Origin of the sequence: Sphingobacterium sp. HSC-15S19 (genome assembly GCF_050433745.1) — a bacterium.
GTDB classification, from domain to species: Bacteria; Bacteroidota; Bacteroidia; order Sphingobacteriales; family Sphingobacteriaceae; genus Sphingobacterium; species Sphingobacterium siyangense.
Genome location: NZ_JBNPWQ010000002.1, coordinates 1 through 57,671, shown reverse-complemented (window position 1 = coordinate 57,671; position 57,671 = coordinate 1). Strand labels below are relative to the sequence as shown.

At 39.4% G+C, this 57,671-nt stretch carries 36 protein-coding genes (1 of these 36 running past the window's edge); 11 read left to right on the top strand and 25 right to left on the bottom strand.

Annotated elements, in window-relative coordinates; genetic code table 11:
• The 12 genes from L1283_RS02130 to L1283_RS02075 form a co-directional block, all read right to left on the bottom strand.
• On the bottom strand, positions 1-274 hold the start of the coding sequence (locus L1283_RS02130) for a fasciclin domain-containing protein (RefSeq protein ID WP_286732208.1). Its footprint begins 833 nt before the window's first position; 274 of the gene's 1,107 nt are visible here — the first part of the coding sequence; the start codon lies at positions 272-274; its stop codon lies beyond the left edge, outside the window.
• Between the two features lie 11 nt (positions 275-285).
• On the bottom strand, positions 286-1,800 hold the full coding sequence (locus L1283_RS02125) for a RagB/SusD family nutrient uptake outer membrane protein (RefSeq protein ID WP_286732205.1): 1,515 nt from the start codon (positions 1,798-1,800) through the stop codon (positions 286-288).
• A gap of 10 nt (positions 1,801-1,810) precedes the next feature.
• Positions 1,811-4,744 (bottom strand): SusC/RagA family TonB-linked outer membrane protein, encoded by a 2,934-nt coding sequence (locus L1283_RS02120; RefSeq protein WP_429625713.1) that lies wholly within the window; start codon positions 4,742-4,744, stop codon positions 1,811-1,813.
• 610 nt (positions 4,745-5,354) lie between these two features.
• Positions 5,355-7,649, bottom strand: a complete 2,295-nt coding sequence (locus tag L1283_RS02115) for a GH92 family glycosyl hydrolase (protein WP_429625712.1) — start codon at positions 7,647-7,649, stop codon at positions 5,355-5,357.
• A gap of 10 nt (positions 7,650-7,659) precedes the next feature.
• A complete protein-coding gene (locus L1283_RS02110; RefSeq protein ID WP_120333014.1) occupies positions 7,660-8,382 on the bottom strand; it encodes a basic secretory protein-like protein in 723 nt (240 codons plus the stop codon).
• Between the two features lie 10 nt (positions 8,383-8,392).
• A complete protein-coding gene (locus L1283_RS02105; RefSeq protein ID WP_429625711.1) occupies positions 8,393-10,741 on the bottom strand; it encodes a GH92 family glycosyl hydrolase in 2,349 nt (782 codons plus the stop codon).
• 130 nt (positions 10,742-10,871) lie between these two features.
• On the bottom strand, positions 10,872-12,692 hold the full coding sequence (locus tag L1283_RS02100) for a RagB/SusD family nutrient uptake outer membrane protein (RefSeq protein ID WP_429625710.1): 1,821 nt from the start codon (positions 12,690-12,692) through the stop codon (positions 10,872-10,874).
• A 97-nt stretch (positions 12,693-12,789) separates the two neighbouring features.
• Positions 12,790-15,879, bottom strand: a complete 3,090-nt coding sequence (locus L1283_RS02095; RefSeq protein ID WP_333576850.1) for a SusC/RagA family TonB-linked outer membrane protein — start codon at positions 15,877-15,879, stop codon at positions 12,790-12,792.
• Between the two features lie 10 nt (positions 15,880-15,889).
• Entirely contained in the window at positions 15,890-16,465 is a 576-nt protein-coding gene (locus tag L1283_RS02090) for an ATP/GTP-binding protein (protein ID WP_333576848.1), read from the bottom strand.
• Between the two features lie 101 nt (positions 16,466-16,566).
• Entirely contained in the window at positions 16,567-17,253 is a 687-nt protein-coding gene (locus L1283_RS02085) for a response regulator transcription factor (protein WP_333576846.1), read from the bottom strand.
• A complete protein-coding gene (locus L1283_RS02080) occupies positions 17,253-18,686 on the bottom strand; it encodes a sensor histidine kinase (protein ID WP_333576844.1) in 1,434 nt (477 codons plus the stop codon). Before L1283_RS02080 ends, L1283_RS02085 begins: the two co-directional genes overlap by 1 nt.
• 47 nt (positions 18,687-18,733) lie before the next feature.
• Entirely contained in the window at positions 18,734-19,720 is a 987-nt protein-coding gene (locus L1283_RS02075; RefSeq protein ID WP_429625709.1) for a LacI family DNA-binding transcriptional regulator, read from the bottom strand.
• A gap of 386 nt (positions 19,721-20,106) precedes the next feature.
• On the opposite strand from L1283_RS02075, the gene L1283_RS02070 reads away from it, so the two are divergent.
• Positions 20,107-21,540, top strand: a complete 1,434-nt coding sequence (locus L1283_RS02070; RefSeq protein ID WP_429625708.1) for an arylsulfatase — start codon at positions 20,107-20,109, stop codon at positions 21,538-21,540.
• Between the two features lie 209 nt (positions 21,541-21,749).
• Here the strand turns inward: L1283_RS02070 and L1283_RS02065 are convergent, their stop codons facing one another.
• The 10 genes from L1283_RS02065 to L1283_RS02020 form a co-directional block, all read right to left on the bottom strand.
• Positions 21,750-24,227: a phosphocholine-specific phospholipase C gene (locus tag L1283_RS02065; protein ID WP_429625707.1), complete on the bottom strand. Its 2,478-nt coding sequence runs from the start codon at positions 24,225-24,227 to the stop codon at positions 21,750-21,752.
• Between the two features lie 142 nt (positions 24,228-24,369).
• Positions 24,370-25,893 (bottom strand): SusD/RagB family nutrient-binding outer membrane lipoprotein, encoded by a 1,524-nt coding sequence (locus L1283_RS02060; RefSeq protein WP_429625706.1) that lies wholly within the window; start codon positions 25,891-25,893, stop codon positions 24,370-24,372.
• 22 nt (positions 25,894-25,915) lie between these two features.
• The gene (locus tag L1283_RS02055; protein ID WP_429625705.1) at positions 25,916-29,263 is read right to left on the bottom strand and encodes a SusC/RagA family TonB-linked outer membrane protein; all 3,348 of its coding nucleotides are present in this window, start codon (positions 29,261-29,263) and stop codon (positions 25,916-25,918) included.
• Positions 29,264-29,266: 3 nt separating this feature from the next.
• Positions 29,267-30,223, bottom strand: a complete 957-nt coding sequence (locus tag L1283_RS02050) for a FecR family protein (RefSeq protein WP_429625704.1) — start codon at positions 30,221-30,223, stop codon at positions 29,267-29,269.
• A 56-nt stretch (positions 30,224-30,279) separates the two neighbouring features.
• A complete protein-coding gene (locus L1283_RS02045; RefSeq protein ID WP_429625703.1) occupies positions 30,280-30,834 on the bottom strand; it encodes an RNA polymerase sigma factor in 555 nt (184 codons plus the stop codon).
• Positions 30,835-31,134: 300 nt separating this feature from the next.
• Positions 31,135-32,718, bottom strand: a complete 1,584-nt coding sequence (locus L1283_RS02040; RefSeq protein WP_429625702.1) for a DUF3843 family protein — start codon at positions 32,716-32,718, stop codon at positions 31,135-31,137.
• Positions 32,719-32,988: 270 nt separating this feature from the next.
• Positions 32,989-33,789 (bottom strand): tyrosine-protein phosphatase, encoded by an 801-nt coding sequence (locus L1283_RS02035; protein ID WP_237241929.1) that lies wholly within the window; start codon positions 33,787-33,789, stop codon positions 32,989-32,991.
• Between the two features lie 178 nt (positions 33,790-33,967).
• Entirely contained in the window at positions 33,968-35,941 is a 1,974-nt protein-coding gene (locus tag L1283_RS02030; RefSeq protein WP_429625701.1) for a DUF4836 family protein, read from the bottom strand.
• A 91-nt stretch (positions 35,942-36,032) separates the two neighbouring features.
• Complete coding sequence (locus L1283_RS02025) at positions 36,033-36,737, bottom strand: hypothetical protein (RefSeq protein WP_075990729.1); 705 nt, start codon at positions 36,735-36,737, stop codon at positions 36,033-36,035.
• A 160-nt stretch (positions 36,738-36,897) separates the two neighbouring features.
• On the bottom strand, positions 36,898-37,977 hold the full coding sequence (locus L1283_RS02020) for a clostripain-related cysteine peptidase (protein ID WP_429625700.1): 1,080 nt from the start codon (positions 37,975-37,977) through the stop codon (positions 36,898-36,900).
• Between the two features lie 207 nt (positions 37,978-38,184).
• On the opposite strand from L1283_RS02020, the gene L1283_RS02015 reads away from it, so the two are divergent.
• The 6 genes from L1283_RS02015 (at position 38,185) to L1283_RS01990 (ending at position 47,326) form a co-directional block, all read left to right on the top strand.
• Positions 38,185-39,789, top strand: coding sequence for a DNA/RNA non-specific endonuclease (locus L1283_RS02015; protein WP_333886305.1), 1,605 nt, complete (start codon positions 38,185-38,187; stop codon positions 39,787-39,789).
• Positions 39,790-39,826: 37 nt separating this feature from the next.
• Complete coding sequence (locus tag L1283_RS02010; RefSeq protein ID WP_075990727.1) at positions 39,827-41,266, top strand: fimbrillin family protein; 1,440 nt, start codon at positions 39,827-39,829, stop codon at positions 41,264-41,266.
• Between the two features lie 87 nt (positions 41,267-41,353).
• Positions 41,354-44,071: a TonB-dependent receptor gene (locus tag L1283_RS02005; RefSeq protein WP_429625699.1), complete on the top strand. Its 2,718-nt coding sequence runs from the start codon at positions 41,354-41,356 to the stop codon at positions 44,069-44,071.
• A gap of 11 nt (positions 44,072-44,082) precedes the next feature.
• Positions 44,083-45,462: a DUF5689 domain-containing protein gene (locus L1283_RS02000; RefSeq protein WP_429625698.1), complete on the top strand. Its 1,380-nt coding sequence runs from the start codon at positions 44,083-44,085 to the stop codon at positions 45,460-45,462.
• A 7-nt stretch (positions 45,463-45,469) separates the two neighbouring features.
• The gene (locus L1283_RS01995) at positions 45,470-46,495 is read left to right on the top strand and encodes an endonuclease/exonuclease/phosphatase family protein (protein WP_429625697.1); all 1,026 of its coding nucleotides are present in this window, start codon (positions 45,470-45,472) and stop codon (positions 46,493-46,495) included.
• 186 nt (positions 46,496-46,681) lie between these two features.
• A complete protein-coding gene (locus L1283_RS01990) occupies positions 46,682-47,326 on the top strand; it encodes an HAD family hydrolase (protein ID WP_429625696.1) in 645 nt (214 codons plus the stop codon).
• Positions 47,327-47,461: 135 nt separating this feature from the next.
• Here L1283_RS01990 and L1283_RS01985 read toward each other — a convergent pair whose 3' ends face one another.
• Together L1283_RS01985 and L1283_RS01980 are read right to left on the bottom strand one after the other, a co-directional pair.
• A complete protein-coding gene (locus tag L1283_RS01985; protein WP_429625695.1) occupies positions 47,462-48,970 on the bottom strand; it encodes an alpha-L-fucosidase in 1,509 nt (502 codons plus the stop codon).
• A 65-nt stretch (positions 48,971-49,035) separates the two neighbouring features.
• Positions 49,036-50,643, bottom strand: coding sequence for a beta-N-acetylhexosaminidase (locus tag L1283_RS01980; RefSeq protein WP_429625694.1), 1,608 nt, complete (start codon positions 50,641-50,643; stop codon positions 49,036-49,038).
• 455 nt (positions 50,644-51,098) lie between these two features.
• Here L1283_RS01980 and L1283_RS01975 point away from each other — a divergent pair, with 455 nt between their 5' ends.
• Both L1283_RS01975 and L1283_RS01970 read left to right on the top strand, forming a co-directional pair.
• Complete coding sequence (locus L1283_RS01975; RefSeq protein WP_429625693.1) at positions 51,099-53,333, top strand: glycoside hydrolase family 2 protein; 2,235 nt, start codon at positions 51,099-51,101, stop codon at positions 53,331-53,333.
• Positions 53,334-53,590: 257 nt separating this feature from the next.
• On the top strand, positions 53,591-53,869 hold the full coding sequence (locus tag L1283_RS01970) for a DUF4342 domain-containing protein (RefSeq protein ID WP_312906207.1): 279 nt from the start codon (positions 53,591-53,593) through the stop codon (positions 53,867-53,869).
• 24 nt (positions 53,870-53,893) lie between these two features.
• Here L1283_RS01970 and L1283_RS01965 read toward each other — a convergent pair whose 3' ends face one another.
• The gene (locus L1283_RS01965) at positions 53,894-55,903 is read right to left on the bottom strand and encodes a beta-N-acetylhexosaminidase (protein WP_429625692.1); all 2,010 of its coding nucleotides are present in this window, start codon (positions 55,901-55,903) and stop codon (positions 53,894-53,896) included.
• 250 nt (positions 55,904-56,153) lie between these two features.
• Here L1283_RS01965 and L1283_RS01960 point away from each other — a divergent pair, with 250 nt between their 5' ends.
• Both L1283_RS01960 and L1283_RS01955 read left to right on the top strand, forming a co-directional pair.
• Entirely contained in the window at positions 56,154-56,339 is a 186-nt protein-coding gene (locus L1283_RS01960) for a sigma factor regulator N-terminal domain-containing protein (protein ID WP_376778165.1), read from the top strand.
• Positions 56,317-57,084: a sensor histidine kinase gene (locus L1283_RS01955; RefSeq protein WP_312906220.1), complete on the top strand. Its 768-nt coding sequence runs from the start codon at positions 56,317-56,319 to the stop codon at positions 57,082-57,084. The genes L1283_RS01960 and L1283_RS01955 overlap by 23 nt, the downstream gene beginning before the upstream one ends.
• Positions 57,085-57,671 lie beyond the last annotated feature (587 nt).

Here is a 57,671-nt window from a genome sequence, read left to right as displayed (position 1 = left end):
TCAGGTTTTGAATAGCCAATTGAAAATTGGCATTCGTTAGCGCAAACAGTGTTACTGTACTATCTTCCAGTTTCTTTTGGAGACCGATTCTATCGATGACCTTAACCAAAGAGTCATACACACCAGGTTTACTTTTAAGGTAGCTATATAAATTGCCTTTAAACACCGGCTCCTGGGATATGGGCGAATAATAGCCTTTATCCTTGGCACAAGCATACAGCAGGGCTGTCATTAAGAGTGCATATACACCACGTACAAATAGGTTATTTCTCATAATTAACTCCTTTACTTCCAATAAGCATTTTGTTCTATCAACTTATTTTGTGTTAGAATCTCTCGAGCAATTGGCCAATAGATTCCATCATTGGCTATCAACTGTGCCAACTGAGGATTATCATGTTTTATCTTCTCCCGCCGAATCATATCATACCAGCGGTGCCCTTCACCCATCAATTCTCTCTTTCGTTCTAAAAAAATGGCATCTACCAGATCTCCATTTGTCGTTTCACTATAAACTTTAAGCCCCCTTCGTTCCCTAATCTCATTTAGAAGTTCAATGGCCGTAGATTTTTCACCCAACACGGCTAAAGATTCCGCCCGCAAAAGCGTAATATCTTCCAAACGAGTGAGCACTGTCGCACTGGTAAAAATGCGAAAAGTAGGATCGGAAGAACCTCCCATGATACACTTGATTTTACTAAAGATTGGATACTTACCATTGAAGTTTCTGAAATACACTTCAGTAGTGGGGCTACCTAATGTATCAATACTAAAGCGCTGATCCTTCTTCTCATTAAAAGTTTTTAAAATCGTTTCTTTAGGCATATAAATATCTGGCACCGACTTGTTGACAACAGGAGCAGCCAGTGTCAATTCTTCAATATGCCCTGTAAACGATGCCTCCACATGGGCCCATATGTAAGGAAATGAGAACATCTGCTCGGACCGTTTCTCAAAGAAAAATCCATTGCCCTCCGTTAAAAACGAAGTAGACAAATAATAGGCACCTCCTTTACTATAATTATCCATCACAAATTGTGAATAAGAAGCCGCATCAGCATAATTGGCTTGCCATGCCGCCAAATGTGCGAGAATAGCATAGACAGAAAGTTTCCTAACCAAAGCACCATTCCATCGTGAAGAGGCCTCATTGTAATAGTTGCCAATTTGCTGTTCATCACCGGTACTATAGGAATAAGGCAATAATTGCGCGGCATCATACATTTCTTTTTCAATCCAAGCATACAGTTTTAACCGATCTTCCTTGGGCTTATTCTCAAAATTTCCGTCATGGGAAGTTAGTATTAGGGGTACATCCCCCCAAATACGGACCATATTAAAATAAGCGTAAGCACGTAGAAATCGAGCCTGAGCAACATCTACTACCAAATTATTTTCGGTGTAGCGCATGTCTTTTTCTCTTACTCCCGATGCACGCTCCATAAAAATATTAGCGGCATTAACTACCGCAAACCACCTTCTCCAATTCGATAATGCATTCAGCGATTCATAATTCGCTTTGAGGTCATTCTTAATAATTGCTTTGAGATCCTGCCGATTAGGGCTTTCGAAATCTCCTGACCGAACTTCTCCATAAAGCCAATAAGCATTATTGTCGTCCAAAGCCGCTTTGGTTAAACCATAAATTCCCATCAAACCTGCACGCGTATCCTCCAAAGTATTCCACATGTTCTCTTCCTTGACCGTACGAGAGGAGTCTATATCCAGCATTTTCTTACAGCCTCCCAGAAGCAATAAGAAAAGTAATAAAACACTCAGTATGAGGTGATATCTTTTCATTTCTTTACGTTTAAAAGTCAACTTTTATTCCTAGCGTATAAATTCGTGGGATCCTCATCTTTGACCCAATATCATAACCTGTATAATCTACGATCTCAGGATCAACACCACTATAAGATGTAATCGTAGCAACATTGTTAGCAGACACATAGGCATACGCGTTTTTAATGCCCTGAGTACGGCCCGCCAAAAGAGAAGTTAAGTTATAGCCCAAAGTGATCGCTCTTATTTTAACAAATGAAGCATTCTCTAAGAAAAGATCTTGATCGGCCTGATAAGCTATAACAGTACTCCAGGGGTTATATAGTGGATATTTACTGTAATCACCCCTTTTTTCCCAATACGTAATCTCTTTGATAGCATCTAGATTTTTCGCCCCTTCATTATTGATAAAATCAAACCGATTGGCCATTTCTTGGTTAATGAGTTGTCGACCAATATTGTAGTACATATTGATCCCCAGGTCCCATTTTCCAAACACAAAATTGTTATACCAATTACCAAATACAGCAGGTAACCGATGGCCTTGCAATTTCCGATCCTCATCATTGATCGTATTGTCGCCATTTCGATCTGTCCAAATCGGATCACCCGCACGTAACTGGATCGCATTGTAGGTCATTCCCTGAGGGACCTCTGCATCAGTCCTGTAAATACCTTCATTAGCAAGTAGCCAATACTGGTCTAATGGCTTGCCGACCTCCAAAAGATTATTCCCTATCACGAGTCGATCTAGACCATTAGGCAATGCCTTTAATTTATTTTGATTATGGGATACATTCAGCGCCGTAGACCATTTAAAATTATCGGATTGAACCGGATCAAGCCCAACAGTCAATTCAGCACCTATATTCTGCACATTCATTCCTGCCGCATAGCTTGATTTATAACCATATTCGCTATAGGAAGGAATATTAATCAGCTGGTTCTTTGTTTGTTTTACATAGACATCAAGGGAAACATGGAAGTTTTTCTTTTGAATTGCATAATCCAAGCCCAGGTTGCCCTGGTCAGTATACGCCCAAGGGATATTGTATCCACCCCAGCCTGACTCATAAGGTCTTACCAATCCCGCGATGGCATTGTATCCGGCTATAAGCTGATTACCGGTAAATCCCATTTGCGCAACATAATTAGGTCCTTGAGCAAAGTCGTCAAAAACATTGCTTAGTCCAATACGCCCCGCACTTAGACGAGCAGTCAGCTCTTTCAAGTTCGTGTTTGTATTGAAATAGCTGTTTTTAATATTCCAATTTATCGACAACGAAGGCGTAAAAATCCATCGGGCGTCCGGTTGTGCATTAGAGGATGCATCCGAACGGAGTAAAAGCGATGTCTCCACCTTGTTATCATAGTTGTAAGTCGCTTTTCCATAAAATGAAACTAAGTTGTGGCGAATACGATCTAAATATTTAAATATAAGCGCCTTGGGGTATGCAGTAGCCTCCAAATAGTTTGATTTTGTATCGTCATCTTCTAGGAGATTCACCTTAATAAAATCATTTACCCCCTTGTAAGCGTAGGCATAATTGTAACGATAGGTATCCCATTGCAAACTATTGCCGACCAACAGGTTTAATTTGCTCTCCGCATTGATATTCCAGTCATAAAAAGCTTTATTGTCAAATACTGCCCGCTGATTATAGCCATAGTAATTTGAAGCAAAATTATTGGACTCCATTAGCTTACTGTGATAGAATTGATCTCTATAGCCTTCATTATAATCGACCATCCCTATCGAAAGAAAATGAAAATTTCCAAAATCAAATTGCAACTTTCCGTATCCCTGCACAACGTTCGTCTTATTGTTGTCAAAGCCTTTTTTATAATAACTTAAATACTCATTGTAGACCTCCTTATTGGGTGACAAGGGTGCCGACAGATCCGGAAAATAGGCTAACTGGGCAAACCTATCCCGCAGGTTCAGATTACGATTACGATCGAGTCGAGCTATATTAGCCTGCATGGAGAACGTCAGCCAAGTCATCGGCCGCATATTGAGCCCAAACAAAGCATAATATTTATTCAATTTTACCTGATCAGCCACGCCTTTATCCTGTGTTGAGCCCGCTGCAAATTGAAAATTTGCACGTGGCCCACCACCTGATAAATTTGCATTCAAATTGTAAACTAAACCACTATTGTAATAAGAGTCTGTCCAATCGGATTTTCCAAAATAATTCATGTTAAGCGAGTCGCTTAAATACACAGGGTACGAATCACCGTCATTATATTTGCCATTGGAGGTATACAGATCATAAAACTGCTTTCTGAATTTATTTTCGTATTCACCATTAATTGTTGTGACATGTGGTCGCTCGGCCAAGCCCGTATACATATTGACCGCTATCCGGTTGCTTTTATCCGTTTTATACTCCTTCGTACGAACAACTATAGCTCCGTTTGCAGCGTTTGGACCATACATCGCAATCGCGGCAACATCTTTTAATACTTCAATAGACTTAACCATGTCTATATTAATATTCGCTAATAAATTGGTCGCTGGGCCAATACGCTCGAGGTTATAGGTTTGAACGGCATAAGCAAAGGGGTGTTCTCCAACCAAAGGAACTCCGTCCACAACAACTAATGGCTGATTCTGAAATACGTCAATATCAGAGAACAATGGCCTCGAAATACCACGAAAATACATTGGCTGCTTGGTACCCGATTCCCCGGAAGGTTCAGTTACATAAAGCCCAGTATTATTTCCTTTTAGGTATTGTGCTAAGGAAGAGTAAGGTAATAACGCCTGTTTTTTTATTTCTATTGGATTTACTTGGCTAGTCTTAATCTGAAATATTGAATCCAATTTTGAAGTTCCAATCTGAAGCTTAAGACTATCGGATGGTGATAACACCTTATCTTGACCAAAAGCAAAAGAATAACAGGCACAGGACCACCCTAAAAGAATAAGCCTATCCAAATACCTTTTTTTTATCATGTGCATATGAATGATATATAATTAGGTTATTTTCACTTTTTTACTATAACTGGTTAAAATCACCTCAAACAAGAGATGAAAATTCATTGATTTTTCGGGATAGGAAAATTGTTCGATTCCCATCCAAAATTGATATTATGCAGTATCAAATAGGATTAACGTCATAATTTAAGGTTTTAAGTTTAAAATATAAAAACGTTTTAGCATAACACAATAGAATGAAATGTCAAAACGAGTCGGTTTGCTTAATTGGTCAGCACTTATCTCTCTTGGTTATATTGAAGATATATAGAAAAATGAGAAAAAAAAAATTATCAGTGAAATTTTCTTTATTTGCTAAACTGGTTTAGTTATTAACATTAAGCAATTTATGGCTTAAAAACTGGTTTTTTACGTAGAAAAAATATGATTTTGCTAAAATACTACACTGAATTAATTTTTTTTCCAATTGTAACTTTCTCGCCGATTGACAACTACAAACGAATTGATAACCTAGCTAGTAAGTGAATACCAAGCTGATAGAATTATCCCTTCAGGTCAAGACAGAAAAAGAAAAGCCCCCTCGTGAATGAGGGGGCTTTTCTTTTTCTGTCTTGACCTATCGTTACTATTATTTGTTCGGTTTATTGCTCATCTCGAAGATTAATTCACCGCCATTTATAATGCTGCTATAGGGTAATAGAAAATCAGCCAATTTCCGCCCATTTAAAGACACGGATTTAACGTAAACATTCTTTTCAGACTGGTTACGGGCAACTATAGAAAGACTGCGTCCATTTTCAAGATTAATCTTTGCCGATTTTACCAAAGGACTGCCAATCCAATAATTATCTTCCCCAGGTGCCACTGGGTAGAAGCCTAATGCAGTAAATAAATACCAAGCAGACATTTGTCCACAGTCATCATTCCCTCCTAAACCCGCATGACCATTATGATACTGATTCCGTATGATTTGTCTTACACGTGCCTGAGTTTTCCAGGGGCTCTTGGTTATATTGTACAAGTATGCCACATGATGGGAAGGTTCATTTCCGTGCACATAATTTCCGATAATGCCATCCCGGGTAATATCCTCCGTATGTTCAAAATATTTATCCGGTAATTCCATGGTAAACAGTGAATCCAAATAAGACTCTAAACGTTTTTTGCCTCCCATTAATGCCATCATTTCAGTAGGTTGATGCGGTACATACAGGCTGTAATTCCATGAATTACCTTCAATAAATCCTTGCCCATGTGTATCCAAAACATCGAATTTCTCCTGAAATTTACCCGCTGAATTCTTCGGACGCATAAATCCAATAGCGGAATCATAGAGTGATTTCCAACTTTCAGCCCTTTTGGAAAAAGTCGTGTAAATATCCTCTTTTCCCAATTTTTTCGCTAATTGCGCGATACACCAATCGTCATACGCATATTCCAATGTATTAGAAACAGATGTTCCCGATACATCTGCAGGAACATATCCTTTATCTATGTAAGCCCCAATCCCCTCGTACTGACGTGTATTTGCTGTTTGTACACAAGCTGCTAATGCAGCTTCCGCATCACCTTTGTAAACGCCTTTGAGGATAGCATCAACAATGACCGATACGGAATGATAGCCGCTCATGCACCAGTTATCATTTGCATAATGCGACCAGATCGGCAACATCTTCAATACACTCTGATCATAATGAGCCATCATGGATGCCACAATATCTGCATTACGAGAAGGGTTTATTAGATTCAACAGCGGATGAAAGGCCCTAAAGGTATCCCATAAAGAAAATGAGGTGTAATTCGTAAAGCCTTCAGCACGGTGCACCTCCTGGTCCAACCCTTTATACTCACCATTGCTGTCCATATACACCGTCGGCATTAAGCTTGCATGGTACATAGCTGTATAAAAATTGACAAGGTCTTCCTTGTTCAACATTTCAGCTTCTATCTTATGCAACTCCTTTTCCCAAGCGTTCTGCCCTTGCTTAACGTAGCCGTCAAAATTCCAGTCCGGAGCCTCAGCCTCCATATTGGCCAAAGCATTCTTCATGCTTACTGGACTTAAAGCTACTTTCAGAAGGATGGCCTCTTGTTCTTTTGTATCAAAATCCAGGTGAAGCTTAATATTGTGCGCTGCGAGATCAGGGAAATTGTTTTGTTGATCAAACTTACGCCAAAAACCATTATAGACAGATTTTCCATCCTCATATTTGGCGCCGTAATTCTTAAAAGCTTTTGATGTCTTTATTGCGAAGTATACGGTGCGGGTTCTTGACCAACCGTTTGTCTGGCGGTAGCCTACCAGGGTTGAATCGTTCAAGACCTTGACCACGGTCCAAACATTCTTGCCGTCATAATTATAGATCCCAGCAGTTAAGTCTACAATAAGATGTGAAGCATTCGATTCTTTGAACGTATAACGGTGCAGTCCTACACGTGTTGTTGTCGTTAATTCAGCTTTAATCTGATGTTTATCCAGTAAAACACTGTAATAGTTGGCCTCAGCCCGTTCGTTGGCATGCGAATATGGTGATCGATAACCATCTTGTGGTCGATCAGCTGTACCCGGGTTTAATTGGACTTTTCCTTGTGTCGGCATGATCTGTATATCACCAAGATCGGAGTGACCTGTACCGCTAAAATGCGTATGACTAAACCCAACAATCGTCGGATCATCATACTGATAACCAGCACAATATTTATAAACATCGCCGTTATACCGCCCATTGACAGCATACGATAATGTATCCGTATCAGGGCTTAATTGTACTGCGCCGAATGGAACTGTCGCCCCCGGAAAAGTATGTCCCATTTTCGCCGTACCGATGAGCGGTTTGACATACTGAACTAATTTCGTTTCTTGTGCCTTTAATAGATATGGGACACTAATTAATCCCAAAAAGACTAAACTTCTGATATTCATCGCTTATGAATTATAGTTTGGGGTTTTGGCTATAATCGGCCCACAGCTCATCAATAGTTTTACCCGTCTCCACTTTCCAAAAAGCATCACTATAGCTTTTGCTACGCATCGCCGCATCCAATTTCTTGACAAAATCCTTCTTTATATGTAGATTGATCCAATACAAAAAGCGCGCTGTAATACGATAAGAATCTGTGTATTTCTGCTTTTCGTTATATTCTGGCAGCTTCCAATTTGCTCCCGCATTATCTATTCCATCATCAAATCGCACAAAATCGGCTATCCCCTCGGTAATCCACCAAGGGCCCGCCCCGTCGGGGTATGCTTGGACAATATGCATTACCTCATGGGTAACCACATCAATATCGCCCGGATTTTTGGCAAACCAAGCTGGACTGTAACGGACAATCCCGCCCGCTGTCGCTGCCACACCTTTATAGTCCGGATCAATAACGAAAGACACCTTTTTTATGGTCTTTTTATTATATTTCTTGGCTAGTTTAGGATAGTTTGTAAAATATGCCGCCACCAACCTTTCTTTTAAAGGAGCACTAAAATCTTTGTCTTTGTTTATCCAAATCAGGGTGTACCCATCTTTACTGATACTATCAACATCCACAGCCACTTTGCGGTCGTTTTCTGTATGTTTCCAGTTGTCCTGCGCGAAAAGTGAACAAGAGTATGCCAAACCAAATACGGTAACAACTACTTTTAAGTTTTTAAAGTTTATCATAACCCAATGATTATTTCTTTTTGTTCGATTTCAACTTGATATTTGTTTGCAAATCCGTTGTCATTGAATAAGGCGCTGAATTTTTGGACGATCCCCTCGTATAATTGGGTTTTGCCGCCATGTCAAAATTAAGTGTGCCACCTTCATGCAATGCTTTGTGACTTAACCAGTTTTTACCATAATCCTTACCATTCATTTGCAATGTGTTTACATATACATTTTCAGCTGAGTTCTTTGGTGCATCAATGGTCAATGTCTTACCATTTTCAAATGTTAAGGTCGCTTTTTTAAATAATGGCGCTCCGAGCACATATTCATCCGTCGCCGGACAAACCGGATAGAATCCCAGCGCTGAAAAGACATACCATGCAGAGGTTTGACCATTATCTTCATCACCACAATAGCCATCAGGTGTAGGCTTATACATTCGGTCTATCACTTGACGTACCCAATATTGTGTTTTCCAAGGTTGGCCAGCATAATTGTACAAATATGGCATATGCTGAATTGGCTGATTACCATGTGCATATTGCCCCATATTCGCAACCTGCATTTCACGTATTTCATGGATAATACCACCATAATAGCTATCGTCGAAATCTGGGGACTGAACAAACACCGAATCCAACATGCCCACAAAAGTCTTTTCCCCTCCCATCAGATCGATAAGCCCCTGAATATCGTGAAATACGCTCCACGAATAATGCCAGCTATTTCCTTCTGTGAATGCGTCACCCCATTTTAATGGATTAAAAGGAGCCTGGAATTTTCCATCTTTATTCTTTCCACGCATAAGATTGGTCGATGGATCAAATAAATTCTTATAGTTCTGTGCACGCTTAGCATACAAATCAATTTCAGCCTTCGGACGGTTCAATGCTTTTGCCAATTGGTAGATCGTGAAATCGTCATAGGCATATTCCAATGTACGTGCTGCATTTTCATTGATTTTAACATCATATGGCACATAACCCAAACTATTGTAATATTCAACGCCTTTTCTTCCAACAGCACTCATTGGTCCTTCGTTATTAGCACCGTGTTGTAAAGCTTCGTATAACTTATTGATATCATAACCGCGCAATCCCTTCATATAAGCATCCGAAACCACCGAAGCGGAGTTATTACCCACCATGATATCGGCATATCCCGGACTGCTCCATTCAGGAAGAAAGCCTCCTTCTAAATAGGCATTGAGAAGACCTTCCTGCATTTCCTTATTAATGGAAGGATACATAAAGTTTAAGAATGGGTACAACGCTCTAAAAGTGTCCCAAAAACCTGTTCCTCCAAATAAATAACCGGGAAGTGTTTTTCCATTATATGGACTGTAATGCACAGCCTTTCCTTGCGCATCAATTTCATATAACTTGTTCGGGAAAAATAAGGTCCGATACATGGTCGAATAAAACGTACGCAACTGATCGATATCATCACCTTCTACTTTAATTTTCCCTAAGGTCGAATTCCAGATCTGACGTCCGTCTTCTTTTATTTGATCAAAAGATTTGTTACCTAACTCATTTAAGTTTAATAAGGCTTGTTCGGCACTGATAAAGGAAGACGCTACCTTCACCTGCACTGGTTTCGTTTTGTCTTTTACCTTAAAGCCCACGATTGCACCAGTGTGATCACCTTTGATCTGAAGTTGCCCATCCTTCTTCTCTTTGCCTTCCCAAGTAGCGACACTTGCAAAAGGTTGATCAAAAACCAAAACAAAATAATTCTTGAAATTAGCTGGCAGTGGACCGCGTGCATATTTCGAAGAATAGCCAATTATCATATTTTTTTTTGGAATAATCTGAACTTCAGATCCCTTTTCATAAGCATCCAAAACAATATAAGCATCGTCTGTTTTATTAAACGAGATCCTAAACATGGCTGCGCGTTCTGTTGGTGTCATCTCTGCAGTCACATCGTGATCCGCTAGATAAACCGAATAATAATACGGTTTTACAATCTCCGCTTTATGCGAAAACCAGCTCGCACGCTCGTCTTGATCAAATACAGGCTTTCCAGTTACAGGCATGATAGAAAAAACACCGTAATCATTCATCCAGGGTGATGGCTGGTGAGTCTGTTTTAATCCACGAATCTTATCAGCGGTATATTGATACTGCCATCCGTCGCCATTTTTTCCTGTTTGTGGTGTCCACATATTCATTCCCCAAGGTCTCGCAATCGAGGGATAGGTGTTACCATTGGACAACTCAAATTTCGATTCGGTACCCATTAACGGGTTAACAAGATCAACAGCGTCTAGCTGCTGCCCTCTAAATTTCTGTGCCAATACAGGTTTTGTGCAAAACAAACCTATCGTTAGTAATGACCCAAAAAAAACACTTAATGATTTCTTCATTATTTAGGATATATTATTTTTCATACTAAAACGTATTAGTAAAGATAGAAAAGATTATTTAATGTAAAGCACCACAATGCATATGTAATAAATTTTAGACAAACAGTGGCTATTAAGCCACCGTTCACCACTACCAGTTCAAATTTTGAATCATATTTTCGTTTTTCAACACTTCATTATTTGGTATTGGGAATAAATAATCTCTCTTCTTAAATACCCGTGTTTCGATTAAGGTTTTTTTGAAAAAATCATCACCATCAACATCCAGATTCAAACCATAAACTGGACCATTATCTGTCGTTTCTGCAATTTTCCAACGTCTCGTATCAAAATAACGCGCATTTTCAAATGCTAATTCCACTCGCCTCTCTTTACGAATAACCTCACGCATAACACTTTGCCCGACAGGAGCAGCAAGACTTCCTTCGCCGTATCCGATAATACCAGCTCGCTTTCGAATAATATTCAGATATTTCAAAATATCCGGATCATTGGGGCTAAACTCATTTAAGGCCTCAATATAATCCAAGTAAATATTGGCTAATCGTAACATCAATGCGCCCCTAGCGTTACCATTCGATGCGACGTTTTTACGTACAGTATAACCCGTCGGTGTTACATCTGAGGTACTTTGTGATCTCCCTGAATTACCACTTTTATTAAATAGAGAAATAACAGCTGTACTACTATTAGCCTGATTCAGCCAATAACTTCCACTATAGGTGATACCGACATAAAACCTTGGTTCACGATTCACATACATATTAAATGTACGCCGCTCGGCAACGTCGTACGGTGCTTTAAAATTACTAAAACCATTGTCCTTGTACCCCTCATCGTCTGCTATAGACAAGCCGTCCTTCGTAAAGTAAGCATCCACCATCGATTGAGTTGCCCCAAGTGCCCCCCCACCCTGCGCTGCTGAAGGGAAACCAACATGCTTGGGAGTACGGTCATATTGGGTGTTATTACCACTGTTAGAACGAGCAAAAATCCATTCTTTATTCCAATCCACGGTCATTACATTACGACAGGATAAATAAGCCGCAAGAAATGGATCACTATTGGACTCCTGATATAAACTGTAATAAGAGGGGACAAATTCGGTAATAAATTCTTGCGCAGCTACCGCTGCATCGTTCCATTTTTGCTTATCTTCGGTAGCACTGAATAAAGCAGTTCCATCCAAATTTTTCACTCCCGCATAGTCGAGATTTCCATTAAACAACGGACTAGCCTTTAACATTAGCGCCTCAACTTTGTAAGCCTTAACCACACCTTTTGTTATCCGACCATACTCACTATTATTTGGTATATATGGAAGATCTTTATAAGCCTCGTCTAGCTCGGTCACGATATAATCCACACATTGATCAAAAGGAGTTCGAGACAACTTTAAATCTGCAATGGGAGCAGTGAAATCTAAAACTTGATCGCCGATAAGTACAACCGGACCATAGCTCCTTATTAAATAAAAATAATATAATGCACGCAACGCTCTTGCTTCTGCCTTATAGGTTGATTTCATCACAGAAGTCACCTCTACAGGATTTGCGTTATCAATTTCCTGCATAAAGTAAGTAGCATTTCGGATCCCTTGATAATAGCTTTTATAGATATCAGCAATTGTACCATCAGTATTACTCCAGACACTTGCAGTCATATTATTTGCATAATTGAAATCCCAGGTATACTTTGCTTCATCAGAAGCAGCAGTCCAAGGTCCTGCATTACCAGTTCCGACAAAACGTTGAGCAAGTTCATTCGGCAAAGTGTTATATATATTTGCAAGAAATTTATCGGTGTTGGCTTTGGATTTGAATATATCGTCAACTGTAATGACATCATCTGGAACTTGGTCCAAATAATTTTTACAACCTGATAAGGAACTTAATGCTAGGCTTCCCATCAGTATCCATTGGAATGTATTTTTGTTGAATTTTATTTTCATGATCTTTTTTTTTCTAACGAAACGATATCAAAATGCATCAATTTCATTAACATCACATCGTTCTATTATGTCTTTAATGAATGCTTTTTATAATTGATTAAAATGTTGCCTGTAAGCCCATTGATATAGTTCGTATATTGGGATAACGTGTTCCATTTCCTGTATTTAACTCTGGATCCCAAAGCTTAAATTTACTCCAGTATAATAAGTTAACACCTTGCAAATAGATGCGCGCATTTTTCATATGCAATTTTTCAAGAAAATCCTTTTTAAAATTGTACCCAAAGTCGAGAGTTTTAAGACGAAGAAAATCCATATCTTTTACCCACCAAGATGATGTTACAGCATTATTCTTATTGGCAGCATTACCATATGCCAAACGAGGATAGAATGGATTTTCCAATGGATTTTCTTCCGTCCATCGATCTTCAGAAATTGCAAAGAGATTACTTCTTTCTGCTCCGGTACTATTATTGAATGGAATAATTCCATCTCCCCCTAATACACGTTCAGCGCCTGAAATTCCTTGAAAAAACGCGCCAAAATAGAATTGTTTATAGCTTACATTAAAGCCAAAACCATACACAGAATTTGGCACGTCGCCATTACCGATACGGGAAATATCATTTGCATCTACTTTCCCATCGCCATTAAGATCTTTATAACGAATATCTCCAATACGTTGAGCTCCTAAGGCAGACTGGTCAGCATGGTTGCTAATATCATCTGCTGACTGAAATAATCCATCTGCTTGATATCCATAGATTGACAAGACATTATTCCCCCTTCTTTCCATATAAGAGTAGGGTTGTCGAGGTTGATCATTTTCAATAATCTTGTCCTTATTATAAGTATATGTTGCTCTTAAATCGACACGCACGTTACCTATTGGGAAAGGAGCCAATTCTAAAGTCCCATCAATTCCTTTGTTTTGAATAATCCCTAAATTATCCCACGGATTGCTATTTAGCCCCACAAAATCTGGTAAAGAAGCTCTTTGTAAGAATACTCCTGTTCTTTTTTCTTTAAATAAATCAACCGTTAGGGATAACTTATTTTGCAATGTTTTCAATTCAATACCCAAGTTCTGCTTATGTGATTCTGCCCATTGAACATTAGTCCCATAATCCGTAATCGCTGTTCCACCATAGCCAACATTATTTGATCCATTGCCAAAAGTATAGCCACTGGCTCCAGTATTAATTAGTGTTAAATACCCAAATCTTCGAGCACCGCCATTACTTCCATCCCCAACTTTACCATCCGAATATCTCAATTTCAAGAAATTAACAGTATTTTTCACTGGCTCAAAGAATTTCTCATTTGACACAACCCAGCCCAAACCAAAGGACGGAAAGAATCCGAATTTCATTCCAGGAGCAAAGTTTTCGGAGCCATTATATCCAAAATTTCCTTCGACAAAATATCGATCTTTATATGAATACGTTACACGCCCTGCCATCCCCATACTCCGATAGGGCAAAGAAGAAGTGACACTGTTAGCAAATGCTTCGACAATCTCACGTTGATTGTATAAGAGCATAGCGGAAACCTGATGATCTTCTGCAATGGTCGTATTATAGTTTAATGACGCTTCAGTGTAGAATTGACGGTTTGAATCATTCGCTTTAGAGAATGCCAAATCATCAGTTCCCTGCGATATACTATTTAAAATAGGTGCACCAGATTCATCATATGGGAACAATCGATTTATTAAATATGTACTACGCGTTCTTGTACGATTGATCGTATGCGAGTTCCAAATATCAAAAGAATACAATGCAGAGAAATTTAATCCTTTTAACCAGAAGCTCAGATCTTGCGAAAGTCGTGCATTTGACATCACCTGATTACTAAAAATATTTTGATAACCTGTTTGAGTAATCTGCGCGTATGGATTAGGTTGAGCACCAGCAGAGCTAACACCTGGGACAAAATTGCCTGGGTACATTGCTGGATATAATACTGGATTCGTTTGCATTACATTTGCAAAGGCATCCTCGGGTTTCACTCCGGGATAATTTAAATTTGAAATATAGCCTTGAACCCCTAACTCAAACTTTGTACTTGGCGTAAAATTCATTGCAACATTCGACGTAAAATTGTAACGTTTAAATCGAGTCGTTGCATCATATTTCTGCAGCTCATCTGTCCTCAATAAACTTGATTCGTCATAATATGCTCCAGATACATAATAGGTAGAAAACTCAGAACCTCCTCTCGCACTGAAATTAGCACGCCGATTGCCGGCCACATCCTTAAATATCTGGTCCATCCAATTCACATTGGGATAGAGATAAGGGTCAGTCCCTAAAATAGTATTATTGATATAATTATTTGAATACTCCTTAGACATACCCGTGGCTAATCTTGCTTCATTTCGCAACATCATATAAGTTACACCATCGGTTAATTCAGGTCTCTTGGTAAAAGATGTAAGTCCCTGATTGTAGTTAAACATTAATGAAGGCTTACCTGTAATACCTTTTTTCGTAGTAATAAGTATTACACCATTGGCACCAGCCACTCCATAGACCGCAGTTGCGGCGGCATCCTTTAGCACTGTAAATGAAGAAATATCTTCAGCGTCAAAGCTATTTATATCACGCCCCTGAACTCCATCAACGACAACTAAAGGTCCTGTAGACCCCGACATACTCGAAATACCACGAATCCAAAGATCAGCACCATCAGAACCTGGTAAACCAGAACGCTGTACGCCTACCAATCCAGAAATTCGTCCTGCCAATACAGTACTTAAATTCGCAACAGGCAACTTTAAGTCCTCTACTTTTACACTAGATTGAGCACCAACAACAGAGATCTTCTTTTGTTGTCCATAACCAATAACGACAACCTCGTTAATACTATTGCTAACTGCTTTTAATACGATATTAAGAGTAATCGCATTATTGATAGCAATTTTATAAGCTTCATATCCTACAAAAGAGATATTTAATGAATCGCCTCTACTGGCATATAACTCAAATTGCCCAACATCGTTTGTAACGGTTGAATTATTCGTATTCTGATTATTAATTGTTACCCCCGATAAATTAGTATTCATCTCATCTCGTACCACTCCTTTAATCAGCACCTGACCATTTTGTTGCCCTATGGCCTTTTCTATAAAGAGGCAAAGGCACAGCAATATCGTGAATGCTCCAAATTGAAATATTTTCTTCATTATTTTTAGATTATTGGTTCGAATTTTTTTGTGGATCAGATATTAACCGCCATTCAGCCATTTGAAATAGCCCTGTACCACCATAAATAGCCTTGATTTGAAGCCTATAGTATTTATACTTGGTGACATTATCCACTTCAAAGCGTACCTGTTGATTTCGTGTATCAAACTTGTAACCTGTCTTAGAGTCAATCGTAGTCCATGATGCTCGGTCATTTGAACCTACAAGCTCCCAATCTTTTGGATCGCGATCTTGAGCATCATTAGCCGAGGCAACGATATAGGCTGTCGCAGCTATCCCCCCAGGAAAAGCCAACTCAATGTAAAGATCATTTTGATAGGGGTTTATAAGAAATTTGGTTCCATAGTCGTTATCAACAACTTTTAGGGATCCTTCTCCCGCGGTTTTTCCACCGCTATTTTCTCGATTGACAGACAATTCTCCATAGACTGTAATATCCATCTCGGGCTCTTCCTCCGTAGGGAGGAGATCATATTGTCTTACCTCTGACTTATCACAGGCATTAAACAACAGTAACATGCCAATTAGGGGCACGAACTGTTTAAATTGGGTTAGTTTTTTCATAAAAGGTCTTTTATTTCACCAACTAAAACGAATTAGTCCGATGAAGATAAAAAAGACTTAAAAAAAAACTTGTTAATCAATTGTTAACGACAAAAAATAAATTAGTCATTCCTATGCTTACGAATGATAAAGCCTACTTTATAAACAGTTTCGATTCGCACTTTTTCGGATTTTATTAAAATTTTTCTAATTTTTGAGATAAACACATCCAAACTTCGTCCCATAAAGTAATCATTTTCCCCCCAAAGTGCATTCAAGATTTCTTCCCGTGATAAAATCCGCTCCGTATTTTCCAAAAGAAACTTCCAAACCTCAAATTCTCTACCAGTTAGCCTTTGCAAAATTTGATTTCCGACTTTCAATTCCATCGTATCACTTTGGAGTGAAACATCTCCAATTTCTAATACAGCGACCTTACGTGGCAGGCCTCTTGCTAGAATATTATTCAGCCGCCAAACAAGCTCCTCTGTATCAAACGGTTTTACTATATAATCCTCAGCTCCAAGCTTCAACCCCTTAATGCAACTTTCTTTAGAATTCCTAGCTGTCAAAAATAAAAACCGTAGATCTTTATTCAATAATTTCAATTGACGTACCACTTCAAAACCGTTGGTTGAAGGTAATTGAATATCAACAATCAAAAGATCAAAATAAGAATGTTTACAGATCTTTAGTGCATCAGTACCATCGCCAACCCAATTGACCTCGAAACCGCTTCTATTCAATAATAGTTCCAATTCTAGCCCCAAATCGGGATCGTCTTCAATTAATAATATTTTTCCTTCCATTATTTTACTACGGGTATTATAACATCAAACTGTGCACCTTCTCCACTTAAATCTGTTAACATCAACCGCCAACCATGCACTTCAATGATTTTACCAACAAGATATAATCCGAGCCCCAATCCTTCTATGTTAAAACTTCTTTCGCCACGTTCAAATTTTCTAAAAATACGACTACTTTCTAACTTTTGAATACCAATCCCATTATCGACAATTGAAATAATAATTTGTTCAAGATCACTGTAACTTACAGAAAGTTCAACTAATTTCGAATCACTGATATTATGTTTTAACCCATTTTCCACTAAATTGGTTAAAAGTGTTGTTAGCATAAAGGAATCATAACGACACTCCGCATCTGAAATACCCTCTTCAAATTTCAATGAAATTTTTGCCTGACTTTTCCATTTAATCTGTAAGTCTAAGACTATGTCATGAATATCTGAAAGGATAAAATGAGATTGTAATTTGGCCGACTCAGGCGAAAAAGCTGATACTTCAATTGCTTGATTAACCAATCTATCTAAGCGTTGAACCTGCCTATTAATAACTTCAATACTACGATAATTTTCTAATGCAAATCTTTCCAATAAATCGGCTTTCATATTTTTAATAGAAACACCTATTGTCGTTAGAGGAGTTTTAAACTCATGTGTAATACTATTGAAAAAATCACCGGAAATTTCATTCAACTTTTTTTGCTTTATCCAATTATGCCAAGTAACTGCAAATATGATAATTATAACAAGAATACTAATAATAGCAAGTGACAACACAGGTAACATATTAAAAAGTATACCCTTTACATAATTATATTTTTGTATATAGAACTTAAAGCCAACTAAAGCCGAATTTGGATTTGGAGCTGTTACAGTAAGACCCGAAACTACATTTTTCTTACCAATTGCCTCTATTTTACCTCCAATAATCCCATCTACTTTATCTGCGAAATTAAGAACCTCATAATAATGAATGCCATCAAAAGTTATTGATAATCGTTCTATACATAATGCATATTCGTATTCTGCCACATTGAGACCTTGCTTTTTAAGCAAATCGTCCAACAAACTATCAAATGTAGCTCTCTTCCTCAATGTTTCTAATAATTCTCGTTCAACTTCCTTTAATGCTCTGGTAAACTTAAGAGGATTTTGGTGTATCTCATTTAGAATAGCATATTTAGACTTCAGGATAGAATCAATTATATGCTTACCACCAGGAAAAATCAAATCATTTACGATCGATTTTTCGTAACTACTCTTTAATTCTTCCTTTTCCTTTTTCAAAAAGCCCAATTGTTCAATTTCATATACATTGTAGATCAAACGTATCTGCAGTGCAATTAAAACAATAAACCCGATTACCGCCAACCACTGAATAATTCTAATTTGATCGGACTTATTCTCAAATAGAAACTTACATGCTATTCTTTTCACTATATTTAGATTAGTTTACTCATATTATTCAACGCGTCGACATTACATTAACGTATCACCAATTTTGATTTAATCATATATTTTTTTGCAGTGGAAACACCTTGTTCTATCTCTTTCAATAATACTTTCACACAAGTTTTAGCCAATGGTTCCAATGGTTGCTGAATACAGGAAATTTTAGGATTCAAGATATCAAATAATTCATGGTCATCAAAAGAAAACATCGGAAAATTATAGCTATTCTCAGGTGCCGACCGTAATACCTTCAATCCGAGAATACAAAGATAATTTGTGGTAAAAAATAGACCATCTAAGCCTATCTGCTTAGCTGCCCAATTTTTCAACATACGTGAACCTTTCTGCTTCAGGTGCTGATAAGGTAATTGCAGTATGCGAGATTCCATTCCGTATGTGTCACAAAACTCCAAATAAGCACGCTTACGCGCCAGCATTTGTGGCTGATCTGAATCAATCGTTACCAAGCCAAAATTTCGACAACCAATAGATTTCAAATGATCGCAGGCATTTTTCCCACTATCCTCGTTGTTTATATGTACATAATGGGTTTCTACTCTTGGCGAATTTCTATCAAAAACTACTAATGGAACTCGATAGTCCAATATTTTTCGTAGATGCTCATCCAGATCTACTGTGGGGGCCAAAATAATCCCCTCCACTTTTTTTTCCAACATCGAATCGATGATATCGCGTGCATTTTGCGAATCTCCAAGCGTACTACTGTAGAGGACGTGATAATTTTTCTTTCGGAACAATTCCTCTACATACAAAGCAAATGGACCAAAAAAAGAATCCCCAATATTCTCTACAATTAGACCAATAGTATTTGACCGTCCCGTTGCTAAACTCTTAGCGAGTGCATTGGGTTTATAGCCGACTTTTTCAACGTATGCAAGTACGCGGCTTTCCAATTCCTTGCTAATGCGTGCTCGCTCGGCTTTGTGATTGATGACTAACGAAACAGTTGATTTAGACACATTGAGTTCCTGTGCTATTTCTTTAATTGATTTGGCCATAAGAGCATTTTCATAAAATTAGGGTGAAATTAGAAAATAAATATGAACATATCGGAGATTACAATTGATAGCACACACTAAATTATTACACAATCGTATGCGCGAGAGTCAAAAAAGGCTTAGATTGACAATGAAGACTGTTTAACTAATACTTTTATGCCTCGATAAATAACGACCGATATGGCCTAAAAGGTATTTTTGCTTAGATTTAAACTTCATTTTTCATGAATAGCAAATGTCTATTACAAATAGATGTATAAAAAAGGAATACAAACCATTATTGATAACCATCAGAATTTCTTAAAAGATTAAGATGACCATTATCTAAATTAGTGGCCTATCCTAACCAACAAAGAGATTTGATTTGACGAATGAACTAGATGCAAATGAAAACACCTTTTATGTTATCTTTTCTGATGATGTTAACAGCCATGGCCGTAGCGCAAGAGAAAGACAAAAGACCCAATATCATACTTATTATGGCGGATGATCTTGGTTATGGAGACCTTGGGGTATATGGTCAGCAAAAAATTGAAACGAGGCATATTGATTCATTGGCTGCCAAGGGAATGAAATTTGATAACTTCTACGCTGGTACATCTGTATGCGCTCCGTCGCGGTCATCGTTAATGACAGGACAGCACACCGGCCATACCTATATACGCGGTAACAAAGAAATTGAGCCCGAAGGACAACAGCCGCTAGCAGACTCTGTACAAACTTTTGCTATGCTCCTCCAACAAGCTGGATATACAACCGGTGCGTTTGGCAAATGGGGACTTGGCATGGTCCATACAACAGGTGCTCCTGATCAAAAAGGATTCGATGAATTCTATGGCTATAACTGCCAACGTCAATCCCATCGCTACTACCCAACTCACCTCTGGCATAATAACGAAAGGATAGAACTCCACGGCAATGGTTTAATGGCCCAAGGACAGTATGCTCCAGCATTAATTCAAGAAAAGACCTTGAAATTTATTGATGAAAATAAAGAAAAACCTTTTTTCCTTTATGTATCTACAGTTCTTCCTCACGCCGAATTATCGGGTCCGGATGACAAATATTATCAGTTATATGCAGACAGGTTTGATGAAAAACCACATAAAGGCAATGACTATGGACCGCAAGCTACGGTTACTGGCTACGCTTCGGTAAAAAAACATCATGCCATGTATGCGAGTATGGTAAGCCGTATGGATGCTTATGTCGGTCAAATTGTTGATCGGTTACGCGAAAACAAGCTATTGGATAATACAATTATCATTTTTACAAGCGACAACGGATCGCACAAAGAAGGCGGAGCCGATCCCAATTTTTTCAATAGCTCTGGCGGGTTACGCGGCAACAAACGCGACCTCTATGAAGGTGGCATCAAGACCCCTTTCATTGTTTATTGGCATGATAAAGTTGCGGAAGGAAAAACCTCAAACTACCTGGGCGCTTTTTGGGATATTATGCCTACGATAGTCGAGCTTGCCGGGACAAAAAAACCGCATTATACAGACGGAATTTCATTTTTACCAACGCTGCTAGGTAAAAACAAGCAACAAAAACAGCACCAATACCTGTACTGGGAATTTCATGAAGATGGGGGTCGTCAAGCCCTGCGCCAAGGAGATTGGAAACTTATCTTACAAAAAGTGACAAGTAGCCAACCTACAGCCGAACTATATAATCTCAAACAAGATCCAAAAGAACAACACAATATTGCCCAGGAAAACCCAAAGAAAGTAAAAGAATTACGTCAGCTGATTGAAAAAGCGCATGTCGAAAGTGATATTTTCCCATTAACAAGTGTAAATATGCACATAAAATAAGGTTTGGGGAGTAGCAAACTGAGCGTTATTTTCCCCAAAAAACATTAAAATTCCTGAAAGTATAGCAGCAGGAAAAAGATACCAAGAAATAGAAATGATTGACTTCCTATACAGGCACAAAAAAAGATCCTAGCCCACTGTAGAACTAGGATCGTATAGATAAAGAAGTACCGCCAACAGATACCATTTATCAATGAATCGTTAGCTTATTATCCCAACTGAGGGTCAGTTTTCGAATGATTACCCGTTTCCACACGCCCCGCAAACTGGCGTACAAATTTGGTTCCCTCCACGTGCAAAGTAACATCATACCAGCCATGGGTTTTATGAGATTCCACAATCCACTTCGTAGATTTCCCTGCCGCAAGTACAATAGATTTCTTCCAGGTGCTGTAAGCATTATCTTCTACATGTACACGCATTGATTTTCCCCCTTTGTTATGGGCCTCCAGTACAAGATTACCCGTCAAAAGACCTTTCTTCCCGATTTCATAGGTCGCTCCAACAGATAAGGGTTCCTCCTGTCCTTTAAATCCGCGCATAAAACCATTAGGTCCGTACACAGTCAAATCGTAAAGGTGATCTTTAAAGTCCGCCAAGTTCCAGTCAAAGCTTAGTTCCTGACCAGCGACAACTGCAAATGGCCAAAATTTCACTCCGTCTTTATAACTCGGGCCACTATAGACATTAAATGGGCTATTTAACGATTTACTACCAAATACCTTATTGCCAACTTCTAGTGTCAGATGAATCTGATTGTGTTCCTTAGCAAAAGAGTCTTTTACATAAAGCTCGTAAGCCAACGCGCTGGAGTTTTTTTGGCCTTTCTCCTGTCTTGCCAGTAAAGTGGAACGACCTTTAGACCGCAATCCTGCGGCATCCTCTTTCGACCAAACATGAAAATTATTAGGTAGTGGTTTCGATTTCGCTTGATCAATCGCATAAATCTGCTGATTCCGATCAAGGAAAGGCAAATCAACAGCATTCGCTCCCTCAGCTTTCCGAAATATCGATGTCAAATCACCTGTAATGGCCCGGCGCCAAGAGCTGATATTCTCCTCTTTCACCTGCTTGCCCAACTTTTTCTCAAAGAAATGCTCCATAAACTGAATCGTCGATGTGATATCGCAAATCTCCGAATTGACCCAACCGCCTTTTGACCAAGGTGACGCCACAATCAAAGGTACGCGGTAACCGAGCCCCACTGGGCCTTCCGTTGCATTATCTTTTTCTTCACCGTCGGCAAGCTCCTGTGCTAAACTCACATATTCACCGCTATAATCCAATTCCGGAGAGGTCTTTCCTGAATGGCTATCTACGGGATTAGGTGCTACAAAAGGAGGAATATGGTCAAAATAACCATCATTCTCATCATAGTTCAGAATAAAAATGGTTTTCTTCCAGACTTCTGGATTCTCTGTCAGAATATTCAAAAGCTCCGATACATACCAAGCTCCATACATAGGGGCGCTCGGGTGATCTGAGAAGCTTTGTGGTGCTACAAGCCACGACACAGCAGGTAACTTCCCAGATTTCACATCATGTCTAAATTGGTGTAAAACATCTCCCTTAGGAACAATAATCTTTTCACCTTCATGTGTCACTACGCTTGTCTCACGATAGAAAGAATCACTCTCATTCGTTTGAAAAGCGCGTTCATGCAAGGCACGCTGTTCTTTAGGAAGCTGCTGAAAAGCATGATCCGTAAGACGTGCCAAATGTTTTTGATAGCTATTCAGCTGCTCCTGCTTCTGCTTGAGTTTATTCTGTGTTTTCTGGACACTCTCAGAGCTATTATTCGCTAATGCTTTTTCAAGTTCCTGAATCTCCGCTGGTAATTCTGCCACACGTTTACGCATAAAATCAAGATGGCTTTTCTTGAATTCAATATGATATTGTGCAAACCATTCCAAATTGTTGTCTGTAAAATTTCCCAACAGATCCTCACCGTTTAAGCCACTTTCTATGCTGACTTCATTTTGGTAGACTTTCCAGGAGATCCCTGCTTCTTCCAAGCGCTCAGGAAAAGTCTTCCAATGTGCCCAACGGTTAAAATAGATATCTGAATTCCGCACCAATGGCTTCGCCCCTTTATGTGGCACACAGGTTCCCGTCCAAAAGAAATGCCTATTGGTGGTTGTACCTGTAATAGACGAACAGAAGTGCTGGTCACAGATTGTAAAGGCATCAGCTAATGCATAATAAAAAGGGATATCCTCCCGTGTATAATAACCCATTGTCAACGGAATCTCTCTCAAGACCTTTCCTCCTGGTCTTTTCGCTTCAATCCAGTTATCGTGCTTTCCCTGATTACGGGCTGCCATTTGGTTTTCCCAGGAATGTGGTAAATTTCCGGTCCAGGCAGCATTTGAGTTTTTGATATCCAGTCGGAACGGCGAATAAGTCTTACCTGCAGCCGACGACTGCAACCATACCGGATTACCATTAGGTAATTTAATCGCCCGTGGGTCATTGAATCCCCGAACCCCACGAAGTGTTCCAAAACTATGATCAAAAGAACGATTCTCTTGCATTAATAATACAATATGTTCTGCATCTAAAAAGGTACTTCCTGTTATAGGTTCAATCGCCAATGCACGCTGTATGGCATCTGGCATAGCACTCTGTAAGCCAAAAACACCAGCTAACAAGGAAGCCTTCTTGATAAAATCTCTTCTGCTATCCATAAATAAATTTGTTATCTCTCTACTAAATTCAATGGTCTGAGGCGAATATATCCATTCGCTGTCGTTTTTAATGTAACGTTTTTAACAAAAATCCCCGCAAACGATTGATCTCATCTGCGGGGATTGTTTTTTTTCGAAGGACTTATTTCAAAAGCCACATCAATTGGTTGGTCTCATCATTGCCTTTATATTGGCGTTGCATTGCCTCGTCCAAATTTGCAGAATTATAATTGTACTCTAATGATGGGTAACGCCACCGCATCGGTATTTTATCCGGTGCGACTGAATTCAAACTTGAAGTTGGATTGATTTTCCATTTAGGATAGCCCGTTCTTCTGTAATCATAATATGGAGTCATACGTCCCTGCAAGTAACTGGCTAAATATTTTTGTGTCATAATAGCCTCCAGTTGTGCTTCGAGTACGACCGGAAATTGATTTCCATAAGTTGTTACTGCTGTATTGATGTAGTTGGCATCCAATGGCATATTATGAGTATATTGAGCCGTATTCGGCGTATTATCCGCTATAAATTTCATTGCGGCTTCAATTCCTTTCTTATACCAATTAACGGAAGATTCCGCAACCCAGCCCCGTGCGGCAGCTTCAGCTATCACAAAACATAGATGTGCATAACTGTATTGTTGTGTTGGTTCACCACTAACTAGTTCCGTATAACGGTCATTCAATTTAGAATAATCATTTTTCTTCTTTAACTCAGCAATTTCACTAAAGGAAAGAGAAGGATCTGTCCCTATGTAAGCGCTAAAATCATTAGATTGTTTGCCGTTTGTGATCTGTAATGCGGAAGGATTCGCATAATAAAACAATCTTCTATCTTGATATTGTTTCAATCGGTCAATAACCTCTGTCGAAACAATAGGATAAATAACAAAGCTATTACTAATCTTATAAAAAGGATAAGTTTGGATGGCTTTGTCCTCATGAACGACTTGAAAATTATCTGCATTACTACCAAAGATCGGTTTACTGGTCAAGATTGATTTAAAACGATCTTTTATCTTCAGATCGGCATCACTTTCTTTTTTGCTTAATTGAATAAGAACATTTAATGCAAAGCTGTTTACCAATTTGCGCCATTTCGTGACATCTCCAGCGAACAATGGATCACCATCAAATTTTTCACCTTCCGAAAAGAGCTTATCTGCAAGCTCCAACTCGTTCAAAATACCCAGAAAAACATCTTTTTGAGTATCATATTTAGGGAAATAAACCTTATCCGTTTCCCCTTTTAATGCATCTTTATAGGGAATATCTCCAACACTCATTGTCCCCTCGTAAAACTTCATGGCACGAGCAAAATACATCAGACCATTATACGAGTTCTTGAGTTTTTCACTTGTTGCAAACTCTCCCATAAAATGAGCATCGTTGATCGAGGTCATCGAGATATCCCATTCGCCGAGGCTATTGTATTGATACCCCTCTGTTAATTCTGTCCAAGCAATCTCTTTGGTAAGCATATAAGGCTGCATAAAACCTTTAGTTGAGGACTGGCGTGCCAAATTTAATATTATACGAGTAGCCAACATGGAAGGTTTAACAACCGATGGTGTCTCAGGATTGGTATTGATCTCATCAAATTTGGAACAACTTGTCGACATCACCAAAGTACCAAGGGTGATATACGTCAATAATCTTTTCATGTTCATATTTGTCATGTAATTTTTAAAAAGTAAGGTTAATATTGAAACCAATGTAACGCATCGATGGTGAACTTAAATCTTCAGAACCAACATCTGGATCTGAGAAACGGAACTCTTTGGTCCACAACAATAAATTTTGCCCAGTCACACCGACACTGGCGCGTTTCGCTTTAAACTTCGAAGCGATCTTATCGGGCATTCGGTAACTAAGCGACAATTCACGAAGTTTAATGAATGTTTCGTCCCAATAATTCCATCGGCCTGAATAGGCTCGTTTGTAATACCCCTCATATGAAACCACTTTATCATTTGGAGCAAATACACGCGTATCCTCTGTAATCTGACCGTATTTATCATAGGTCACACTACCGGAAACAATTTTCACACCCGGAGCGATAAAGGTTTTATTGCCATTAACCACTTCCTCATAACGGTATGGTGTATCTGAATCAGGATGAGAACCTGTCTGCCATAAACGACCATTCATTGTTGAGTAGGACATCCCTTTAATTCGACCATCTAGGCTAAAACCAAATGAGAAGTCTCTATAACGAAACTGATTTGAAAAACCCCAAAACCATTTTGGCGCAGTATATCCTATTAATTGATTGGCATACTGAGCTGAAATTGGCATCCCAGAACTATTTAGTATCATCTGTCCATCCGGAGAACGCTCCCAGTCCTTATATTCGATATAATCGGCCCGCAATCCTTCCTTAACATATAATGCATCTTTTGAATATTGAGGATCCAACTTGTGGAAATAGCGCATGTTCTGAGAAAGGTTCATCGTAATATCCCACTGGAAATTTTCACGCTTAATCGGTGTACCTCCCAATGTGATTTCATGCCCTTTAGTCATCTCCTCCTCCTTTGTATTGATCAAACGCTCCTCAAATCCGGTAGTTTTTGAAATCTTAGCTTTGACAATCTGATTGTGTAATAAGCGATAGTAGCGGGTATAATTACCATACAACCGATTGTTCAATACCGCGAAATCAAACCCGAACTCCGTCAAATCACGTTGCGTAGGTGAAATCGAATAGTCTTTGATAATATTCGGATAGGAGGCTGTTGGCAGGCCATTCCAAACATTGCTTGTTACCGTAAAAGTTGAATTTATCTCATATGGATTCAGTACAGATTTTGTAATAGCCCAAGATCCCCGTACTTTGAACATGTCCAACCAGAGAGGCTTTGATGGAAGTAGGTCCGTAACAACAACACTTCCTGAAATTGAAGGATAAAAATAAGAGCGATGATCCTTCGTTAACGTTGATACCCAATCATTACGTCCAGTAGCTTCCAAAAAGATCGCATTTCGCCAAGACAAAGAAATACGTCCATAAAGGCCATTCCGCATTTCTTTAACACGGGACTCAACCGCTTTTGCCGGATCGATTGAATTCCGTAATGAATAAAATCCTGGAATCGACAAACCGTTAACTGTATTCGCGATCAAATTATTATCCTTGCTGTAGAAAATAGACCCCCCTAATAATCCATCAACTCCCCAATCGCCAAAATTTTTCTTGGCAGTAAAAATCGCATCATTCGTCGTCGCAAAGCCATCATAATCGGCTTTCATATACTTCCCTTTACTATCAAATCCACCAAAATCTTCAAATCCACCCCGTGTTCCATATATTCCGATCGGATTTTGCTGAGTCCTTGACTTGCCATAATAATCATAACCAGATCGCACCATGAATTTCGCCCAATCGTTAACCTTATAATTCAAGGTAACAGCAGCATTCACCTTATTGACTAATTCGGGAGTAGTTTTTTCGTGCGCGATCAAGTATGGATTGTCATACCATCCTTTATACATCCAATTTTGAGACTGGTCTTTCACCAGCCAATAGTCTTTGTAATCTTTCAAATTATATTCAGGGCCGGTCCACACTAAGATATTATAGATGTATCCTTGATCATTATAGCCAGAACCAAAATTATTAGAGGAAGAACTTCGGTTATACCCAAGCCTAGTTTCCAAGTCAAATTTCTCACTGATCTTGGTTGTTCCTGTCACCGAAATATTTGTCAGGTTCAACTTTTGATTGGGATACTGTCCTTTATTATAAATATGATTAATGGATGTTCTTATGCTTCCATGGTCCCCTTGATTCGTAAAGCTGACTGTATTGTTGGTGATGAAGCCTGGTTCCAAAAAGTTTTTAAAATTGTCCTTACCCTTTGACGTAAGCTCACTTACTTCATACTGTTTGCTAATTGGATTCCATTGTTCGGCAGTTCGGCCAATATCCAACTTATCCCCCCAGACATAATCATCATTGTTAAATTTTCCGGACTCGCCTGAAGAATAGCTATGCTGTACCTCAGGCAACGCAAGATAGCCTGAAAAGAACATATTATTGGTATTCACCGTAATCTCTGTTCCTTTCTCTGCTAGACCTTTTTTGGTCGTGATCATGATTGCTCCTCCTTGTCCCTTACTTCCATAAAGGGCGGTAGCGGTAGCTCCTTTCAAGACCGTCATATCCTGGATATTGTCGACAGGGACATCCCTTAGGTCCATATTTTCGTAAGCCACGCCATCAATGACCAAAATAGGGGTCAGTCCACGTACTTCGATTTGTGGTGTTTTGTTAAATTCTGTACTATTCATAACACGTACACCGGAAATACGTCCAGTCAAAGTCGTTCCGACATCTACTCCTTTCACACGAGTCAAATCTTCTCCCTTCACACTTTGAGTTGAATACCCCAAAGCCCTTTGCTCTCTTTTTATTCCCAACGCTGTAACAACAACCTCTTCCAATGCTTCGGAAGATTTTGCTAGTTTAATAGTCCCTGCTTGTGTCGACAAAATTTCAACACTTTCATACCCTATATAGGAAATCTGGAGGATCGCATCGTCAGCAGTATCTGGCAGTTTGAAGACACCGCTTCCGTCGGTAGTTACAGCAATGGCAGTCCCTTTAACTCGTACGGTCACACCAGCGATAGGCTGTCCTGTTTCTTGATCGACAACCTTTCCTCGGATCTCTTTGGCGGCGTTAGAAACTGGCTTGTCGTTTTTCACCTTAGTATCGTTGCCAGTTTTTCTCGATATCACATAGAGCTTCTCATCAATTTTTTTGACCTCAAGATTTCCGTCTGAAATTGTCTGGATAAATTGAACAATTTGCTCCTTTTTCAATTTATCAAGGTCAGCGGCTTCATTGATCTTTTGGTTCGAGATCGAAGCGTCATAACCAAATTTGACATTGAATTTCTGTTCCATTCGCGTGAGGATTTTCCCGATTCCTTCACTGGTAGAAAATTGTGAGGCCATGGTCTGAAGTGCGAGCGACTGAAAGAGCAGCGCACTTCCCATAAGTTTTAAATAGTAATTGGTTCTTTTCATAAATTACTTTTTATGGATAATTGTTTGATTAAATGCAGTATTAAGCATCTTGAGAGATTTTTCCAAATCGCTAGCCGGTAGATAACCGGTATAGCTTTCAGTCCGGAAAGAATCGATTAATTCGAGATGACTGTCAGGATAAAGATTATTTAGATCGGCTACGATCTGTGTGAGTGGAACTTGATTAAATGACAAAAGATCACTTTTCCAGTTCGATGCAGTGCTCGTATCCGCTTTGGATACATCAAATTGCTTGTGTTGCTTATCATAGGCGACTTTCTCACCGGGACTAACAACAGAATATTGTCCAGCACGTGAGACCCGTACTTTACCATGATTCAACACCAGGCTGCTACGTCCTTCAGAACAATTTAAATTAAATGCTGTACCCAATACACGTACATCAAAGTCGCCAGAACTGGCAATAACAAAAGGTTGCTCCGGGTTCCTCGCTACCTCAAAAAATGCTTCCCCAGAAAGCTTTATCCGACGTAAACTGTCTGTATCGAAATCTGACAACAATTCAATCTCTGCCCCTTGTCGAAGAGAAACATGTGTACCATCTGGCAATATAAGGCGCTTAACAAATTTTGTCGGATTGGAATAATAAACAATTTCAGAAGCTGTCGTCCCATGTTGTTCCTTAAATTTAAATTGGAATAGGCAGGCGAGACCGATCAACAGTAAACAGGCGGCGGCAGAAATGACAGACCAACGCCTTTTCCAAATAGGTATTACTGGCTGAGTCAACGAGGTCCCTGTAATCGTAAAGAAGATATCCTCGGAAGTTGTTTTGTTCAGTTCACAATCGCGATCGTCCAACGCAACGACTTCCTCCACATCTGGAAGTTCATCCCTGTCACAAGATGTCAGTAAATCAAGAAATATGGCGTTTTCCTCGGGACTAAGTTCTCCCTTAAGGAATTTTTTATATAAAGCAGCTATTTTGGAATTCATCATCTATGCCCATCTTTAAATACATATACGTAACTAGATGACCGAAAGACGATGCGGCTCTAAAAAATATTTAAAAAAATCAATAGGGCTATTGAAATCTCAAAATGATCAATAATATATTGCCGAACGAACTTATTGCCTTTGACCAATTGATCACGGACGGTATTAACGGAAATCCCAAGCCTATCTGCAATTTCCTGATTATCCAAAAACTCTTCTTTACTCAAAAGAAAAATTTCGAGTCGCGCTTTTGGGAGTTTTGAAATAGCCTCACGATAAACTCGCTCCAAATCTTTAAACCGAATAGCTTCCTCATTCGAATTGTCTACCAATTTGGTCTGATCGATATCTGAAGCTTGAAATTGGAATCTGATCTTTTGTTTCCGAAATTCGTCAAATACAAGGTTTCGGGCAATCGTATAGAGGTAAGACTGCGGATTTTTATTCCCGTCTAATTCCGCCCATTTTTTCCAAATTCGGGAGAATGTTTCCTGGACTAAATCCGCAGCAGCTGGTTCTTCTTTCAGATGTAAATAAGCATATTTATAGACTTTGTCCTTATACAACAAAAAGAAGGTTTTAAAATCCAGGGCATTATTATTTTCAATAGGCATTCTTCATCACATATAATTGATCCTACAAGTTTAGTGAGAATTTTTTAAAATATGCCCATGAAATGCGTAGGATGTGCGGCATGTAAGCTCAAGCTCAACAAGTGATAACAATTTAGTTATAATCAATTTATATTAAATTAACACATATGCATGGATGGGGTATTCGATCAACAAAATAATGGCCAGGAGACCACGCAATCTTCTATAGCAAAGAATAACCTGACTTAAATACATAAAAAAATTCCATGACATGTATGCCATGGAATTTTTATTTATTTCTATTGATTACAATACTGCTTACTATTTTAATAACGGAAATGGCCCCAAGAAGTAAGTTCCTCGTTTATAAAAACGGAGAAAGAAATCAAGTACCGCATCGTCCACTGGAAAGAAGAACTGTTTATCTACCTCCGCCTTAAATAGATTAACATAGTACTTCGGCAACTCGCTTGGGAAAAAATCTTCAACCAAAAGATTCAAAAAATACCGTGCATAAGGTACCTCACTTTGATCATCTTTCTCTACAAAGTTGTTATTCTTTAATGGAAAAAATTCCGCTATACCGCCAAAAACTTCTAAACCCGTTTTTGGATTAAAGAATACCGTAACTTGGGCATCTTCCGTAAGATCCAAATTTGATTCTGGAAGTGGAGATTCTTCTTTGCTCGGATATTTTTGTTGATACTTCTTAAAGAAATCTGTTGCAAATTCCTTCACTTCTTTTCCTTCCATAAACGCAACAGCCGCCTTATGCTCTGACTGGAACAATTTTCCCATATCTTTCAGCTGCTTTTCCGTTTTCTTCAAGCTCTTATCCTTACCATTCAAGGCCTCAATGCGATAAGTCATCTCATACTGCTCCGGTAAATCAAAATTTACCTCGTCGGTATTCACAACGGTCATGATTCCAGAGAGATTCCAAGCATCTTTCCATGGCACAATTTCCATATAGAAAGATAAGGTTTCCGTAGGTTCAACAAATTGCTGTATAGAGTCCTTAAAGATTTTAAATGCTGTCTTTGTACCGATATGTTTTACATGCACATAAAGCTCGTCCGCTTTTACATATTCAAAAAAACTATTAATACGATTACCTAAAGTTTTGACAATACCATATAGCGCATGTTCTTTGCCAACCACCTCAGCTACAAATTCAGATGCCTTCAATGCAAACAGATGCAGTCTGTAATTATTGAAATGGTTATCTCGAACGCGATAGATCATCTGTTGTAACTGATTCTGATCGTGCTGATATCGCCCTATCTCCGCAACTTGCATCAAATGATTGAGATTGGTGTTATATTCACCCGCTGTCAGGTAATTTGTGGCAACAAGCTTTTCAATAAAATTACGGACTTCAAAATAGTTCGCCCCTTCGTTCAAAACATATTCTAGTTTTAACTTTTCATTTTCAGGAGCAACTTCATAATGTTCTTCCAAGATCGAATAAGCCAAATCTGTAACCAATTGGATCAAACGACCACGGGGATCAATAAATAAATGTGGATTACGTTCACTGAAAAATAACCAGGTCAATACAGCAATATCTTCACTATTAATATCCTCAGCATAATAATCCGTTAGGTCATTATCATTATAAAAAGGCAAAAGTTGATTGTATAGTTCTGTATGGATCGTTCTAAAAGCAGCAAAAATTCCTGTTTTCGCAATAACGTCCTCTAAGTAACACGTTAGATAGATACTCAATGTCTTTAAAGCATCGGTATGGATGAGATCATTTGTCTCTTGCTCCTCAAACCATAGTGTAGATAAACTATCATTGATTTCATTTGCAACGCGTAAGTAATAACTATCTATTTCGTTTGTTTTTTGATAAGTATGGTGTGCTATCCAGTCTTGAATAAAAATTCTGTTTCCTCTCATATGAAAAATGCTAAAACCAAAAGTAGCCAAATTTTCGAAATATCCATACGGGCAAAACACAAACGCGGACGAAAATAATATCCATGAGTTAAAGCAACCGCAAACAGCAAATAACACCCAAGAATCCCTCGTGAAATTCTAAAATACGTCCTTACTGCAAAGCAGACTAACTGGACTAAAAGCAGGCGGTATCCGCCAGGAAAGATAAAATTGTCACAAAAAAGAGATACCTAAAAAAGTATCTCTTTTTCCAATGAATATATTTTGATGTTAGCCAGTAGCAATTACATTCTTACTACTTCCCAAATGGTCTTGCAATGTCGGATTCAATATGGTACATGTTTTGAGTAAATCACGTACAGGATATTTAGCCACCACATCTTCCAAAGCGGCCAAATGGCGTTCATGATGTGCGTCTGACCCCACAAAATCATACATCCCAGATTTAATCATCGTCAAAGCTGCCGATTTCACCTCAACACCATAATACCGACTGATAGACAACAAGTTTAGCTGCAACATGCAACCGGCATCCTTAATCTGTTTATACATATTAAAGTTATAATGGTAATAATTATAACGTTCTGGATGCGCTAAAATAGGTTGATAACCGAGATTTTGTATATCCAATATCGTTTGAAATAGCGCTTTGGATTCTTGTAAATAGGACATCTCTATAAGCACATAACCACCGGGCATAACACAGAGTTCATTTGATCCGATGAGATTCACGATCCCGTCATCAATCATATGTTCAGCTGCAGCATGAATTTCCGGCATATTAGGCATCCCAGCCATACCAGCTAGTAATTTGTCCTTAGCAGCATCAATCGTACGAATCGAATTTGGATGTACACCATCCATAATATGTGGTGTACAGATAAATTTCTCGAAGCCCATTCGGCCAAGCCCTTTCAACAATACTAATGATTGTTCAATTGATTGACTTCCATCATCTATTCCAGGAAGGATATGGTTATGCATATCCACCTCCAAGAAGGCCAATTTACCGACAACCTTTACTTTTGAATCCTGAGTTTTGTTTCCAAACAGTTTTGAAAATATCCCCATATCGTGATATATAAATCGTTTAGTTATTTTGTTTTCCCTGCGAATAATTAAACACCAAAAGTACGACAAACACAGTAAACGATCTTAATATTATTTTAACATTATAAAAATATAACCATAATATTACAAAAGAAAACCAAACAATAGTGCAATAAAATTGTTCAGCACCCTCCTTTAGTTACTTTTTATTTAATTCCGCCAAAATTTGATCGAGTAAATAACTGATCGCACCATCACTGGTCTGCGGCAATCTTGTCGACATTTCAACCTCAGCACGGTTACCAACCACACCTTTGGAAGTAATTGCGGTACTGCCATATTGATTGAGTTGCGCCAGTGTTCCTTCCCATTGTTTATCAGGTGCAACCCCCATTTCCTTTAACATTGTCGGTAACTTTTGTAGGTCAATAGCCGCAGACATCTTGTTTTGCTTCATCAGTTTTACAAAATCTTTATTTCCCGGAGCATTCATCTTATTCTGACGGATATCATTTAGAGACGATGAATCATTACTGACCATTACAAGGTCTTCTTTCAAGAGAACATACATTGGAAAATCCTTGGCTTTCTGTTTTGAAAACGAATAAATACCGTCATAGACCTGCCCAACTTGCTTTGAAACAGCCATGTCCAAGCCTTTTTTTATCAGACGTTGATCCTTTGATGTGAACATCCAAATAAATACTGGAAGTGTTTCTTCCTTCGTCTTTTTCACTTCGGTTGCATTGTAATCATCGTCGTAGGTGTAATCGATATAGTCTTTTTTGAACTTCCGAAGACCGTTCACGACAACCAAATGGTCTCCTGGCATCACCTGGGCAATGGCCTTTTCATCTAGCGCTATTTCGAGAGCCATCAGTCCCCATTCTACAACATCCTGTTGAGGCCCCAACAAACCGCTATAATATTTTGCCATATAAGCAGGCATCTCTCTCAGATAAGCCTCCGAATTAATATTCACATTAAAAAAACCTAAGGTTTTATCCGTTAAATATTTACTGAACTTCGAATTAGGTTTTCGCGCATACATTCTTTTGGTCATCTCAGCAAGGGCCTTATCTAAACCCACAGATCCCTTTAATTTCAGCACATTCCCCTCTTGCACTAAATCCAATAGACCGTCTTGATAACCGGTCTTGAACTTATCCAGTTTGATCCCCATGTAATAATAAGGAAGAGAGGTGGTATAAGGCAATAGACCACGATATAGATCCTCTACATGAGGAACATACAATCGAATAAGTCCCAGATTTTTTAGCACCTTCTCCTGATCTGCAATTGACAAAGGCTTATAACTCCCTGAAAGCAAACGGGCAGCCTCATTCAGCAACCATTTATCGCGCAGGCTGTTACGAATAGAATCGTTTTTCCGATTTTGATCTTCATACGCCGTATAAAGTGAATCATAATAACTGGGATCATGCATTTCAACGGCATCCACCCCAGCAATATCAACAACCGGAGGGTATACTTCCGTCGAAGCGACTATCGTATCGGGTTCAACGGCGATAGCAACTGGCGGCGCCACCGGAACAGCAAGCGGTTTTTCATCCGCATCCCAGACTACGGCAACCGAATCCACAGCGGCTACATTTGTATCTGCCCAAGCATCTTCGTCGTCGGCTGGACGTGCAACGTAATCCACCTTTTTGATTCCATAACGACTAGCGATCGAATCATTATCCAAAAAGGTGGTATTTGTCGTCGCCGAAATAAATCGAGCAATCCGATCGTTATACACCAACATACTGCCGGCTTTGAGACCTATGCTCGTATAACCATTGGCAAATGCCTGGGGTTCTCCCGCCTCATGAAGCAGTTTCTCAAATTGCCCCTTGTTGTTCAAGGAAAATATAAATTCCGTAAAACTGATACTATCGGTCTTTCTGGTATAAAAATAGGCCGTCTGGGATAGGTCTACTCCTAAATTTTTAATATCATTGCTCGCTGAAATTCCTGATTTTTCAAAAAAACCTGCTTTCTGAAGCAACTCGTTCAGCTTATTTGCATTAGCCTTCTGTACAATATCTTTTACGTTAAAGGCCGCAATCATTTCTGCATCTTCAGGGATCTGTTTGATCAAGTCCTGCGCCTTTACACTTGTCCCAAAAGACAAACAGGCTAATCCTACCAGTATAAATTTTGATTTCATCTTATAAATAATTTTTCAGCTACACCCAACCTACTCTATAGAAGCGCTTTCAGCAACTAAATATGGCCCTGGTTTCACCAATGTTATTAGGTTATTTTGTTAATGTGATTTTATTTGCCAAACTCGATTTACCATATACCAAATCCATAAAAGGTAGCTTTAGCAAGACCCCTTTCTTATTTCCGGCAACCTTTGCCAGGCCATTTACCTGAGATGCTATCGGTTTTTCAAAACGAATAATCTGCGTATAGAATGCATCTGCAAACTGGGTCGTATTATCGCTTCCCAACTGATTGAATTTTGTCTTCCAGTCAGCAGAAGCCACAAATTTGCGTTCAAACACATTGCTTTGCGCGTTATAATAATAGCGGTTTGAATTCGATATCTTCGCTTTAAATCGATTTGCCAATATATCTGAAAAGGCATTCAACGATTCTATCTGACTAAAGTCACATGAAATATTAACGATATAATTGGTAAAATCTGTGCTGTACTGTACATTAGAAATACCTTTAGTCTGCTTGAGCAGCTGAACAGCAGATCGAATTTCTTTCTCCATGTCGGCTTGAGAAGGGATCTGGATTCCCTTGATACTTTTCATCTTCATTAAAGAAGCTACCTTGGTTTTGCTTTTACTTAAATTCAATGTCGCTGCAATATGCCCAGAACCATTAGTTTTTAAGTCGATCTGCTCAACAAAATCAAAGCAGCTCGATAATGTCAACGCCATTACAACGGCACAGATTATCGTATAAAATCTTTTCAATTTTCCTTTCACTTTAAGTACTTCTTCCATTACAACGTTGTAACGATTAATAATTTGTCAAATCAATATATGTTTTGACATGAACAGCAAACATTGTGCTATTTTTTTCCTATTGACAAATTTATTAAAAACGAGAATGCAGTTTACTACCTGATTTCAGGGAAAAATGAAGAAAACCAATGCAATGCTATTACTCCTTCACAAAGGAATTAAAACCGCTATCCTTAGCCCATTGGAGCGAATTATAATAGGGATGTATCCACTTATTTAAATCATTGGGGACATAACAGGACAGTCCAGAAAATCGCAAAATGGGTTTACCTAAAAAAGTTTCTGTATTCGCCTTATAAATAACCAATTTCGAAACTGTAGCCTCGATAGCGGTAGTCTCAGTCGGCAACATATTCTGATGTACAAAATCAAGAAAATCAAAGCCAGCCGATAAGGATTTTTCATCAAAATCCAATCGCTGTAAGTTATCGCGATAGATCCCTGTGAGCGGGGCTCTGGTCAGTGCGACGTGAACGTTCTTTGCAAGATCCGACCAATAGGCATTATTGACCACAGAAATAGTCGCAGATCGATAGAGTCCTGTCAACTGATTATAAAAATTAAAATACGTTGTCGCAGTAGATATCAGCCCCCGTTCAAGATCAGGGTCGATCAAGTGTTTCAAGACCAAATGATAAGGCATACTGGTTGAAAGCACTTCTGCTGGAGAAGCTATCGTATATTTCGCTTTATCCCGAAGTTCATATAATACTTCGACACTTGCCATGGAACAGGCGTCAAATAAGAGAAAATCAAGCCCAGAAGGAATGATCGACTGCAAATCTCGCAACTCCGTTTTGTTTCCCCGATCTTCATTAAACGACATTAACTTGACCCCAACATTCGGCAGCCAATTTGTTGCATGTGACCATAGAACCAGACCTGATGGACGATTACCAACATATCCTTTCATCGTCTGCAGGATTTGCTTCATCACTACTGGATTCGCCGAATCTTGATCCCCATAAGATTTGATGACCGTACTCTTTATTTCCGGGCTCTGGTCAGCAACAATTTTATAAATTTTAGGTGTAGAACCTGCCAAAGTCACATACACATATACATCTGCATCTAATCCAACCATTCCCTCTTCCATTGCATTAATACTATTGTAAGCATCTGAAACCAAGTTATTATTGGCCCCAATATAAACCAACACAACTCTGCTATCTTTCTCTATCGCAATATCTTTTTTGTCATTGCAACTATTTAACAGCATAACAATTGGCATGCAAAACACCAAAAATATTCTAAACCAGATGGGATTCATCAAAACACAATTAAAATCGCAACAAATATACCTAAAAATCAAACTGATACATCAACCAAACATTTAATTACACAAAAGAATATAAAAGCTTCACTTTAATTTAACTTAACTTAAGTATTTTTGTCATTACTTTATTAACACACACTAACTATCAATATGATTAACAAGATCATAACTATTCCAAGACAGAATATCTTACGAATAGCTTACTTTATGATTGCATTGCTTACATTAAATTCCTGCCAGAAAACAGAATCTAAAATGGAGCAAGCTGCAGTACAATTTTCCCCGACCATCGTTGGTCAAATTAACACGAAAGCAACTGGAACCTCCTGGGATCAGAATGACCAGATCGGAGTATTTATGTCCAAATCTGGCCAGCCTCTGGAAGCAGCTTCCATTGTTGATCAGGTCAAAAATCAGTTATTTACTTTCAATGGTTCACTATTCCAAAGCGCCCGCGCAATCTTCCTATCTGCTGAAAAAGTAGATTTTATCGCCTATCATCCTTATAAATCCCTTACAGATTTTCAATATCCAATTGATTTAAGTGATCAGTCTAATCCCACAGCTTTGGATCTGATGTATGCAAACAATGCCAAAAACATCGACAAGAGCAACAATACGGTGCCACTTACTTTTGTACGTCAATTGAGCAAAGTCAGCATTAATCTATCCATTACCAATACTGCCGCATTAGAAGCAAACCAGGTTACGGTAAAAATGCCGGAAATAAGCATCAAAGGTGGGTTCGATTTGACAACAGGGAAATTGACAGTCAATTCGACTGAGAAAAAAGATGTTCAAGGAAAAGTATCCGTTAATGCCAATAAAACGGCTCGCATAGAATTTATCCTACTCCCTGGCGAAGATATCACAGGAAAAGCCATTAAGTTTATGGCCGCTAATGGTGATACTTACACCTGGACAATACCGCAAAATCAGAATTTAAAAAACTTAATAGCTGGAAATCAATATAGTTTCGATATCAAAATCGACAATGGAAAACCAAGTGGTGGAATCGGTGATTCACAACCTTATTTGGAAATACCTAAAATGAGTAATCTAGGCAATGATGAGGTATTTATTCAGCATTTTATGCCAGATGCAAGCAAAAGTAGAAACTATGCCATGTTATATGACAAAAAGCTAAAAATGGCGTACTGGGTAGCCTATCCATTATATAGCAGTATTTTGGGATCAGGCAATCGTACGGATGCCTGGGGATATGATCCGCAAGTTTCTACGGCTTTTCAACCTAATTTATTTAATGGCTTCAAGCCAACCGGCTACGACAGAGGACACCAATTACCAAGTGCGGACCGCAACTTAAATACAACCCAAAATAAAACAACGTTTTATTTTACCAACATGACAGCTCAGGTATCACGTCTTAACCAAGGAATTTGGGCAAACCTGGAAACCAAAGTCAGAACATGGACAGCACAATGCGACACCATGTATATTGTAACTGGTGCAATACCTAAAACAAGCACCGAAAATAGCCTAGATTTTGCTCAGGACAATGACGGAAAAGATATCGCCAAACCCAAATATTACTTCAAAGCATTAGCCATGAAGAAAGGTTCCGAATTTTATACCATTGCCTACAAAATAAACAATGAAACCCCGCCTTCAGGAGTAACCTTCGAAAATTATAGATTAACCGTAAGCGATCTCGAAAAAGCAACTGGCTTCACATTTTTTCCTGATCTAAATGATACACAAAAAGGGAACATAAATACCTCCATTTGGAAATAATTAATAAACGATTTAGTCATATCAATTCAGTTTAATTATGAAAGTAAACCAACTTTTATTCCTAGCGACTGCGGCAGCTGCCGTAACGAGCTCCTGCCAAAAGGCACCTGTTTCAGAACAAGAAATCACCAAAGCGGTGACTTTTTCGTCAACAATCTCTAACCAAGTGACCACAAAGGCTGCTGGCGCAAATTGGGAAAGCAACGATGCAATCGGTGTTTTCATGAAAACCGGCAGCGGTTTAAGCAATGCATTAGCAAGCAACAAACAGTATGTAACGACAAGTGGAGACGGAAACTTCAAAGCGAATAGCACTACAGAAGAAATCAATTATCCAGCTGATGGCTCCAATGTAGATTTTATTGCCTACTACCCTTACCAAACAACAATCACAAACAACATTTATCCAGTTAATGTAGCTGATCAAACCCAACAAAATAAAATTGATCTGTTATACGCTAATAACGTAACTGGAGCCAACAAGAATAAGCCAAATGCGCAACTGCAATTTGGCCACAAACTCAGCAAAGTCGAATTGACTATTGCTGCAGGAACTGGTGTAAGCTCTTTAACTGGTCTTACCGTAACTTACAATGGATTTAATACTACAGCGAACTTCGACCTAGCAACAGGAACACTAGCTGCAGGTGCTAATCCAGCTGCCATCAAAGCAAAAACAACAGCAGGAACAACAACAACAGCGGCAGAGACTATCTTATTACCTGTAGCTAGCGTTGCCGGTGCAAAAGTTGAATTCAAAATTGGTAACGAGATCTATACCTGGACTTTACCATCATCAACAACTTACGAAGCGGGTAAAAAATACAGCTACAATATCACTTTACAAGAGCAGGCTGGAAACAATGCTGCTATTGTGGCTTCTGGCAATATTACAGACTGGACCGATGTACCGTCGGGTTCATACGTGATCGGTAAAGACGAAGATAACGACGGTACAACTGATCCTGTAGAACAAACATTGTATGAAGAGAATTTTGGTGAAACAACAGTCTCAAACATTAAGATTGCGTCATTCAACGGCTGGTCAAATACTTCTGTAACTTATGCAGATCAATTTGCTGTATCTGATATTCGCTACTTAAAAAGTGGAGAAAATCAAACAAATCACGTATGGCTACCTGCTAATAAGGAAGCTGAATTAGCGATCAGCAACATCAATACAGAAAAAGCTGCTAAATTGAAACTTACATTTGACATCGCAGCCAATGTATTCAATGCAGGTACGAAATTCGATGTAAAAGACTTGTCGATAGATCTAAATGGCCAAAAATTCAGCGCCATTTCCAAAGTATTGTCGAAAGACAATAATGATGCAAATATTTTTTACACGGTAGAAGTTGATCTTTCGGCGGCAACATCTGTTCCTGCTAGCTCCAAATTAACATTCTCAACGACAGCAACAAATAATACTGTTGGTATCCGTATTGACAATATTTCTCTTAAAGGCCAAAAATAAAATACAATAAAAACATTTTCAAATGCAACACATCTAAAATGTGTTGCATTTGTCATCTAAATACATTTCACTATTTAACCTCAAGCTATGTATAAAAAATACATACTTTTTGCCCTCTTATCTGCTGCCAGTACACCTATATTTGCCCAAAGGGCCAATGTACAGGGTATTGTCCGCAACCAGGTGAGCAAAGAACCTTTCTCCAATGTACGTCTCGTCTTTGAGAAAAATCAAAAGTCGGTCGTCACCGATTCCAAAGGGAACTTCAGTCTACCGAAGTTAAACTCGGGTGAGGAAACTATCCTGATCACAGGTGGTAATATCCAGGAGATCAAAATTACCGTTCAGATCCCGGCCTCCGGCCTGCTCAAAATGGACGATATCTATGTCCTTCCAAGTACCGACAACGACAACATAGTACAACTAAGCATGGCTGCCGATGATCTATTGGATGATGACAACGAATCTTTCGACCAAAACATTGCAGCCAAGATTATCCTTTCTAACGACGTATACGTCAACAAAATTGGTTATCAGCTCTCTCAATTCCGTTTTCGCCTCCGCGGATACAACAACCGCTACGAACAAAAATACATCAACGGCGTACACTTCAACGACCAATTGCGCGGAGTCTTCAACTATGCTTCCATCGGTGCCATCAATGATTTGACCCGAAATGGAGACCAAGACAATGCTATGGACGCCTCGACCTTTACATTCGGCTCCATCGGCGGTTCCGAAAATATCAATATGCGCGCCAGCACCTTCGCCAAAGGAGCAAAAGCAACAGCCACATACACCAACCGCAATTACTATAGCCGGGGTATGCTGAGCTATTCAACGGGACTAATGGACAATGGCTGGGCCTTTACAGGCTTAATCGGTGGTCGTTATGCAGACAAAGGAAATATTGAAGGTACATTTTACAAAAACTTCTCCTACGCACTTTCCATCGAAAAACAATTCCAGCAAGGCAAACATAGTTTATCACTGGTCACCTTTGGTTCACCGGTAGAGCGCGGCCAACAATCAGGTTCTTTCCAGGAAGCCTATGATCTCCTCGATAACAACCTATACAACCCCAATTGGGGCTACCAAGACGGAAAAATCAGGAACTCGCGTATCGTCACTGCTTATGACCCTACCGCAATCCTTTCACATATCTGGAAAATCGATCCAAATACAAAACTAACGACAGGTATATCGCTGCACTATGGCAAGTATGCCAGTACAGCATTAAACTGGTACAACGGTCCGGATCCAAGACCCGACTATTACCGCAATTTGCCGAGTTATTTTACGGATTCCATCACAAATCAATACTACAGCAACCTTTGGCAATCGGCAAAAGTATCGCAAGTAGATTGGGACAATTTATACCTCGTCAACAAGCTCGAAAATAAAATCAACGATGGTGCAGCTATCTACATGTTGGAGAAACGCCATAGCGACCTATTGGAAAGCAGTTTCAATACAACACTCAACAAAACGATCAATGAGCATGCTAAATTGACGCTCGGTATCGGCGCCAAAGGATCACAATCCCAGCAATATAAAACTGTAGCGGATCTGCTGGGCGCTGAATATGTGCTGGATATTGACAAATTCTCTGAACGTGACTTTGGACAAAATACAGGTCAGAGCCAAAACGACTTGTTGAATCCCAACTTTAAGGCACGCAAAGATGATATTTTTGGATATCGTTACAACATCAATATCAAGTCTGCGAATGCTTGGCTACAAAACGAATACACGTATTCGAACATCGACTTTTTCTACGCTACACAGCTTTCTTACACCAGTTTTCAACGCGTAGGCTACATGAAAAATGGACGCTTCCCGACCAATTCCTATGGTAAAGGGCAAGAACACCACTTTTTTGACTATGCTTTCAAGGGGGGAATGACCTACAAATTCAATGGCCGCCATTTATTAAACGCCAAAATCAGCTATCAGACCAAAGCGCCATTGGCTAATGATGCTTATATCTCACCAAGGGTAAGTGACTTTACTTTTGAAGACCTCAAGAGTGCCAAGATATTCTCTACAGATATCAGTTATGTCTTCTCCCTGCCGAAACTAAATGGTCGTTTATCGGTCTTTCAGACCAACTTTACAGATCTCATCAGCCGACAAAGTTACTATAACGATGCCGCCCGTACCTTTATCAACCATGGTCTAAAAGATATGAACCAGGTCAATAGAGGGATAGAGCTCGGATTGACCTATAAAGTTGACAACAATTGGAGTATTGATCTCGCAGCAACAAAGGCTGAATACTATTACAGCAACAACCCAATGGGAGCACAAAACTCCGAAAATGGATTGATCAATAATGAACGCGAGATGGTGTACCTCAATAACTACTATGTTGGTGGAATGCCACAGACCGCAGGAACTTTAGGAGTCCGTTATTTCGTAAACTACTGGTTTTTTGGCGCTAATTTAAATTACGCTGGCGATATGTATCTATCGAAAGCTCCTCTTCGTCAGTTGGCATCTAACTACAGCACCATCAATCCTTACGATCCAGAGCTCGATAATGCTTATCATATCCTTACTGATCAAGAAAAGTTCAAAAATAGCGCAACAGTCGACCTATCAATCGGTAAAATTCTTTACCTGAAAAATCGCAATTCAATGAACTTCAATTTAGCGGTCAATAACGTCTTAAATAACAAAGACATCAGAACTGGAGGTTTCGAAAATGCACGTTTGGATATTACTGCAGCAAATAAGTTTGCATCCAAATATTATTACATGCAGGGAATCAACTGTTTTATGAATGTATCCTATAGATTTTAATCTCGACAATAATGAACAAAAAAAATATACAAGCGGTCTATACATCGATGCTATCGGTTATCTGTATTGGACTCATCTTATTTACAGGAGCCTGTAAGCGTGATCCTGAAGCCCCTCTATTAACTCAACCGATCTATGACGGGCCCAATGCCAACACAACGATAGCCGCATTGAAAGAAAAATATGCTAACATTACCGATCCAAAAGTAATCGATGAGGATCTGATCATTAAAGCACTGGTAACCGGAAACGACATTTCGGGTAATATCTACAAACAATTGTACATCCAGGATGAAACTGCTGCCATCAATCTAGGAGTCGACCAAAATAGCATGTACACAACTTTCCGCGCAGGCCAGGAAGTGTTTATCAACTTAAAAGGCCTGTCCATGGTGAAATATGGTAGTGAGCTACAGATCGGTTTCAGTGGAACCAATGCCAACCGTATCGCCTGGGAAATTTTCAAAGAGCATACCAAAGTAAACGGATGGCCAAATGCGGCCAATTTAACGCCATTGGAAGTTGATCTTTCTAAATTAGACGCTTCGATGGTCAACAAGTTGGTTATCATTAAAAATGTGCGTTTTAACAATGGTGGTGTCAATGCTTTCGCAGGTGGAACGGCGACCGTTAGCGAAGTAGTCAAAGATGCGAATGGCAAAACATTGGATGTCCGCAACAGTAACTTCTCCAGTTTTGCTAAAGATATTCTTCCTAAAGGGAATGGAACATTAGTCGGAATATTGGGCCGTTACAATGGAGGCTGGCAGCTCTTCCTCCGCGATAAAACAGATGTGATTGACTTTGATGGAACTGACGCTGGAACAACTCCAACTGACCCTGAAACCGGAGGAACAATTTTCAACGAGACATTTGGAAATGGTACCTACCCAAGTGGCAACCGTCCTAAAATTGCAGATTTCACCGATTTCGATATGAAAGCTCCGGTGACGTACAGCGAGGAAAGTGGTTCGGCAGATATTCGTACAGCGACAGGAATCAGTGCCTCAGTATGGCTTCCGGCAAACAAAGATATTACACTGAAAATCGCCGGAATACAAACGGCCAACAAAACGGATCTTACATTGAGCTACCAGCTTGTTCCTAATATTTACAATGTTGGTGAAGCGACCAACCTCAATGCTATGAAAGTGAAGGTCAACGGAACAACTTATACGATTCCTAGTACACCAGTAGCGATCAAATCAACAGATGATCGTAATAAATATTACACGGTCAGCATTCCAAATATTACACCTGCAGCGACAAGTACCGTCGAATTTATAATGACTGGCGCTGACAATGCCTTTGGCTTCCGTTTAGATAATATTAAAATCGTAAGTGCAACTGGCGGAAACGGTTCTGGCAATACGATTATCGTTACTAAATAAATTAAAGATGAACTATAAACACATCAGCTGTATTTTTCTTATCTTTTTATTTGTTGTACACACAAGTTTCGCACAAACCAACCGTCGGGTTTACCCCATCGCATTCTACAATTTGGAGAATCTATACGATCCTGTAAAAGATTCAACGATCAATGACGATGAGTTTACACCAAAGGGTGCCAATACATGGACAGAAGCTAAGTATCAGCAAAAAATAAAAAACATGGCACGAGCGATTCGTGCCATCGGTTCACCTAGTTCTAGTTTGGGTCCCATTGCTCTTGGGGTAGCCGAAATTGAGAACCGTCGGGTTTTGGAAGATCTTACACGAGATCCCCAGCTCCGTGAGCTGGGATTAAAGATCGTTCATCACGATTCTCCTGACCGTCGCGGTGTGGATGTTGGGTTCCTTTACAATCCGGAATTCTTCACGCCTTTTAATGACAAGGTTCATCCATTCAACCTACCAGAAAACCCAGGCTTTAAGACGAGAGATCAACTATTGGTCTCCGGTACAATTGCTGGAGATACTGTACATATCATTGTCAATCACTGGCCTTCGCGTTATGGCAATAAATCTTCTGAACTTCGCGAATTTGCAGCAGGTATTACCAAAGGTATCTGTGATTCTCTATATCGTGAAAATCCCGAGGCCAAGATTATTATCATGGGCGATTTAAATGATGATCCCAAAGATAAAAGTGTAAAGGAAGTATTACAGGCCAAGAAAAATCCGCAGGATGTACCTGCGCAGGGCTTATATAATACCATGTGGACGTTTTACGATAAGGGAATTGGATCACTGGGCTATCAGGGACAATGGAATCTCTTTGATCAAATCATTATTTCCAGACCTTTATTGGACAACAAAAACAAGGGTTTACGTTTTGTCAAAGCTGAAATCTTCAATCGGGATTTTTTGGTGCAACAGGAAGGTCGAAACAAAGGTTATCCGCACCGAACATTTTCTGGGGGAGTATTTATCAATGGCTACTCAGATCACTTTCCAACATTGATCTATTTGGTCAAATAATATAAATGAAATCCGATTAACTCTTCTTAAGCGGAATTAAAGATAGGAGCTCGTTATATATGAGCTCCTATCTTTTTTTGATCTCCCCCAGTCTTCAGTAATCTTTTATTATACACAAGATATAAACTACCATTTAATCTCATTATTATACCATGGTTCAATCGCAATTTTTACTAGATTTAGCAGATGAAGCTTATACTATTTGATCTGGACGGAACACTGCTAGACACATTACAGGACCTCGGGGACAGCTGCAATGCTATTCTTGAACAATATGGATATCCAACCCATCCCCTTGTTGCTTATAAGAAATTTGTCGGCAACGGTGTCCAAAAACTTATCGAACGCGCATTACCGCAAGAAGCACGGACAGAAAATATCATCTCAACTTTACTCAGTGCCTTTAAAGTGTATTATGAACAAAAACCTGTATCGCATACACGACCCTACACAGGAATCATACCGCTACTACAAGAACTGAAATCATTAGGCTATCTCATCTCGGTAGCATCAAATAAATACCATGAAGCGGTGATACCTTTGATGGCCGAATACTTTCCCGATATTTCATTTGATCTCGTTTTGGGGCATCGAACAGGTCGCCCCGCCAAGCCTGATCCCGATATTGTCTTCGACAGTATCCAAACACTCGGTGTTAGCAAACAAGATTGCTTTTATGTAGGTGATTCATCCGTGGATATGGATACCGCCAATAATGCAGGGGTAACAGCTATCGGTGTTACTTGGGGCTTTCGGGAAGAGAGCGAGTTAAGACAACACGGTGCACAGCATATTATCCACCATCCACAGGAACTGTTGGAAATTCTATAAAAGAAAAGCGGGACCTAAATCAACACTGATTTAAGTCCCGCTTTTTTCTCGTTCACTCTCAATGGTCTGGAGTAGCGCTCATATACATTTGAAATGCCGATGAGATCGCGAAAACCTTCGCGCGAACGCTAAAATTTACATTTTTGCATCCATTAATTGATCAGCCTGTACTTTGGGCCTACCAAGCTTCATTTTTACAACAAAAGCTTTATCTGTACTAAACGTTGCCGGAAGAACAACATCATAATATGTATTCTTATCAAGATCCAAACCAATGTCGGAACGTTTAAGAGCTAATGATTGACCATTTTGCAATAAGACAGCCTCTACCGGAACCTCAGCTGAATTCTTCGGTACAGCAATGCGGACAATATTATTGACCGGTCGATTAAAGACAGTAAGATAGAGGTTGTCCTCTTTTTTGGTAAAATAACCCAATTTAGATGGAGCAAGTCCTGCATGTCTCACACCATAAACAGCTTCACCATTGATTTTGATCCAATCACCAATCTCTTTCGCCAATTTATCCTCTCCTGGATGCATCCGACCATTGCCATCCGGGCCAAAATTCAACACAAAATTTCCGTTCATCGACACACAATTCATCAACATATCGATCAAATCGTCGGATGTCTTTGTATAAATACCCGACCAATCTTTCATGTAACCCCAACCGTTAGGCGGGATGGTCATCACACAATCCCAGTCACGCCCCTCTAGCCATTCAAATTCTTTCGGCATCTTACGCTCCCAGCCTTGCTCATAATCTCCCAACATATCTCCATTCGAGTCGAAATGCCGCTTTCCAAATTCATCGTTTCGAAAACGACTACCAATGATTAGGCCCGGATGTTTCTCGCGGAGTTCCTTTTCCAGTTTATAGGTAAAATCATATGCCTGAATCCAGGACTGATCCCAGGTACCATCGAACCAAAACCCTTTTATCTGCGGATAGTTTTGAAGCAGCTCCAACAATTGGTTACGGGTATACTCCAAAAACTTATTGAATTTTGCCTTTTCTTCCGGTGTAGACGGCGCCTTACCCATATAGTTTGAATTATTCCATTCTAAGATCGAAAAATACAAAAACACATCTATCCCTTCAGCGGTGTAAGCGTCTACAACCTGCTTGACGATGTCTTTTTTATAAGGGCTTTTCTTAATGGTATAGTCTGTATACTTCGAAGGCCATAAGGCAAATCCATCGTGATGTTTAGTGGTAAAAATCAGGTATTTTGCCCCCATTTCTTTAGCCTGCTTAGCCCATAGCTTTGCGTCAAATCCTTTGGGATTAAATTGCTTGTATAAATTATCATAGGTGTTTTTCCAGTCCTTTGGTGCAGTAGGTCCACTCCAGGTACGAATCCATTCGGAAGCGGCCGCCCCTTTACGAGCGCTTACTCCTTCCCATTCATTTCCTGGGATAGCATAAAGCCCCCAATGGATAAACTGTCCTAAACCATATGTCCGAAAACGCTCCATCGCTTCATCGGTTCGATGTGCCGGTGTTAAAGGCCCGTATTTTACGTCAATTCTTTGCTCCACCTTTTTGCGTGGCCCAGTCCATTGGGCAGAAACAGTTTTCCCGGCCAATAGCGCACCAGCCAAGAGCAAGGGCATCATCAATCTGTTATAGCTTATCATATTTTATCTAATTGTTTATTACCACGATTCTATATAGTCCAACTTATTCAAAGACAAAAACGCAACTAGTCGGGACGATCAATATACTGTTTCTGTACTTTCTTCATGACGACCGGTTCAGGGTTACTGTCCTGAAATGGATCAAAGTAATAGAGTCCCTGTTCCCGATACAATGCTAAATGTTTCTTTAACACTTTAGTAAATTGGTCAAAATTGCGTTGCTTGCCAGATGTCCATGCTGCTTCCGCCAATGCCGCAATTCTCGGAAAGACGAGATAATCCAATCGATTGGTATTTGTCACGGTTTCAGTCCATAGATTGGCCTGGATACCCAATATCTGTTTTCTTCGACCACCTAAACTATCCAACTGTTCGCCTGCAAAATTGTAGACATCTTGAATAGGGTTAAACCCTTTGCCCCATTTCCGTCCATACCGATGGTTTTCCTGCTGCACAAAATCAAAATATAAAGGTAAACGCGGTGTAAGAATTGCCTGATATCCTTTATCCAAAATTTTGTTGAGCTGTTCGGGTTTATCATGGCGCCACCACATCATCACAGTCTGCGCTTTGTTCAGTTTTGCGTCTACCATCTCATCCCAAACAATGATTTTTCCATTTATTCGGGCAACGGAATCTGCCATACGTCGAATAAAATACTCTTCCACTTCCTTATTGGATTTCAGCCCTTCTGCCTTTTTTAACTCCTGCACCTTTAGATCATTATTCCAGGCATCACTACCAAAAGCAACCTCATCTCCACCCAAATGAATGTAAGTCGAAGGAAAAAGTACCTTTACTTCGCGCAACACATGGCTTAAAAATGAATATGTCGTATTTTTTGCTGGGTGAAAAGTAAAATCAGGGTGTTTTTCATTACCTCCGCCCGATAAAAACGGATACGCACGGTTTGCCGCTGTTGCATGTCCAGGCATATCAATCTCAGGAATGACCTCAATATTACGTTCATCAGCATAAGCAATAATCTCACTGATATCATTTTGCGTATAATACTGTACTCCAGCATAGGGATCTAAATAATTGCCTATCCCACCTATTTGAGCCAGCCAGGGATAACGTTGTATACTAAGGCGCCACGCAGGCTCATCCGTCAAATGCCAATGAAACTTGTTCAGTTTATAGAAAGCCATCCAGTCCAACAATGACTTTACTTTTTCCTTTCCGAAGAAGTGTCTCGACTCATCTAACATAAAACCGCGCCATGTAAATTGTGCTTTATCTTTAATTTCAACAGCATCCAACTCACGCTGATCACCGCTTTGGGCTGCAAGAGACAACAATTGGTCTAAACTTGCAATTCCATTGACAAGTCCTGATTTATCTGAAGCGTAAATTCGAATATGAGTAGCATCTATCTGCAAACGATAGGCTTCATGTTCAAGTGTTTTATCCCAGCTTACCATAACCTGGGCTTCGTCGACCTTGGTCGCAACATAGGCCGAAATTCCGAAACGCCCAAGTAGGAGCTTCTTGAAATACAATATCGTGGGATCAAAATAAGGATCGCTTATAATGCCTATATTTCTACCCAGGATCAGTTTCCCCTTCCGCGCTTCCTGCTGTTGCGGACGTGGGATAATAGCAACCTGTGCCTCCACAAACTGTATCGTCAAGAATACCAAAAGAAATGTTCCTATTAATCTATGTTTCATCCGTTCTATAGTTATTTTCAACTGATCAGATTAAATCTGCTTGTGTAAAGTATTTGTTTCTAACGAGGTTCGATCCTACATTATTCAAACCTAGTTTGTGCTATAATCGGCTCACCACAGCCAGCATGCGATGTAAAAGGAATACGAAAATCCATCGTATGAACTGTTTATATCGGTTCTGCCCACAGTTTATCTTGTAATACAATGGTAAAGAATTTATTATGTATTACTGTAGTCCAAGTATAGTCAATCGTTTGCGCAAATCTCGAAAACGTTGTAGTGAATGGACGCAACAAAGCGAATAAAGAAAAAACAATTATTAATAGCGATATTTTGATCACTATTAATTAAAAACAAGATCGAATAGCAGTTCTACCGAGGCTAGTCCAATTAGTCATTATCATTTTGTTAGCTATATTTGAAGACACAAATACAACACCCTAAGTTAAAACCGTATGATAAAAAAGATCTTTTATACCTTAATCTTTATTGGAATACTGCTATTGAACGTACAAGCACGAACCGTAGTTCCATTTAATACCAGCTGGACTTTCAAAAAGGGACCTTTTTCTACTTCGACATTAGACTATAATCAACTGTTTGAAGGGAAATGGCAACTTGTCAATTTACCGCACACCTGGAATGCAAATGATATGCAGACCAAAGAGATTAAGTCTGGTAGTTTAGGCAAAAATGAGCGCTTTTATACCGGCGATGCTTATTACCGGAAGTCATTTGTTCCCGAAACAGCTTGGAAAGGCAAACGCATTTTCATTCGATTTGAAGGGGTCAATACCAACACAGAAGTATACGTAAACAATCAGCCCCTTCCTACCAAAGAAGGCAAAAATGATATTACCTACGACAATACGAAACGCAATGGAAATTATAACTTCGTGGGCAGACATCAGGGTGGTTATTCTGCATTTGTATTCGAACTGACCAATATGCTCCAATTTGGAAAAGAAAACGAGATTTTGGTGAAGGTAAACAATGAAGCTACTCCACAGGTCATTCCTGTTAACCATACCCTTTTCCCCATGTACGGCGGTATTTATAGACCTGTCGAGCTTATTGTAACCGACGACATCCATATTGCGGTGAATGATTTTGCAGCTAAAGGAATCTATATCACGCAAAAAAATATCTCCAAGAAAACAGCCGATGTTGCTGTAAAAATAAAAATAGACAACAAATCCGGGAAAAAACAACCAATTGAGTTATTGACAACCGTTTTCGAAAAAGACGGATCGATTAAAGCCAAACAAAGCACACAGTACACGTTGTTACCGCAAGGTCGTCAAACCGTTACGCAACAGATCCTAGTCAAAAGTCCACATTTATGGCAAGGTTTAGATGATCCCTATCTCTATAAGGTGGTCACACAAATCAAAAAGAACAACCAGGTAATTGATGAGGTAACAGCACCTCTTGGTCTTCGTAAATTTGAATTACGAACCGGTGAAGGATTTTTCCTAAATGATATCAAATATCCACTATATGGTGTTTGTCGCCATCAGGATCGACTAGGTAAAGGATCTGCCCTAAGCAATGCAGACCACGACGAAGACCTGGCAATCATCAAAGAAATGGGAGCAACATCGATCCGATTGGCACATTACCAACAGTCTGAGTACTTCTATTCAAAATGCGATAGCATGGGTCTCGTTATCTGGGCCGAAATCCCGTTTGTCAATCGGGTAACCACCTTGGAAGAAAACAACGCACAACAACAACTGAAAGAACTGATCCGCCAAAATTTCAACCATCCTTCCATCTATATATGGGGTATGCACAATGAGGTATACGCTCCTTCAGCCTATACCGTCGAACTAACGACCAAATTAAATGACCTCGCTAAATCCGAAGATCCTGATCGCTATACCGTTTCTGTCAGCGGTTACAATGTTATCGACCATCCAGTTAACAATAATGCAGATGTTCAAGGCATTAACCATTACTTCGGCTGGTATAATGGTGAATTAGAGGATAAATCAGATAAAGAGGATGATGTCGCCTCCTGGGCAAAACGTATCAGTGAAGAATTCAAAGATTACCGGATTATCTTTTCGGAATATGGTGCAGAAGCCATTCCCGAAGATCAAGCAGAAGAGGTTGGAAATTTTGGAAATCAATGGAGCAATCCATCGTTTTTCCCTGAAGAATATGCAACCAAATTTCATGAAGTACATTGGGGTGTGATATCCAAAAGTCCAATTTTCCTAGGTTCTTACGTCTGGAACACATTCGATTTTGCCACGCCCATTACTGCGCTGAATGTTAACCCACGGAATTATAAAGGACTGGTTTCCTTTGACCGTAAACTGAAGAAGGATGGCTTTTATTGGTACAAAGCCAATTGGAGCAAAGAACCCGTTTTATATATTACACAGCGTCGTATGATCAACAGAGGTAATGAAATCACGCCTATTACGGTTTATTCGAACCGAGGTGAGCCAACATTGATCATCAATGGGCAAACGATCAAAGGGGCCAAAATTGGTCAGACCAACGTACACTACATCTTCGAAAACGTGAAGCTAAAACTGGGGAAGAATACTGTAGAAGCAAAAGTAATCCAAAAAGACGGTAAGGTATTAACCGACACGATTGAATGGAACTATGACCCAGCGTTTAAACAAGGACCATCGGGACCAACAAAATCGAAAACAGAGCACGTAGGTCTATAATCACGCTAGCAAAATAATAGACAAAAAACAAGGGTAGCCTAAAAAGCTACCCCTGTTTTTTGTTTAAGAATGTATCCCCCCTCAGCTATAGTGATCATCATATCACTTTCCCTAATTTCAAAAAAGTATTAACCGATAAAAGCGGGTCGTTTACCGAGATTGTCTCGAGACTGGCCTAATGCCCCTCTTCAGGGCCATATTTGCTTCCTATCTTTGAGTCATCAAATAAGAAATAAAAAAATTAAAAAATAAACATCATGGCAACTAAAACAACATTCAGCATCAACAGTAAAACAATTACTAAAGTTTTTCAAGATCTTTTTGATTCCTTCAAAAGCTCCCGTTTAAAAGTTTCCTCCAAGAATGGACAAGAATACTTAAATATCTCCCTGCTATTAGCTGTAATCATCGGAATTATTTTCCCTGTAGCTTTCATTGCATTGATTATTTTAAGTCTGATTGCACCTATTGAAATTGCAATCCTTAAAGAAGTAAAAGAAGAGAATGCAAATCAAAAGATGATCGAACTCAAATAAGTAAAAAATAAAGGGTAATACCCTTTATTTTTTTTCTATCTTATCAAAAGACCTATCCGGAGACAAATTAAATGTAAAATTTCCTTTTGAATTCACACCGCCAGCGCCTCGGACGCGGGCTTTGATTTCGTATTTCGATTGGGGATTATAATTCGTCACTGTAAAATTGTAGTAAAAAGGTTTGATCTTGTTGGTTCCCCTAAATTTATCCGCAAGCGCATGATGTCCATCCTCTGCAATAACCTGCCCGTCCTGTAGCAATTGTACGGCATCAATCTCCAGAAAATTCTTCCCCTCCACAAAGAAAAATCCAGCTTGCGCTCGTCCATTATCGTAAATCTTCCTGCTCACGTCAAAAGTTAGAAAACCATACGTTTCCTTGATATCATTAGAACCCCATGATCCCGCAATATATCCCCCGGGACGATAATAATCAATACGCAAGGAATCTAATCTTGGAAGATTGGCATCCAATCGATGGCTGAACGCTGTATAATCTTTCGCTGACTTAGCAGCCCATCCAATTTCAGCAACCGCAAGCAATCGCGGAAAATTCTGCACATTCAGGTCCTTAATATCCTGGGCCAACGCTGTCCACATATTTCCCTGAACACCGAGGACAAGCTGATCCTCAGCCGGACTAAGTCCTGCAGAAGGATCAAATTCATACACTCTTTTCAGCGAGTTTATCTGCGGATAGGCCAGGTCAGTCATGGTACCATCATTCCGATCGGCCTGTGTAATATCAAAATAGAGATGCGATGCCGGTGTGGCTACGGCCTTAAATCCATCTTTGGTCGCTTCCTTGATCGCTTCCTCACCAAGCCAGCTCATGATTGCTGTACTCTTCGGCAAGTTTTCAGCATCAGCTAAGATATCATTCCACCCGATCGGTTTTTTCCCTTTCTGGACAATGATATCAGAAACGCGTTGAACAAAATAGCTCTGAAGTGCTTTGACATCCTTAATTTGGTGCTGCTTCATAAAATCCTGCACATGAGCCTCTTTTTCCCACAAATCATGACGAACCTCATCCCCTCCAAAATGAATATAACTACCTGGGAAGAGATTAGCGATTTCAGTGAACACATTATTTAAGAATTCATACGTAAACTCTTTTGTCGGATCCAATGTATTGGGGGTAAATTGATTTCCCCAATATCCCCAAGATGACACAAAAGGAAAGATGTGATTCGGGTAGGAATTTTTGTTTACTCCAAGTTCAGGATAGGCCAATATGGTTGGCCATGAATGTCCAGGAACATCAATCTCGGGCACAATCGTAATATTACGCTCTCGAGCATATTGAACAACTTCCTTGATCTGCTCCTGTGTATAAAATCCACTGCGTTCTGCAGGTTGCTTTTCTGTTCGATGAAATACCGTCGCATTTTCCATAGTCAATTTGGGATATTTCTTTATTTCGATCCGCCAGCCTTGGTCATCCGTCAAATGCCAATGGAACGTATTCATTTTGTATAATGCCATGACATCCAAATACTTTTTCACGGTTTTCACATCGAAGAATGTCCGGCTCACATCTTTCATATAACCGCGCCAATGATAGCGGGGATAATCTTTAATTTTCACAGCCGGAATATTCCAGCTTATTTCTTTGGTTGGGTTACTACCCTCGAAAGCTGTCGGTAAAAGTTGCCGCAGTGATTGCGTTGCATTGAAAAGCCCATGGGAGCTTTTTGCTGTCACGACCACTCCCCGATTGGAAACCTCAAGCTGATAGCCTTCATCATTAGGTGTTGTCAATTTAGAGTCTAGTCTAAATTCAATACTATTGCTCGCCTGTTTCTTTATGTTCAGGGGATAATGCGTTACTTTTCTCAGCTGCTCAACAAACAAAGACACATCTTTCACATCGCAGTTCTTAAAACTTAAGGTAGTTTGTGGATTTAACAGAAACTGGCCTGCTCCCCTATTGATTTCCTGAGGCTTGGGGATAATATCAATCCCAGACTGCGCATGGAGCCCTTGCGCAAATAAAAGGGATAACGCTGCTGAACAGAGGAGTGTTTTCATTAAAATTTAAGTTTTTATTTTTAAATAAACAGACAAAAAAAAGACCGTTGATTGGTTTCGTTATGCAAAATAAAAAATAAAAAATGATCCTTCTACTCCAACTTTCAATCAAACGATTGTGTAAGATTTGGAAAAGTAGCTGACTGACCACAGCAGTAAGCGACTGATATGATTTTTTAGTATTAAATTTGACTTCCATAAAAATCAAAATGGACTATAGTTAACTTATTGGAGGTGAAAGAACAATAACGTGAAAAACGGTAAAAAAATATTTATTTTCAGGACAGTTTTAATTGCTTTTCTGATTCTTTCCTTGATTTATATCGGTTCGATATTTACCTATCAATATATTGAGTACCAAAAGACCGAAGCCCGTTTAAATAAAGCATACAGTTCTAAAAATCAATTGACGAATCTTTTCTACGAAGCTCATTAGTTATATTGATATTGATCCCAACATCTCAATCAAAAGCGGAACATATCGTGTACGTCAGATTGTTTCCAATCTGCTGAGCAATGCGATTAAATATACAAATAAAGGTCAGATCGAGGTGAAAGCATTTATCAGCAGCGATCAGAGCTCCAAATTACATATAGTAGTTAAGGATACAGGAAAAGGTATCTCTGCAAAAGATCAAGGACATATTTTCGAACAATATTATATGACCGATCAAAAATCCAAGCATAGTTTCGGATTGGGCTTACATATATCTAAGCTTATGACCGAGCAACTAAACGGAACCTTAAGTGTTCCATTAACCGAAGAAATTAAATACATGAAACAAATAACGAGCTTAGACAAACTTTCAAAAAACTTACGTTTTGTTGTTGTTGACGATAACCCAATTAATAACTTATTTGTTAAACAGGCATTACTACATTTCTATGATGTAAAGATTTTCGAAGATTCCTCCACTGCAATCGCATACCTCGAAAAGAATAACGCTGACATTATCATTACTGATCTCAAAATGTTTGGCCCTACCGGTTGGGACATTTTGAATACTGTCAAAGACAGTAATCTTAAACAGGAATGGAACAGCAAGGTTATCGCCCTCACTTCAGACGAGTCACAAGTAACCGTACAAATTCCCGAAGGCCAGGTACATCAATTCGATGGTGTTATGACCAAGCCTCTGGACAAGGCTATCCTTGCTCAGCTTATAGCAAAGATTTTGTAAGCGTGCTAGTCAAAAACATTAGGGAAGGTCTTTTGACCTTCCCTAATGTTTTTGACTCCTACTCGCGTTTACTTGCGGTATTTAAGTAAAGACATTACTCTTCAATACCTGTGTAAAAAAAACTACCTGCCGTATCAAGATTCTTTACGGAATTGGATAGCCTTCCTATTCTTGCTTAACTCCATTTTTACAAACAAGGACCATATAATCCACCGGCTAGCATAGGCAAAAGCTACAAACCTATTACGAAGCTGTTTATAGACAACATAAATAGCAATAAAGGCCGATGCCAATAGTACTAATTCAAAATTTCGCCATATTGTAGCTATCTCCCGCAAAGGGATGAAAAGAGTTTCTGAGGAATATCCGGTTATTCGGGAAGTAATGCTGCAGCTTGCAGGTTTAAAAAAAAGGGCATTGGGTTTAAGAGAGATAGGAGCAATGTACCATTACCACTGCGGGACAGTAACAGTTGCGGTTGCCGGATAGCGACGGTTGCGGAACAGCTTCCGATGGAGCAGGCTCACCGACGGTCCTGTGCTGCGATAACCACTAGGCGGAGGATATGCAATAGCCTGTACATGGAA

Coding starts and splice junctions, on each gene's coding strand:
- L1283_RS02125 (WP_286732205.1), bottom strand. CDS start 1,800: ATGAAAAGATATCACCTCATACTGAGTGTTTTATTACTTTTCTTATTG.
- L1283_RS02120 (WP_429625713.1), bottom strand. CDS start 4,744: ATGATAAAAAAAAGGTATTTGGATAGGCTTATTCTTTTAGGGTGGTCC.
- L1283_RS02115 (WP_429625712.1), bottom strand. CDS start 7,649: ATGAATATCAGAAGTTTAGTCTTTTTGGGATTAATTAGTGTCCCATAT.
- L1283_RS02110 (WP_120333014.1), bottom strand. CDS start 8,382: ATGATAAACTTTAAAAACTTAAAAGTAGTTGTTACCGTATTTGGTTTG.
- L1283_RS02105 (WP_429625711.1), bottom strand. CDS start 10,741: ATGAAGAAATCATTAAGTGTTTTTTTTGGGTCATTACTAACGATAGGT.
- L1283_RS02100 (WP_429625710.1), bottom strand. CDS start 12,692: ATGAAAATAAAATTCAACAAAAATACATTCCAATGGATACTGATGGGA.
- L1283_RS02095 (WP_333576850.1), bottom strand. CDS start 15,879: ATGAAGAAAATATTTCAATTTGGAGCATTCACGATATTGCTGTGCCTT.
- L1283_RS02090 (WP_333576848.1), bottom strand. CDS start 16,465: ATGAAAAAACTAACCCAATTTAAACAGTTCGTGCCCCTAATTGGCATG.
- L1283_RS02085 (WP_333576846.1), bottom strand. CDS start 17,253: ATGGAAGGAAAAATATTATTAATTGAAGACGATCCCGATTTGGGGCTA.
- L1283_RS02075 (WP_429625709.1), bottom strand. CDS start 19,720: ATGGCCAAATCAATTAAAGAAATAGCACAGGAACTCAATGTGTCTAAA.
- L1283_RS02070 (WP_429625708.1), top strand. CDS start 20,107: ATGAAAACACCTTTTATGTTATCTTTTCTGATGATGTTAACAGCCATG.
- L1283_RS02065 (WP_429625707.1), bottom strand. CDS start 24,227: ATGGATAGCAGAAGAGATTTTATCAAGAAGGCTTCCTTGTTAGCTGGT.
- L1283_RS02060 (WP_429625706.1), bottom strand. CDS start 25,893: ATGAAAAGATTATTGACGTATATCACCCTTGGTACTTTGGTGATGTCG.
- L1283_RS02055 (WP_429625705.1), bottom strand. CDS start 29,263: ATGAAAAGAACCAATTACTATTTAAAACTTATGGGAAGTGCGCTGCTC.
- L1283_RS02050 (WP_429625704.1), bottom strand. CDS start 30,223: ATGATGAATTCCAAAATAGCTGCTTTATATAAAAAATTCCTTAAGGGA.
- L1283_RS02045 (WP_429625703.1), bottom strand. CDS start 30,834: ATGCCTATTGAAAATAATAATGCCCTGGATTTTAAAACCTTCTTTTTG.
- L1283_RS02040 (WP_429625702.1), bottom strand. CDS start 32,718: ATGAGAGGAAACAGAATTTTTATTCAAGACTGGATAGCACACCATACT.
- L1283_RS02035 (WP_237241929.1), bottom strand. CDS start 33,789: ATGGGGATATTTTCAAAACTGTTTGGAAACAAAACTCAGGATTCAAAA.
- L1283_RS02030 (WP_429625701.1), bottom strand. CDS start 35,941: ATGAAATCAAAATTTATACTGGTAGGATTAGCCTGTTTGTCTTTTGGG.
- L1283_RS02025 (WP_075990729.1), bottom strand. CDS start 36,737: ATGGAAGAAGTACTTAAAGTGAAAGGAAAATTGAAAAGATTTTATACG.
- L1283_RS02020 (WP_429625700.1), bottom strand. CDS start 37,977: ATGCTGTTAAATAGTTGCAATGACAAAAAAGATATTGCGATAGAGAAA.
- L1283_RS02015 (WP_333886305.1), top strand. CDS start 38,185: ATGATTAACAAGATCATAACTATTCCAAGACAGAATATCTTACGAATA.
- L1283_RS02010 (WP_075990727.1), top strand. CDS start 39,827: ATGAAAGTAAACCAACTTTTATTCCTAGCGACTGCGGCAGCTGCCGTA.
- L1283_RS02005 (WP_429625699.1), top strand. CDS start 41,354: ATGTATAAAAAATACATACTTTTTGCCCTCTTATCTGCTGCCAGTACA.
- L1283_RS02000 (WP_429625698.1), top strand. CDS start 44,083: ATGAACAAAAAAAATATACAAGCGGTCTATACATCGATGCTATCGGTT.
- L1283_RS01995 (WP_429625697.1), top strand. CDS start 45,470: ATGAACTATAAACACATCAGCTGTATTTTTCTTATCTTTTTATTTGTT.
- L1283_RS01990 (WP_429625696.1), top strand. CDS start 46,682: ATGAAGCTTATACTATTTGATCTGGACGGAACACTGCTAGACACATTA.
- L1283_RS01985 (WP_429625695.1), bottom strand. CDS start 48,970: ATGATAAGCTATAACAGATTGATGATGCCCTTGCTCTTGGCTGGTGCG.
- L1283_RS01980 (WP_429625694.1), bottom strand. CDS start 50,643: ATGAAACATAGATTAATAGGAACATTTCTTTTGGTATTCTTGACGATA.
- L1283_RS01975 (WP_429625693.1), top strand. CDS start 51,099: ATGATAAAAAAGATCTTTTATACCTTAATCTTTATTGGAATACTGCTA.
- L1283_RS01970 (WP_312906207.1), top strand. CDS start 53,591: ATGGCAACTAAAACAACATTCAGCATCAACAGTAAAACAATTACTAAA.
- L1283_RS01965 (WP_429625692.1), bottom strand. CDS start 55,903: ATGAAAACACTCCTCTGTTCAGCAGCGTTATCCCTTTTATTTGCGCAA.